Below are 48948 nucleotides of genomic sequence, written 5' to 3' on the forward strand. Positions count from 1 at the left end.
GCCCGGATGGACAGCAGCTACCGGCCCGACAAGCCTTTCGTCAAGGTGAAGTTCCATGACTTCAGCCAAACCACCCTGGAGCAGGCAGGGGCAGGGCGTAGCCTTGATAGTTACCGGCAGTTGCTCAGCCAGGCGTTCGCGCGCGGGGGCAAGCCCGTGCGCTTACTGGGCGTAGGTGTGAGGTTGCGTGATCTGCGCGGCGCCCATGAGCAGTTGGAGTTGTTCGAAGACACATAAAGAAGGGGCGCGATGTGCGCCCCTTGCTGTTATTGCGTCAAGCCATTCATTGCGCGCCAGGGTCGGCGACCAGGCGGCCGGTTTCCTTGGTCAACGTCTTGAGGAAGTCCTGCTGCAGTTCCGGATCGTTGCGAGTCAGCTCGATCAGGCTCTGCTCCAGCTCGCTGGCTTCTTCTTCCAGGCCCAGCTCCGAGAGGCGCTTGACCCGATGTACCCACTGGCCGACATCGTCGTCTTCGAGGTCATCGAAAATCAGTTCGTGCGCTTCCAGCAGCTTGCCACGCAGGCTGCCGCTTACCAGCAGGCTGGCATCGCCACGCACGCCGTTGTCCTCGTCGACCACCTGCAAGTGCAGGGTGCCTACGTGCTTGAGGTTCTGCTCGGAGAACGGGCTGTCGAGCAGGTTCAGGCGTAGCACACCGTTCTTGTCGGTGGTCAGCTCGTGGGTCATCTTGCCAGCCTTGACCTCGACCAGGCGCTCGTTCCAGGGCACGCTGGTGAACTCTTCGCGCTTGCCTTTCTCGACTTCGCTGATGCCGGCCAGGTTCTGTTGCGCCCGGCCGTTGGACGGCGTGTTCATGAAGGGGTTGAGCCCGGCCACGCCATAGCTGAGCCAGTCGTGGGTCATGCTCTCGGGCAGGTTGCCGAGGGCGAACACGTTGGCCACGTTGGCGCCGATGCCGGCAACCACTGCAACCGCACCCAGCGGGATCTCGTAGATCTCCCGCCAGGGCTGGTAGGGCGTGTAGCGGTCGTATCGGCGGGTCACCTCGAATTCGGTGACCTCGAAGCGCTGCTGTTCGTGAATGCGCACGCGCCGCTGCGGAAGCTCCATGACCTTGGGCTCGCCGACATCGATCTGCAGACTGTGTTCGAGCAGCTTGCGCTCGACGCGCTCTTCATGGTCGCTGCGCTGGGGCATCTGGTTGGCGCAACCGCTGAGGAGCAGGGCGCCGCACAGTGCGGCGCCCCCCAGGGTGTAGGTACTTCGCTTGGACATGATCACTCGCGCAACGGTTTATCAGCGGCGGATACGGGCCTGCAGGAAGCTCAGCACTTCATTGAGCGGCAACGCCTGGGCGTCTTGCTCGGTGCGGTGCTTGTATTCCAGGTTGCCTTCAGCCAGGCCGCGATCGCTGACGACGATGCGGTGCGGGATGCCGATCAATTCCATGTCGGCGAACTTGATGCCGGGGCTGGTCTTCTTGTCGCGGTCGTCCAGCAGCACGTCGAAACCGGCAGCGGTCAGTTCGGCGTACAGCTTGTCGGTGGCTTCGCGTACCACGTCGGTTTCGTAGCGCAGCGGTACCAGGGCGATCTGGAAGGGAGCCAGGGCGTCGTTCCAGATGATGCCCTTGTCGTCGTAGCTCTGCTCGATGGCAGCGGCGACCACGCGGGATACGCCGATGCCGTAGCAACCCATCGACAGCACCACCGGCTTGCCGTTTTCACCCAGCACCTGGCACTTGAGCGCCTCGCTGTACTTGGTGCCGAGCTGGAAGATGTGGCCGACTTCGATGCCGCGCTTGATGACCAGGGTACCTTGGCCGTCCGGGCTCGGGTCGCCTTCGACGACGTTGCGCAGATCGGCGACTTGTGGAACCGGCAGGTCACGCTCCCAGTTCACGCCGAAGTAGTGCTTGTCGTCGATGTTGGCACCGATGCCGAAGTCGCTCATCAGGGCGACCGAACGGTCGATGATGCATTCCAGCGGCAGGTTCAGCGGGCCGAGGGAGCCGGCGCCGGCACCAATGGCGTCGCGCAGTTCGGCTTCGCTGGCCATGACCAGTGGCTCGGCAACCTGCTCCAGCTTGGTGGCCTTGATTTCGTTGAGTTCGTGGTCGCCGCGGACGACCAAGGCGATCAGCTTGCCTTCTTCGGCGCCATGCACGATCAGGGTCTTGACGGTCTTCTCGATCGGCAGGCCGAAGTTTTCCACCAGTTGCGCGATGGTCTTGGCGTCAGGGGTGTCGACCAGGCGCAGTTCTTCGGTTGGGGCCGGGCGCACGGTTTCGCGCGGGATGGCCTCGGCCTTCTCGATGTTGGCGGCGTAGTCGGAGCTGTCGCTGAAGATCACGTCGTCCTCACCGGAAGAGGCGAGCACGTGGAATTCGTGGGAGTAGTTGCCACCGATGGAGCCGGTGTCGGCCTGCACCGGACGGAAGTCCAGGCCCAGGCGGGTAAAGATGTTGCTGTAGGCCAGGTGCATGCGGTCGTAGGTTTCCTGCAGGGAAGCCTGGTCGGCATGGAAGGAGTAGGCGTCCTTCATGATGAACTCGCGGCCGCGCATCAGGCCGAAGCGCGGACGGATCTCGTCACGGAACTTGGTCTGGATCTGGTACATGTTCAGCGGCAGCTGCTTGTAGCTCGACAGCTCGTTGCGCGCGAGGTCGGTGATGACCTCCTCGTGGGTCGGGCCGACGCAGAAGTCGCGGTTGTGGCGGTCCTTCAGGCGCAGCAGTTCTGGGCCGTACTGTTCCCAGCGGCCGGATTCCTGCCACAGCTCGGCGGGCTGGATGCTTGGCATCAGCACTTCGAGGGCACCGGCGGCGTTCATTTCCTCGCGGACCACGGCCTCGACCTTGCGCATCACCCGCAGCCCCATCGGCAGCCAGGTGTAGAGGCCGGAGGCCAGCTTGCGGATCATGCCGGCACGCAGCATGAGCTGATGGCTGATGACCACGGCATCTGCCGGAGTTTCTTTTTGGGTGGCGAGCAAATATTGACTGGTGCGCATGGTGAGCCGTGTCGATTGCCTGAATGTGAAATGACCCCGCATTGTACGGGGGCGAGACGAAAGCGTACAGAATGCAGCAGTCGTGCGGTTGTGTCAGCCATGAAAAAGCCCGGCCTAGGCCGGGCTTTTTCATTTGCGAAGCGTTGCAAGCACAGGCTTACAGGATGCTCAGCGGGTACTCGACGATCAGGCGCAGTTCGTCGATCGAGCTCGAACCGTAGTAAACGCCATCGCTGGAGCGGTAGGTAGCTTGACGGACGCGGAAGCTCAGGTCTTTAGCCGGGCCTTCCTGCAGCACGTACTTGACGTCTACGTCGCGTTCCCATTCCTTGCCGTTGTCGGTGCCAGTGACGTTGGCGCCGGTACCGCGGACGTAACGGGTCATGAACGACAGGCCTGGAATGCCGTACTCGGCGAAGTTCAGGTCGTAGCGAGCCTGCCAGGATTTCTCGTCTTCGGCGTTGAAGTCGGAACGGGCAATGGAGTTGGCCAGGAAGATGGTGCCGCCGCCGTCCACGCCGTAGGCGTAGTCGCCGTCACCGGTGACCTTCTGGTAGGCCAGGGTGAAGGTGTGGGCGCCGATGTTGTAGGCGCCGGACAGGCTGAATGCACGGTTGTCCAGTTTGTCGCCGTCGAAGGCCTTGACCAGGGCAGCGCCGTCGCTCTTGGTGTCATAGATGTTGAAGTCGAACACCAGGCCTTGCTTGTCGGAGATCGGCAGTGCCCAGTTGATGTTGGCGTAGTATTTGCGCCAGTAGTCTTCAACCTTGGAGTAGTACAGGCTGGTGCTCAGGGTATCGGTAAAGGCGTAGGTGCCGCCGAGTACGTCAGCTTCCTTGAGGTGCAGGCTGTCGCGGTTGGTCTCGGCTTGCGCGGTCAGGCTGGTGAAGCGACCGGCGTGCAGGGTCAGGCCCTTGATCTCGTTGCTGGTGATCAGGCCGCCCTGGGCGATCTCTGGCAGCAAGCGGCTGTCGTCGGTGGCGAAGACCGGCAGTGCGGTGAACTGGTCGCCGACCTTCAGCACGGTGTCGGATACGCGGAATTTGACCGCGCCGCCGCCTTTCGAGTAGTCATCCTGCGAGCGACCGTCGGAGCCGGTCGGGAACAGGCCGGTGCCGGCGCGGCCTTTGCCGCTGTCCAGTTTCAGGCCCAGCATGCCGATGGCGTCGACGCCGACACCGACGGTGCCTTGGGTGAAGCCGGACTCGTAGGTACCCAGGAAGCCCAGGCCGGTTTCTTCCACGCGGCTCTGACGGTTGCCGTCTTTGTCGCGCTCGTTGTTGCGGAAGTCACGGCTGAAATACAGCATCCGGGTCTTGACGTTGAGCTTGCTGTCTTCGAGGAAGCCCTTGGATTCATCCTGCGAAGAGGCGACAGCAAATTGCGAGGTCCCTGCTGCTACGGCCAGGGCGATCATGCTCCACTTCATCACGCGCATCGTGATTTGCTCCTTTGGTTTTTAGGAAGAGTACCGCTGCTCCCTGGTGTTTTAGTTATAGGGGGCAGCTCTTTCTTGTTATGTCGGCGAAAATGTATATCACGCTGACTATTCTTGGCGATACGGGCAAAAACAACCTTTCGATAACTTTATGCCCGTGTCGCGTACAGTTATTTCCATGTCGCAAATCACGCCCTGTTTAGTTGGGCGTACAACGCCAGCGCTGTTGTCAAGCCATCAAGAATGCGTAATCACAAAGTTGTGGCCTGCAAACTCCCTGGTGGATCCGATGTCGCTGTTGTTATTTGTCGCGTCCACCCGACGATGCAGGTGTCGTGCCGACTTGGCGTCAAACGAATGCAACAAGCGTGCTCAAAATCACGAACGCTTGATGAAATTTTCACAGTTGCCAAAGCGCCAGGGTGGAAATCACCGTAAACACGGGGCGACGCCTGTCTTATGGTGTGCCATGGATCAATGTCCTGCTTGTTGGCAACAGTTGCCTTCAAAGTCAAGGTGTTACCTGTAACTGTTGATCCTGCGTGTTTTGTGTGAAGAAAGTGTGGTGGTGCGGTGACGATTGGCATCATTTTGGTGCGAAAAGTAGCGTGGTGTTACCGCCGCCGGCTCAAACGGGTGCGCATACCGGTTGGGTGTGTGTCCTCGCTGATGTGGCAAAAGAGGAAGCAGGGTATCCTTCGCCCCTGTTTTCGCCCTGTGGGGCGTCATTGTTTTTCAGGAGGTACGCCGTGTTCACTCTCGATTCGCGCCTGCAGCAGGATTCCCTGGTGCTGGGCGACCTGCCGCTATGCCGCTTGCTGTTGAGCAAGGATGCCAACTACCCCTGGTTCATCCTGGTGCCGCGTCGTGCCGATATCAGCGAGCTTTTCGACCTCGATGAGGTTGATCAGCAGCAGCTCTGGCAGGAAACCAATGCCTTGGCCGAAGCGTTGAAGGATGCCTTTGCTGCCGACAAGATGAACGTCGCCACGCTCGGTAACGTTGTCAGCCAGTTGCACATGCATGTCATCGTCCGTCGCCTCGGTGATGCCGCCTGGCCTGCGCCGGTGTGGGGCAAGGTGCCGGCCATCGACTATGCGCCGGAACAGGTGGAAGGCATTCGCCAGCGTGTGCGTGCGCTGCTCGGTGAAAGCTTCGAGGAGGCCTGAGGCATGTCGCTGGAAATGCAGATCGTCGAGCTGGAAACCCGGCAGGCGTTCCAGGATGACACCATCCAGGCGCTGAACGACGTGGTGGTCGAACAGGGGCGGGTGATCGAGCGCCTGCAATTGCAGGTGGCCGAGTTGATCAAGCGTTACGAAGAGATGGTCGGCCAGTACGGCAGCGAGGGAGAGGAGGCTCCGCCGCCTCATTATTGACGGCGGCGGAGTCTGTGGTCAGCGGCGCGAGACCGCGACCACGTCTTCGGCCTGCAGGCCCTTGTCACGGTGCATCACCGAGAACTCCACGCGCTGGCCTTCGACCAGGACGCGGTGGCCTTCGCCACGGATGGCGCGAAAGTGCACGAAGATATCGTCACCGGTATCGCGGGAGATGAAGCCGAAGCCCTTCGAGGTATTGAACCACTTCACCGTACCGGTATCGCGCAGGCCTGCGTCTTGCACTACGCCCTGGCTGCGAGCTTTGCGTGGCGTGCGGGCAAAACCTGCCGCCAGGTGCAGGGCGCAGGCGAAGATGGCGCAGGCCAGTGCGGGCAGGCTGCCCAGTTCCGGGCGTGCCAGCAGTGTAAGCGTCTGCAGGGCTACGGCCAGTACCAGCAGGATGCTGGTTGCGCGCTGCAATTGCTGGCGCATGCCGTTGTAATACAGCGGCAGGGCCGGGGCCAGGATCAGGTTGAGCAGCCCGAGCAAGGCCAGGTATACGGCCTCGGGTTGTTGCAGCAGGGGTGTGGCGTCGGTTCTGAGGCTGGGTATGAGCGATAGCAGCAAGGCAGCCACGCCCGTCACCAGATGGACGATCTTGAACATTTGATTAGGCTCGCATTGATAAGGCCGATCACAGGATGAGCTGGCTGCACGGTGCGCGTGAGGTGTAAGCGCAAAAACGTGACAGGCCAGCCTATGCACCCGGCAATAACAGTCCGCACGGGTGGCACGCTGCCTATTTAACAGCAAAGGCGCAGGCATCTCAAACCGCGTGCGCCGGCTGGACGTCGCGGCCTGCGTGGCGAGGAATCTCTTGCTAGGGTTTGTAGGGTTGTCGCGCAGGCACGTCTCACAGTGACTCGCGCCCGCTTGATCATCCAGGCCTACTAAGGAGAGGGGAGCGTCATGGCAATCGATATCGGTATCAGTGAAGAAGATCGCAAGTCCATTGTCGAAGGGTTGTCCCGATTACTGTCGGATACCTATGTGCTGTACCTGAAAACCCACAATTTCCACTGGAATGTCACCGGCCCGTCGTTTCGCACCCTGCACCTGATGTTCGAGGAGCAGTACAACGAGTTGGCGCTGGCAGTGGACTCCATTGCCGAACGCATCCGCGCGCTGGGTTTTCCCGCGCCGGGTTCCTATGCCTTTTATGCGCGCCATTCGTCGATCAAGGAGGAAGAGGGGGTGCCCATTGCCGATGAAATGATCCGGCAACTGGTGCAGGGCCAGGAGGCGGTGGTGCGCACCGCGCGCAGCATCTTCCCAGTGGTGGACAAGGTCAGCGACGAACCAACCGCTGACTTGCTCACCCAGCGCATGCAGGTGCATGAGAAAACGGCCTGGATGCTGCGGGTATTGCTCGACGGGAAGTAATTGCTGCTTGATTCTTGCGCAAGCATTGAAGGTAGGGGCGGCGCCAGGGAAGGTGCCGTGCCCTGTTCGTTTGGGGGGAAGGCTTTGCTGCTGCTATCCGCATGCGTGGCGGCGCTTCATTGACGGCCAGGACCCTGTCCGGAGCGACGGACGGGGATGTTCGTGACGATGGAGCGAAGCGATGTACGGTGTTACGCAAGGAGTAAATGCTGGGAGCAGGCAAGGGCAGGGGAGTGGTCGGCCGCGCATTGACCCGTTCAAGGTGGATTTCGACATGCAGCAGGCCGGGCCGGTGTCGCGTTCGGTACGGCTCAATGGTTTTGCAACCTGTCTGCGCCTGGAGGCGGTCTATTGGCGGATCCTTGAACGGATTGCCCAGGCCAATCGGTGTTCGGTCAGCGCTGTGCTGTCCTATGTGGATCGTGAGGTGCACCTGCGCCATGGCGGGGTGAGGAACTTCAGTGGCCTGATCCGGGTGATCTGCGTGGCATGGCTGCAGGATGCGCCGGATTCGCACTGATCGCCGGGCGGGCTGCACTGCTCCGGTTAACCATATATAATCCCGCTCTTTGCTGCCGTGGGCAGCCTGCAATGTGGTTGACGAGAGACACCATGCCCCTTTACGACTATCAATGTGCATCCTGCGAACACCGCATGGAGGTGTTGCAGAAGATCAGTGCCGCGCCGCTGACCGATTGCCCGGCGTGTCAGGCCCCGGCATTGAAGAAGCTGCTGTCGGTCCCCGGCTTTCGCCTGAGTGGCAACGGCTGGTACGAGACCGACTTCAAGACCGGGGCAAAAAAGAATCTGGCAGGCGGCGACAAGGCCGACTGAGTTGAATTGCACCGACCGGGTCTTGCAGTATTAGCCCCTTGGGCGGCGAAGACCTCCACCGAATACACGAATCACGAGAAGCGAAACCACGACCATGATGCGCAGCCATTATTGCGGCCAACTGAACGAGAGCCTGGACGGCCAGGAAGTCACCCTTTGCGGCTGGGTCCATCGTCGTCGCGACCACGGCGGGGTGATCTTCCTCGATATCCGTGACCGCGAAGGCATGGCCCAGGTCGTATTCGACCCGGATCGCGCCGAAACCTTCGCGGCCGCCGACCGCGTGCGCAGCGAATACGTGGTGCAGATCACCGGCAAGGTGCGCAAGCGTCCGGACGGCGCGGTAAACGCCAACATGGCCTCCGGCGCCATCGAAATCCTCGGCTACCAGCTGACCGTGCTCAACGAAGCCGAAACGCCGCCGTTCCCGCTGAACGAATACTCCGACGTTGGCGAGGAAACCCGTCTGCGTTACCGCTTCATCGACCTGCGTCGCCCAGAGATGGCCGAGAAGCTGCGCCTGCGTTCGCGCATCACCACCAGCATCCGCCGCTTCCTCGACGAAAATGGTTTCCTTGACGTCGAGACGCCGATCCTGACCCGCGCCACCCCGGAGGGCGCCCGCGACTACCTGGTGCCGAGCCGTACCCACGCTGGCAGCTTCTTCGCCCTGCCGCAGTCGCCGCAGCTGTTCAAGCAGCTGCTGATGGTCGCGGGCTTCGACCGCTACTACCAGATCGCCAAGTGCTTCCGTGACGAAGACCTGCGTGCCGACCGCCAGCCGGAATTCACCCAGATCGACATCGAGACCAGCTTCCTCGACGAATCCGAGATCATGGGCCTCACCGAGAGCATGATCCGCAAGCTGTTCAAGGAAGTGCTGGATCTGGAGTTCGGTGAGTTCCCGCACATGACCTTCGAAGAGGCCATGCGTCGCTACGGTTCCGACAAGCCCGACCTGCGTAACCCGCTGGAACTGGTTGACGTTGCCGACCAGCTGAAGGACGTCGACTTCAAGGTGTTCGCCGGCCCGGCAAACGATCCTAAATGCCGCGTCACCGCCCTGCGTGTGCCAGGCGGCGCAAGCATGCCGCGCAGCAAGATCGACGAGTACACCAAGTTCGTCGGCATCTACGGTGCCAAGGGCCTGGCTTACATCAAGGTCAACGAGCGCGCCAAGGGTGTCGAAGGCCTGCAGTCGCCGATCGTCAAGAACATCCCCGAGGCCAACCTCAACAACATCCTCGATCGCGTGGGTGCGGTCGACGGTGACATCGTGTTCTTCGGCGCCGACAAGTTCAAAGTCGTCAGCGAAGCCCTGGGCGCACTGCGTATCCGCCTGGGCCACGATTTCGAACTGCTGACCTGCGAGTGGGCCCCAATGTGGGTCGTCGACTTCCCGATGTTCGAAGAGAACGAAGACGGCAGCTTCACCGCACTGCACCACCCGTTCACCGCGCCGAAATGCACCCCGGAAGAGCTGGAGGCCAACCCGGCCACTGCACTGTCCCGTGCCTACGACATGGTGCTCAACGGCACCGAGCTGGGTGGCGGTTCGATCCGTATCCACCGCAAAGAAATGCAACAGGCGGTCTTCCGTCTGCTGGGTATCGAGGCGGCGGAACAGGAAGAGAAGTTCGGCTTCCTGCTCGACGCCCTGAAGTTCGGTGCGCCGCCCCACGGTGGCCTGGCCTTCGGTCTGGACCGCCTGGTCATGCTGATGACCGGTGCCCAGTCGATCCGTGAAGTGATCGCCTTCCCGAAAACCCAGAGCGCCGCGTGCGTGATGACCCAGGCCCCTGGCCTGGTCGACGCCAAGGCCCTGCGCGAGCTGCACATCCGTCTGCGCGAGCAGACCAAAGTCGAGTAATTGCGACCTAGGGCGCATCGGTAGCGCTGCGCCCACGTATTCCACGCGTTCCGCCCTTCGGGGCGGAACCTGTTTCTGTTTCAAGGATTTGGAGTCGTTATGGCTGGTCATTCCAAGTGGGCGAACATCAAGCACCGCAAAGAGCGCCAGGATGCCAAAAGGGGCAAGATCTTCACCAAGTGGATCCGTGAGCTGACCGTCGCCGCCAAGCAGGGCGGTGGTGACCCGGCTTCCAACCCGCGTCTGCGCCTGGCGCTGGACAAGGCCCTGGGTGCCAACATGAGCCGCGACATCATCGATCGCGCCGTGGCCCGGGGTGCCGGCACCAACGAAAGCGACAATGTCGAAGAGCTCAGCTATGAAGGTTACGGCCCGGGTGGCGTGGCGATCATGGTCGAAGCCATGACCGACAACCGCAATCGTACCGCCGCGGCCGTGCGCCATGCCTTCACCAAGTGCGGTGGCAACCTGGGCACCGACGGTTCGGTGGCCTACCTGTTCGAGCGCAAGGGGCAGATCAGCTTCGCCGCAGAACTGGCCGTTGACGAGGATGCGCTGATGGAAGCCGCAATGGAGGCCGATGCCGACGACGTGGTGGTCAACGACGACGGCTCCTTCGATGTGTTCACCTCGTTCAACAGCTTCTACGCGGTGCGTAATGCGCTGGAGGAGGCAGGCTTCAAGGCCTCGGATGCCGAGATCGTGATGCAGCCGACCACCAGTGCCGAGCTGGATCAGGAGGGCGCCGAGAAGGTACTCAAGCTGATCGACATGCTCGAGGACCTGGACGACGTGCAGAACGTCTACTCCAATGCACAGATCTCCGACGAGATCATGGAAGCACTGGGCTGATAGTTTCGGCGACAGGCGCTATCGCAGGGCAAGTCGCATCGGCGCACCGCCGCTCCCGCAGGGGTTTTGCATGCTCCCTGTGGGAGCGGCGGTGCGCCGATGCGGCTTGTCTCGCGATAGGGTCGGCAAATTCGTAAATATCTGTAGGCGTTATGACTCTGATTCTTGGTATCGACCCCGGCTCGCGCATCACCGGCTTCGGTGTGGTCCGGCAGACTGCGCGCGGCTGCGAGTACGTCACCTCGGGCTGTATTCGCACCGGTGATGGCGAACTGCACGATCGGCTGCTTGTCGTCTTTCGCGGTGTCAGCGAGATCATTCGCCAGCACGGCCCGGTGACCATGGGTATCGAGCGGGTGTTCATGGCGCGCAATGCCGATTCGGCGCTCAAGCTGGGGCAGGCACGTGGTGCCGCGATCGTTGCCGCCGCAGAAGCGGGCCTGGAGATCGCCGAATATACCGCCAGCCAGGTCAAACAGGCGGTAGCGGGCACCGGTGGGGCGAACAAGGACCAGGTGATGTTGATGGTCATGCACCTGCTCAAGCTCACCCAGAAACCGCAAGTCGACGCCTCTGATGCCCTGGCCATCGCCCTGTGCCATGCCCATACCCGGTCCAGCCTTATACCCCATGGTTTGACCACGGCGCGGCGACGCGGCGGGCGCTTGCGTCTGTAACCGCTTCATGCGCTGATACACATTTTGTCCGGGTGGCCCGTTCGCCCGAAGCATTTGCTGATAGGGTTGTGCGGTTTCTGACCGGCGCCCCAGAGAAAGGATCGGAACGTGATTGGACGTTTGCGCGGCACCCTGGCGGAAAAACAGCCGCCGCACCTGATTGTCGACGTCAATGGCCTGGGCTACGAGCTCGAAGTGCCGATGACCACCCTTTATCGCCTGCCAAAGGTGGGGGAGGTCGTGACCCTGCATACCCACCAGGTGGTGCGTGAAGATGCCCACCTGCTGTATGGCTTCGCTGAAAAGCGCGAGCGTGAACTGTTCCGCGAGCTGATCCGGCTCAATGGCGTTGGCCCGAAGCTGGCGCTGGCGTTGATGTCCGGGCTTGAAGTCGACGATCTGGTGCGCTGTGTGCAGGCGCAGGACGCCGCCGTGCTGGTGCGCGTACCGGGCGTCGGCAAGAAGACCGCCGAGCGCCTGCTGGTCGAACTCAAGGACCGCTTCAAGGCCTGGGAAACCTCGCCGGCGATGTTCGCCCTGGTGTCCGACGGCCCGCTGCCGGTGGCCAGCGTCAACACGGCCGAGGCGGACGCGGTCAGTGCGCTGGTGTCGCTGGGCTATAAGCCGCAGGAGGCCAGCAAGGCGATTTCCGCGATCGAAGGCAAGGCCAACCTCAGCAGTGAAGAACTGATCCGTCGCAGCCTCAAAGGGATGATTACCAAGTGATCGAGACCGACCGCCTGATTGCCGCCTCCGGACGTGACCGCGAAGAGGTCCAGGACCGCGCAATCCGTCCGCTGCGCCTGGAGGAATACATCGGTCAGCCGGTGGTGCGCGAGCAGATGGCGCTGTTCATCCAGGCTGCGCGCGGTCGCAACGAGTCCCTCGACCATACCCTGATCTTCGGCCCGCCCGGCCTGGGCAAGACCACGCTGGCCAATATCATCGCCCACGAAATGGGCGTTTCGGTGAAGAGCACCTCGGGGCCGATCCTTGAGCGCCCGGGCGACCTGGCGGCGATGCTCACCAATCTGGAACCGCACGATGTGCTGTTCATCGACGAAATTCACCGCTTGTCGCCGGTGGTCGAGGAAGTGCTGTATCCGGCCATGGAAGACTTCCAGCTGGACATCATGATCGGAGAAGGGCCGGCTGCGCGCTCGATCAAGCTCGATCTGCCACCGTTCACCCTGGTCGGCGCCACCACCCGCGCAGGCATGCTGACCAACCCCCTGCGTGACCGTTTCGGTATCGTCCAGCGCCTGGAGTTCTACAGCGATCGGGACCTGGCGACCATCGTCAGCCGTTCGGCCGGCATTCTCGGGTTGTCGATCGAGGATACCGGTGCGTTCGAGATTGCCCGCCGTGCGCGCGGTACCCCGCGTATTGCCAACCGCCTGCTGCGCCGCGTGCGTGACTACGCCGAGGTGCGCGGCAAGGGCGAAATCACCAAGGCCGTGGCAGACATGGCGCTCAACCTGCTGGACGTCGACGAGCGCGGTTTCGACCATTCCGACCGGCGCCTGCTGCTGACCATGATCGAGAAGTTCGACGGTGGCCCGGTGGGCGTGGACAACCTGGCCGCGGCGATCAGCGAAGAGCGCCATACCATTGAAGACGTGCTGGAACCGTACCTCATCCAGCAAGGCTATATCATGCGCACCCCGCGAGGCCGCGTGGTCACTCGTCACGCCTACCTGCATTTCGGCCTGAACATTCCCGGGCGCTTCTGTGAAGGCGGGGAATATTCCGCGCAGGACGACGAATGACAGATCGAACCGGCGATTTCGTGGTCCTACCGCAGGCATGCCCACCAAACGCTGGCAATACGACATTAACCCGGCAAAAACAGTTGCCTGGGCGGATTGGCAAGTTCAGGAGTAAGCACTAGAGTATGCGCGCGCAAAATGGGCTGGAACCGTTCGCACACCGCTGTCGCGTCTATTACGAGGATACCGACGCGGGTGGGGTGGTGTACTACGTCAACTACCTCAAGTTCATGGAGCGAGCGCGTACCGAGCGCCTGCGTCACCTGGGCTTTTCCCAGGCGCAACTGGCGGGTGACAATCTTCTGTTCGTCGTGCACTCCAGCGAAGCGCGCTACCACGCGCCGGCGCGGCTGGACGACGAATTGCGGGTAACCGCGCAAGTGCTTGAATTGAATCGCGCCAGCCTGCGCTTCGTGCAGCAGGTATGGCGAATAAAGGATGAAGTGCTGCTCTGCGAGGGGCAGTTCCTTGTGGCCGCCGTGCGTGCCGACACTTTCAAGCCCCGGGCCATTCCCCCAGAACTGCGCGATGCGTTCCTGGCGGACGGTGCGGGTACTCAATCCAACGCAGGAGAATAAGCGTGGAAGCAAACGTCGTCGACCATACCTCCATGTGGAGCCTGGTCGCCAATGCCAGCGTCGTGGTTCAGCTGGTAATGCTCACCCTGGTGGCCGCTTCGGTCATGTCCTGGGTCATGATCTTCCAGCGCAGCACCATGCTGCGCGCCGGTCGTCGTGCCCTGGATGCCTTCGAGGAGCGCTTCTGGTCGGGTATCGACCTGTCCAAGCTGTACCGCCAGGCCGGCAGCAACCCGGACCCGGACTCGGGTGTCGAGCAGGTATTCCGTGCCGGCTTCAAGGAATTCTCGCGCCTGCGCCAGCAGCCGGGTGTCGACCCGGATGCCGTGATGGAAGGTGTTGGCCGTGCGATGCGCGTTGCCATCTCGCGTGAAGAAGAGAAGCTCGAGCAGAGCCTGCCGTTCCTCGCCACCGTCGGCTCCACCAGCCCGTACATCGGCCTGTTCGGTACCGTCTGGGGCATCATGAACTCGTTCCGCGGTCTGGCCAGCGCCCAGCAGGCGACCCTCGCCACCGTGGCCCCCGGTATCGCCGAGGCCCTGATTGCCACCGCGATCGGCCTGTTCGCCGCGATCCCGGCGGTCATCGCCTACAACCGCTTTGCCGCACGCAGTGAAGTACTGATTGGTCGTTACTACACCTTCGCCGACGAGTTCCAGGCGATCCTGCACCGCAAAGTACACACCAGCGAAGAGTGATCAGGTAGAAACCCATGGCCCGAGTTCGCCACAAACGCAAGCCGGTCGCCGAGATGAACGTGGTGCCCTACATCGACGTGATGCTGGTGCTGCTGGTCATCTTCATGGTGACCGCCCCCATGCTCAACCAGGGCGTGAAAGTAGACCTGCCCAAGGTGTCCAGCGAGGCCCTGCCGCAGGACAACAATGTCCAGATCCTGACCATCTCTATCAAGGCCGACAAGACTTACTTCTGGAACCTCGGCAGTGAAGTCGACACCGACAAGCAGATGGACAAGGCCATGACCTTGCCGGAAATGACCAGCGCGGTGACCAAGATCATTGCCGCCGGTCGCGACCAGGGCAAGCAGACCCAGGTCTTCATTCGTGGCGACAAGTCCGTCGACTACGGCGCGGTCATGGGTGCCATGGGCGGGTTGCAGAAGGCTGGTGTCGGTAACGTTGGCCTGATTACCGAGGCGCCCTGATGCAGCAGCGAGAGCCATCCGCCTCGGAAAGCTACTTCTGGCCCAGTGTCTGGGCCATCGGCCTGCATGTGCTGGTGTTCGGCATGCTGTTCGTCAGTTTCGCCATGACGCCTGAGCTGCCACCCTCCAAGCCGATCGTCCAGGCCACGCTCTACCAGCTCAAGTCCAAGAGCCAAGCGACCACCCAGACCAATCAGAAGATTGCCGGGGAAGCGAAGAAGACCGCGTCGCGGCAGACCGAGGTCGAGCAGCTGGAGCAGAAGAAGGTCGAGCAGGAAGCCGTGAAGGCTGCGGAACAAAAGAAAGCAGACGCTGCTCAAAAAGCTGAGGAAGCCCGCGAAGCCGCCGAGGCCAAGAAAGCCGAAGAGGCCGCCAAGGCGACCGAGCAGAAGAAAGCCGCAGAAGCCAAGAAAGCCGAAGAAGCGAAGAAGGCGGCTGAAAAACAGCAGGCCGACATCGCCAAGAAGAAGGCTGAAGAAGAGGCGAAAAAGCAGGCCGAAGAAGAGGCCAAGAAACAGGCAGCGGAAGAGGCGAAGAAGAAAGCCGCCGAAGACGCAAAGAAAAAAGCAGCCGAGGACGCCAAGAAGAAAGCGGCGGCCGAGGAAGCGAAGAAGAAGGCAGCTGAAGAGGCCAAGAAAAAGGCCGCTGCAGACGCCCAGAAGAAAAAAGCACAGGAAGCGGCCCGCAAATCGGCGGAAGACAAGAAGGCTCAGGCACTTGCCGAGCTGTTGTCCGACACCACCGAGCGCCAGCAGGCGCTGGCCGATGAGCAGGGTGACCAGGTGGCCGGCGATTTCGACGACCTGATCCGTATGCGAGCAGCCGAAGGCTGGGCGCGTCCGCCCTCTGCGCGCAAGGGCATGACGGTAGTTCTGCAGATCAACATGTTGCCGGACGGTACCCTCACCAATGTGAGCGTGGCCAAATCCAGCGGCGACGGTCCGTTCGACAGCTCGGCCGTGGCCGCGGTGAAGAACATTGGTCGGTTGACCGAGATGCAGGGCTTGAAGCCGAACGAATTCAATCCGTATCGTTCATTCAAGATGACATTTACACCTGAGGATCTAGCGTTGTGATTAAACGTCTGAGAGGACTCCTGGTCTTGCTCTGCTGCGTGGCAGGCATGGCCATGGCGGAGGAAAAGAACATCCTGGTCACCAGCGGCAGCGACCGGGCAACCCCCATCGCGGTAGTGCCCTTCGGCGTGCAGGGCGGCAGCGTGCTGCCCGAGGACATGGCCGATATCATTGGCAACGACCTGCGCAACTCCGGCTACTATTCGCCGATTCCGAAGCAGAACATGATCAGCCAGCCTACCCAGGCCAGCGAAGTCATCTTCCGTGACTGGAAAGCACTGGGCGCGCAGTACGTCATGGTCGGCAGCATCGTGCCTGCCGGTGGTCGCCTGCAGGTCAGCTATGCACTGTTCAACGTCGCCACCGAGCAGCAAGTGCTGACCGGCAGCGTCGCGGGTGGTGTCGATCAGTTGCGTGACATGTCCCACTACATCGCCGACCAGTCGTTCGAGAAGCTCACCGGCATCAAGGGTGCGTTCTCCACCCGTATGCTGTACGTGACCGCCGAGCGTTTCTCGACCAACAACACCCGTTACACCCTGCAGCGTTCGGACTACGACGGCGCCCGCGCGGTCACCCTGCTGCAGTCGCGCGAGCCGATCCTCTCGCCGCGTTTCGCCCCGGATGGCAAGCGCATCGCGTACGTGTCGTTCGAGCAGAAGCGTCCGCGCATCTTCATCCAGCACATCGATACCGGTCGCCGCGAACAGGTCACCAATTTCGAAGGCCTGAACGGCGCTCCAGCCTGGTCGCCCGACGGTACTCGCCTGGCGTTCGTGCTGTCGAAGGACGGCAACCCGGACATCTACGTGATGAACGTCGCTTCGCGTCAGATCAGCCGTGTCACTGCCGGCCCCGGTATCAATACCGAGCCGTTCTGGGGCAAGGATGGCAACACCCTTTACTTCACATCCGACCGTGGCGGCAAGCCACAGATCTACAAACAGTCGGTTAGTGGCGGTGGTGCCGAGCGGGTAACTTTCGTGGGCAACTACAACGCCAACCCGAAACTGTCGGCGGATGAAAAGACCCTGGTGATGATCCATCGCCAACAAGGTTTCACCAACTTCAAAGTGGCTGCCCAGGATCTGCAACGCGGAAGTGTAAAGATTCTCACCGAGACCAGTCTTGATGAGTCTCCCACTGTTGCGCCAAACGGCACCATGCTAATCTACGCCACCCGCCAGCAGGGCCGGGGAGTCTTGATGCTCGTGTCGCTTAACGGCCGCGTGAGGCTCCCGCTTCCTACCGCTCAAGGCGAAGTCAGAGAACCGTCCTGGTCCCCTTACCTGAACTGATTGCGGCGTAACACGTTTTGCTTAACACATTGGGGTTTCATTAGGAGTTTCAAGATGGAAATGCTGAAGTTTGGTAAATTTGCTGCGCTGGCTCTGGCCATGGCCGTAGCTGTAGGTTGCTCCTCGAAAGGCGGTGACAACGCTGGTGAAGGCGCTGTTGACCCGAACGCTGGCTACGGTGCCAACACTGGCGCTGTTGACGGCTCCCTGAGCGAAGAAGCCGCCCTGCGCGCAATCACCACCTTCTACTTCGAATACGACAGCTCGGACCTGAAGCCAGAAGCCATGCGCGCTCTGGACGTTCACGCCAAGGACCTGAAGTCCAACGGCAACCGCGTTGTCCTGGAAGGCAACACCGACGAGCGCGGCACCCGCGAGTACAACATGGCTCTGGGTGAGCGTCGTGCCAAGGCCGTTCAGCGTTACCTGGTTCTGCAGGGCGTTTCCCCTGCTCAGCTGGAACTGGTCTCCTACGGCGAAGAGCGTCCAGTTGCCACCGGCAACGACGAGCAGTCCTGGGCTCAGAACCGTCGCGTAGAACTGCGTAAGTAAGTTCCTATGCGTATGTGCCGCCGTGTAGTAACCGTCCTCGCACTCAGCCTGCCCCTCTCGGCGTGGGCTGCGGTTCCCGTAGTAGATGACAACGCAGGTGGTTTGCCACCTGCGGGTTATGGCACGAGCGGCGCCTATGCCGGAGCAGGGGCTTCGGCCCCTGCTTCTGCAAACGGCCAGCTGTTCATGCAGCTGCAGCAGATGCAGGACCAGATTTCCCGCCAGCAAGGCATCATCGAAGAGCTGCAGAACGATGTGTCGCGCATGAAGCAGGAAAACCTCGAGCGCTATCAGGAACTGGACCGCCGCATTGGCAGCGGAACGGCACCTGCCGCGACTCCCGATAATTCCTCCACCGGTGGTGCGAACAACGCAGCCACGGGTGCCGCCGCCGGCGCCAGCGCCGCGCAGCCACCGGCCGCCAGCAGCGAGCCGGGTGATCCGGCGAAAGAAAAGCTCTATTACGACGCGGCTTTCGACCTGATCAAGCAGAAGGACTTCGACAAGGCCAGCCAGGCCTTCAACGCCTTCCTGCGCAAGTACCCCAACAGCCAGTACGCCGGTAACGCGCAATACTGGCTGGGCGAAGTGAACCTCGCCAAAGGCGACCTGCAGGGTGCCAGCCAGGCCTTTGCCAAGGTCAGCCAGCTGTATCCGGAGCACAGCAAGGTGCCGGATTCGCTCTATAAGCTGGCCGACGTCGAGCGCCGCCTGGGCCACACCGACAAGGTCAAAGGGATTTTGCAGAAGGTGGTCACTGACTACCCTAAAACCACTGCCGCCAAACTGGCTGAGCGTGACCTGCAAAAGCTCTGAGTCAATGCTTCATGAAGAAACCCGCGCCTGTCGCGGGTTTTTTCGTTAGAATCACTGCCCTTTTTTCGTAAACACGCTGCTGCGGATAACGCCATGTCGAGTCCGCGACAGTGCCTGACGGAGGCGGACAGCCTGTTCAGCTGTCACGCCCGTGGCGATCATGCAAGACACATTACGCATCACCGAAGTCTTTTACTCGTTGCAGGGTGAAACGCGAACGGCTGGGCTGCCCACGGTATTCGTGCGCCTGACCGGTTGCCCCCTGCGTTGCCAGTACTGCGACAGTGCCTATGCCTTCAGCGGCGGCACTCTGCGTAGCCTGGGTTCGATCCTCGAGCAGGTGGCCGGCTTCAAGCCGCGCTATGTCTGTGTCACCGGCGGTGAGCCTTTGGCCCAGCCGAATGCGCTGCCGCTGCTGCGCAGCCTGTGCGATGCCGGTTACGAGGTTTCGCTGGAAACCAGCGGCGCTCTCGATATCAGCGGCGTCGATACCCGGGTCAGCCGCGTAGTCGACCTGAAGACGCCAGGCTCCGAAGAGTCGCACCGTAACCGCTACGAGAACATCGAGCTACTGACCCGCAACGATCAGGTCAAGTTCGTTATCTGCTCGCGCGAAGACTACGACTGGGCGGTCTCCAAACTGATCCAGTACAACCTGACCGAGCGTGCCGGCGAAGTGCTGTTCTCGCCCAGCCACCATCAGGTGAAAGCCTCCGACCTGGCTGACTGGATCGTCGCCGACAACCTGCCCGTGCGTTTCCAGCTGCAGCTGCACAAGTTGCTGTGGAACGACGAACCTGGACGCTGAGAGAAAAGACATGACTGAAAAACGCGCGGTAATCCTGCTTTCTGGCGGCCTCGATTCGGCCACCGTGGTGGCCATGGCCAAGGCTGAAGGCTACGCCTGCTACACCATGAGCTTCGACTATGGCCAGCGCCATCGTGCCGAGCTCGAGGCCGCGGCGCGGGTTGCCCATGACCTGGGCGTGGTCGAGCACAAGGTGATTGGCCTGAACCTGAACGGTATCGGCGGCTCGGCCCTGACCGACAGCAGCATCGACGTGCCGGAAGCGCCAAGCGAAGGCATCCCGGTGACTTACGTGCCGGCGCGCAACACCGTGTTCCTCTCGCTGGCGCTCGGCTGGGCCGAAGTGCTTCAGGCGCGTGACATCTTCATTGGTGTCAATGCGGTGGACTATTCCGGTTACCCGGACTGCCGCCCCGAGTTCGTCGAGGCCTTCGAGCGCATGGCCAACTTGGCCACCAAGGCCGGGGTCGAAGGGCAGGGCTTCCGCATCCAGGCGCCGCTGCAGAACCTGAGCAAGGCGCAGATTGTCCAGGCCGGTATCGCTCGCGGCGTGGACTACAGCCTGACCGTGTCCTGCTATCAGGCCGATGATGATGGGCGCGCCTGTGGCAAGTGCGACAGCTGCCGCCTGCGGGCCGATGGCTTCAGTGCAGCCGGTGTAGCGGACCCGACCCGTTATTTTTAAAAAAATGCGTATGGGGTGTTGATTTCTCCTGAGAAATCAGTAATATACGCGCCATCCAACGGGTCGTTAGCTCAGTTGGTAGAGCAGTTGGCTTTTAACCAATTGGTCGTAGGTTCGAATCCTACACGACCCACCATATTGCAGTACGAAAAGCCCGCCTTCATGGCGGGCTTTTTCGTTTCCGCTGCCGGGAGAATGTTCTCTCCATCGCCCTGGTTACAACAAAAAAGCCGATACCTGATTGTTCGGGTATCGGCTTTTTTGATGGGCGTTGTCTCTGTCAGCCTTTGCCCGGCTTTACCTCGTCGCTGGATGCGGTGCTTTGCTCGTGTTGCGCCTTGCTGTCGGGCAGTTGGTCGAACTCGCGCAGGCCGTTCTTCACGTAAGGGTTGCCGATCCAGCGTGGGCTGGGGCTGAACTGCGTGCTCACCAGGCTCTTGGCGGGCTCGTAGCGGTCGTAGCTCAGCCCGGCCAGGTCGGACAGGGTGTGGATCAGGTGCGAGCTGCTGTAAGGGCGCGAGGCCATCGCCTGCAGGTCTCGTGGGTGGCTGGCCTGCCAGCTCGGCGAGGTCCAGAGCAGGAACGGGATGGTGTACATCGGTCGGGTCGGGTCACCTTCGTTGCGCCCCAGGCGATCGTGCTGGCCGGAGCTGTAGACATCCTCGCCATGGTCGGAGAGATACAGCAAGAAGCCGTTCGGCGTGGTGGCCGCGTACCGTTTGATCAGGCTCGATACCACGTAGTCGTTGTAGCGCACCGCGTTGTCATAGAAGTTGTAGGTTTGCACCTTGTCCGGCGACAGCGCTGCCGGGGCGCCGGCATTGTCCTTGAAATGCTCGTAATCTGCCGGATAGCGGTAGCGGTAATCCATGTGGGTGCCGAGCAGGTGGATGATGATGAACTTCTTCTGCGTCGGGTCCTGCAGCGCTTTTTCGAAGGGGGCGAGTACCACATCGTCGTACTGGCTGGCGTTCTGGTTGCGCTGGTTGTTCAGGTAGACCTGCTCGTCCGTCTGCTGGGAGAAGGTGGTGAGCATGGTGTTGCGCTTGGTCATGGTCTGCTGGTTGGTAATCCAGAAGGTCTTGTAGCCCGCCTGCTTCATCAGGTTGATCAGCGACGGATCGGTCAGGAAACGGTCCGGGTGCTGTTCGTCACCGAAGGTGAGGATCTGCTGCATCACTTCGATGGTGTAGGGGCGCGGCGACACCACGTTGCGGAACACCGTCAGGCCCTTGTCACTGGCGGCCAGGGCGTCCAGGTTCGGCGTGGTGTCGCGGTTGTAGCCATACAGGTGCATGTGCTCGCGGGTGGTGGACTCACCCAGCACCAGCACCAGGGTGCGCGGCGTGTCGCCGCTGCTGTCGGCAAGGTTCTGCAGCGGCGGCAGGGCGGCGTTCTGTTGCAGCAGCTCCTGCATGTTGTCGAGCTGCTGGCGGTATTGCCGGTAGCCCACCACCAACTGCCAGGGGACCGCCGGCTCCATGCGCTGTTCGACCTTCTCGCGGGCTTCGGCAAAGGTGCGTTGCTGGGTGACGAGCTGTTTGTAGAACGGCAGCACCAGCAGCGACACCAGCAGCAAGGCCACCACGGGGATGCGGCTGCGCAGAGGCAGGGTAACCGGGCGAATGCGGGTCCACAGCAGCACTGCAACCGCCGTGTACAGCAGCAGTGCCAGGCACAGCGAAACACTGAAGTACTGGCTGAAGTACTCACTGGCCTCGGCGGTGTTCGACTCGAACATCACGAAGATCACGCTCTGCGAGAACTCCTGATGGTAGATGCCGAAGTAACTCAGGCCCACCAGCGAGCTGGCCCACAACACCAGGCCGATGACGGCCGCAAGCCCGCGGGTCAGGCGTGGCAGCAACAGTACCGGCGCCAGCCACAGGCTGCTGAGGATGAAGGCGTCGCGAAACCCGGCGAAACCGGTGGTGCCGCTGAACAGCAACAGCGCCTGGGTGACGCCGGAGAAATACCAGAAAAACAGCAGGAGCCAGCCGAGGCCTGCCCAGTCCATGGTTTTTTTTGCGGTGGGGGATGGGGTGGTCACGTGCGCCTCAGGAGCCAGATAGCCGCCATCAGGCTGGCGGCTGCATAAAGGAGGCGACGCTAGAGCAGGTGAAGTGAAAAGATCGTCAACAGGAAATGAAAGCCTCGAGAAACGTTGTATGGGCCGCTGAGCGGCCCTCGAAGTTCTGGTGCACAGCCGTTCCTAGACGCGGAACTGCTCCATCAAACCCTGTTGCTGGTTGGCCAGCCGGTTGAGCGCCTGGCTGATCCGTGCCGATTCATCGGCCTGCCCGGACAGCGATTCGGTCACATCGCGAATCCCCGCGACATTGCGATTCACTTCCTCGGCCACTGCGCTCTGCTGCTCGGCGGCGGAGGCGATCTGCAGGTTCATGTCGGTGATCACCGTTACCGCCTGGTCGATGCGTTGCAGGGCGGGCAGGGTCTGTTCCATCTGCGCGGCGCTCTCGCGGGCCTGGCGCTGGCCACCGTGCATGGCGGCGACGACGTCCTGGGTGCCCTGCTGCAGGCCTTCGATCACCTGGCGAATTTCCTCCACCGATACCTGGGTGCGCTGGGCCAGGCTGCGGACTTCGTCGGCGACCACCGCAAAGCCACGCCCGGCCTCGCCGGCGCGGGCGGCCTCGATCGCGGCATTAAGTGCCAGCAGGTTGGTCTGCTCGGCAATGGCGCGGATCACCTCGAGCACCGAGCCGATCTGCTCGCCACGGCTCTCCAGCGAGCGTGCCTGCTCCATGGCTGCATCCATGCCGCCGGCCAGCTGGTCGATGGCCTGGCGGGTGGCCGCGACCAGGGCCAGGCCTTCACGGGTAGCCTGATCGGCGCCGCGTGCGGCCTGGGCGGCTTGCGCGGCGTTATGGGCGACGTCCTGGGCGGTGGCGCTCATTTCGTTGGCGGCGGTGGCCACCTGTTCGATTTCCCGGTGTTGCTGCTGCATGCCGGTGCTGGTCTGGCTGGCGATCAGCGATGACTGGTCGGCGGTGCCACGGGCTTCCTGCACCGAGCCTTTGAGCTGGGCGATCACCGGCTGCAGCTTGTCCAGGAAGCGGTTGAACCAGCCGGTCAATTGCCCCAGTTCGTCGTCGCGGGCGTAGTCCAGGCGCCGGGTCAGGTCGCCTTCGCCGCTGGCGATGTCTTTCAGGCGCGCGGCCACCGCCAGGATCGGCCGAGTCACGCCGCGGGCGGTCAGCCACACCAGCAGCAGGCCCAGTACGGCAGCGCCCAGGCCGATCAGCAGGCTGGTCAGGTTGGCGCGCTGGTTGTGATCGTCCAGGCGTTGGTTGAGGGCTACCGCCGGCGCTTGCAGCACGCTCTCCGGCAGCTCCAGCAGCACCTGCCAGGGCGCGGCGCCGGGGATCGGGGTGAAGGGGCGCGAGATGCGCATCATGCCGTTATCCAGGCGCTCGACCGGCTGGCCGGCGCGCAGGGGCGCGGTAAAGGCGCTGGCAGCGCTGCCAAAGGCCTGTTCCACGGTCTGGCTCAGTTGCCGGGCGTCCTGGCTGTGGCCGGCCAACAGCCCGACCGGGCTGACGATGCTTACCTGGCCCTGGCCGTCGAACAGTTCCTGGCGCCCGGCCAGGGCCAGCTGCTGCAGGTTGTCCAGGCCGATGTCCAGGCCGATCACGCCCACCACCTTGCCGCCTTCGAGCAGTGGCAGGGCAATGCTGGTCATCAGCACCTTCTGGCCGTTGATCTCGTCGAAGTACGGGTCGAGCACGCAGGCCTTGGCGGTTTCCAAGGGGCAAGTCAGCCAGCGGTTGTAGGGTGAGCCGTTGGCGCCGATGCTGGCGTCGGCGAGCATCGACTCGGGCATGGCCTCGGTTTCCAGCGCGCCTGGGCTGCTTTGCGACCAGTACAGCGAGAAGCGCCCGCTGTCGTTGCTGCCGGCATCGGCCTGGCCGACGAACTGGGCGTCGCGCTGGTCCAGGGCGTTGGGCTGGAACACCAGGTACAGGCCGATCAGGTCGGGGTTGCCGGCCAGTGCGGCGCGGGCTTCGTGGTTGAGCTGGTTGCGCAGGTCGGCGCCGCCCCGGGCCTTGAGCGCCTGCACCAGGCGGGCGAAACCGTTGCCGTACTGGTAGGCGTCCATGAAGTAGCGCTGGATGCGCAGCGCCTGGGTTTCGCCGTGGGCCTGCAGGCGCAGGCGGGCGCTGCGATCGAGCAGCTCGGTGTTGGCCTGGAACACCTGCTCGGCGTTGCGCCGGGCCTGGGTGAGCGAGGTGGCCACCAGCAGGGCGACGATGGCCAACAGGCACAGGCCGGCGAGCAGGGTGATCTTCCACTGGATGGAGAGGCGGCGCAGCGACATGGGCTTTTCCTTCTCGATCAAAACAGAACGCCCGCGGTCAGGCGGGCGTCGGGTGTGGTTCATTCAGCGATGTAGTTCGGTGGCGCAACCCGGAAGGCCTTGGTCAGCCAGCCCAGGTACAGCACGCCAAGTGCCGCCCAGACGCCGCCGAACAGCAGCGAGTGTTCATTCAGGTCCAGCCACAGCGAAACGATGATGCAGAAGCCGATGGTCGGCAGCACCAGGTACTTCATCTTGTTGGCCAGCCCCTGGCGGTTGCCCTCGCGCAGGTAACAGTGGTTGATCACCGAGAGGTTGACGAAGCTGAACGCCACCAGCGCGCCAAAGTTGATGATCGACGTGGCGGTGACCAAGTCGAAGAAGATCGCCGACAGCGCCACCAGGCCGACAATCGCGATGTTCAGCACCGGGGTCTTGTAGCGCGAGTGCAGGCGGGCGAACACGCTGGCCGGGATCACCTTGTCGCGGCCCATCACGTACAGCAGGCGCGACACGCTGGTCTGCGACGCCAGGCCCGAAGCGATGGTGTTGATCACCGTGCAGGCGATGAACACCGACTGGAACAGCTTGCCGCCGACATACAGGGCGATTTCCGGCAGCGCCGCTTCCTGGTCGTGGAAGCGCTGCATGGTCGGGAAGTAGGCCTGGATGAAGTACGACACGCCGATGAACACCACGCCGCCGATCAGCGCGGTGAGGAAGATCGCCAGCGGGATGGTCTTGCCTGGATTACGGGTTTCTTCCGACAGGCAGGTGACCGCGTCGAAGCCCAGGAACGAGAAGCACAGGATGGTCGCACCCGCGGCCAAGGCGGCGAACTGGGTCTGCTCGTCGCCGAACGGCACCAGGCTCCACGCGGTGCCCAGGCCCTCTCCTTGATCCAGGCCACGCACGCAGAGGTAGACGAACACGCTCATGATCGCCACCTGGACGAGCACGAACAGCAGGTTGAAATGCGCCACCAGGTTGATGCTGCGCATATTGATCAGGCTGATCACGGTGACGAAGCCGGCCACCCACATCCATGCCGGTACCTCGGGGAACATCGCCGACAGGTACAGCTTGGCCAGCAGCGCGTTGACCATGGGCAGCAGCAGGTAGTCCAGCAGCGACGACCAGCCCACCAGGAAGCCCACGTGCGGGTTGATCGCGCGTTGGGTGTAGGTGTAGGCCGAACCGGACTGCGGGAAGCGCCGCACCAGGGTGCCATAACTCACAGCGGTGAACAGAATGCCCGCCAGCGCCAGGATATAGGCACTGGGCACGTGCCCGGCGGTGATGCCGGAGACGATGCCGAAGGTGTCGAACACGGTCATCGGGGTGAGGTAGGCCAGGCCGATGATCACCACGTGCCAGAGGCGCAGGGATTTACGGAACTGGCCGTTGCCGGTGGCGCGGTGGTCAAGCTGCATGCGCGTGGTACTCCTGGCGTTGGACGGCAGGCACGGCGTGCGGCGGGCACGGCAAGGTCGAGCGGGTGGGCTCCATGTTGTTCACCTTTTATGTTGGAGCTGCGAAGTGCGCGGAGAGGGCGCGGGTGTCAGGGCTTCAAGCGCCGGGACGAGGAAGGCGGCGCGTGCGGGCAGGGGCGTTTGGGCATGATGGCGGCGCGATTGTTCTTCTTCGTGGAATGGGCGCTTGCAAGGTGGGTGAAATAAAAAACGATGGTCATTAGGGTGTCAAGTTAAACATGACAGACTGACTAGTCATGTTGTTTTTTATCTACATCGAAGGGGTTTTTCGGCCTTTTTTTGGCGCTTTACCTGTTTTGTGCGGATTCTCGTGTCTATAAATATTGACGACAAGAAGGGCGGTGGTACGGTGCCTCGCCTGCGTGTGTGCTACTGCTATGCCATGCGCTCACCCTGACAGTGGTATTCTGCGCGTCCTCGCGTACCTTCACGCGCAGCCCCTATGGACAGCAATCGGTTCTATTCATGAAGAAATCAGTAGGCATCCTTTCCGGCCTGGCCGTCGCCATCGCCGTCGCAGCCACCGCTGGCGCCTGGTACACCGGCAAACAGCTGCCGGCGGAGTTGGAGAGCTCCGTCATCCAGTTCAATCTGGAGATGAAGAAAGCCCTGGCCGGCAGTGGCGGCAGCATGACCGTCGAACTGGCTTCGCTGGAGCAGCATTTCTTCACCAGCACGGCGCACTACCGCCTCAAGGCCAAGGATATTCAACTGGGCGAGGTCGAGAAGCTCAACTTCGACGTCGGCGTGGTCGACCAGATCGAGCACGGCCCGTTCCCCTGGTCGCGGGTCAAGGCATTCAAGCTGATGCCGGTGATGGCCACCAGCAACACCGCACTGGAAAAGGACGATTTCACCGCGCCCTGGTTCGCTGCGGCGGGTGACAAGGTGCCCGTCAGCGGCCAAATCAGTCTGAGCTATGGGGGCACGGTTGAATGCGATATCCGCCTGGCGCCTGTCAAGCTCGAGCAGGATGGTGAAAAGGTCCTGGACTTCTCTGGCATGCAAGTGCTGTTGCGCGGTAGCGACAAAGGCAAGGACACTGAATTCCACGCCAATGCCGATCGCCTGGAAATGAACTTCGCCGATGCGCAAGAGACGCCGGTGAAGATCCTGCTCAATGGTTTCAAGGCTGGCGGCAAGCTCACCCAGACCGACCACGACATGATCTACGTCGGCAACGTCGACCTGGCCCTGGCTGATACGCAGGTCACCAGCGGTGCCGATCAGCAAGTGCTGGTGCTCAAGGGGCTGCAGCAGAACAACCTGTACAGCGCCGAAGGCGAAGCCAAGGACAAGTTGGCCGGGCGCCTGGAGTACAAGGTGGCCGACATCAGCTATGCCGGGCGCAAGGTGGGCAGCGGCGAGATGGTCTTCACCATGAAGTCCATCGACATTCCGGCCCTGCAGGCACTGTTGGAGTGGTACCAGACCAAGATGCCGCAGGTTCAGCAGGCGGCCGCCGAAGGGCAGGCGCTGCCGTCGCTCGACATGACCCCGGCAGAACAGGCCAAGGTCCAGGGCGATCTGCAAAAGATGCTGGCCGGCAAGCCGCAGTTGGCGCTGGAAAAACTGTCGTTCAAGACGGCCAACGGCGAGAGCCATTTCAGCCTGGCCATGGACTTCGCCAACCCGACCTCGTTCGACCTGCCGCCTGATCAGTTGGGCAAGCAGTTGGTCAGCAGCCTGCACAGCAAGCTGAGCGTGTCCAAGCCAATGGTCGGTGACCTGGCCACTTTGCAGGCACTGCTGGGCGGCGAGACCGATGCGCAGGCCATCGCCCAGCAATCCAGCCAGGCCGGTGAAATGGTCGGCATGATGGCGGTGCAGAGTGGCATGGCCACGGTGCAGGGCACTGACGTGGTTTCGAGCCTGAAGTATGCCGATGGCATGGTCGACTTCAACGGCAAGAAGATGACCGTCGAAGAGTTCGCCATGCTCATCAGTGGCCACCTGGCGGCCCTGCAGCCCCAGGGCTGATAGCAGGTTCCAGGCCCATTTCGCGGGGCAAGCCCGCTCCCACTGGGGGAGCGGGGTTGCCCCGCGATTGCATTCAGCCCCGCCACGCAAAAACCCCTTTTGCATCGCTGCGATTGCCTGTAGCCTTCGCCGTCCGATAATAATCCGCGCCCGCAGAGGGGCCGCGAGGGCCCGCCCAGCTGGCCGTCCGGCACCGCTAGCCGATCTGTCAGGGCCGGGTGATACACTCGATTGACGCGCGTACGCGCCCTGCAGGTCCTGCGATCATGACCCAGATTTCCGAACGCCTGTTGGTACAGGCTCACCTCGACGCCAAGCAGCCCCACCCGCTGACGCCCGCGCAGGAGGCCGAGTACCGTGCGGCCATCGCCGCCGAGCTGAAGAAGCAGAATGCCGTGCTGGTCGCCCACTACTATTGCGATCCGGTGATCCAGGCCCTGGCCGAGGAGACCGGCGGTTGCGTGTCCGACTCGCTGGAAATGGCCCGCTTCGGCAAGAACCACCCCGCTGACACGGTGATCGTGGCCGGGGTGCGCTTCATGGGCGAGACGGCGAAGATCCTCACCCCGGAAAAGCGCGTGCTGATGCCGACCCTGGAAGCCACCTGCTCGCTCGACCTGGGCTGCCCGGTCAAGGAGTTCTCGGACTTCTGCGACCAGCACCCCGAGCGCACAGTGGTGGTGTACGCCAACACTTCCGCCGCAGTGAAGGCACGGGCCGACTGGGTAGTGACCTCCAGCTGCGCACTGGAAATCGTCGAAAGCCTGATGGATAACGGCGAGACCATCATCTGGGGCCCGGACCAGCACCTGGGTCGCTACATCCAGAAGCAGACCGGCGCCGACATGCTGCTGTGGGACGGTGCCTGCATCGTCCACGAAGAATTCAAGTCGCGCCAATTGGCCGACATGAAGGCGCTGTACCCGGACGCGGCGATCCTGGTTCACCCGGAGTCGCCGGAAGCGGTGATCGAGCTGGCCGACGCGGTGGGTTCCACCAGCCAGCTGATCAAGGCTGCGCAGACCCTGCCGAACAAGACGTTCATTGTCGCGACCGACCGCGGCATCTTCTACAAGATGCAGCAGTTGTGCCCGGACAAGGAATTCGTCGAAGCCCCCACCGCCGGCAACGGCGCGGCCTGCCGCAGCTGCGCGCACTGCCCGTGGATGGCCATGAATACCCTGGAGCGTGTGCTGGATTGCCTGCGCACTGGCAGCAACGAAATCTTCGTCGAGCCGGCACTGATCCCCAAGGCGATCAAGCCGCTCAACCGCATGCTGGATTTCACCCAGGCGGCGCGTTTGAAGTTGTCGGGCAACGCCTGAAGCTGCTTGCACGGCCCTTGTAGGAGCGGCCTTGCGCCGCGAAAGGGCCCAGGATTTATGCATCACCTCGCAATCGCCGGGGCCGCCTTGCGGCCCTTTCGCGGCGCAAGGCCGCTCCTACAGGGGGCGGGCGCTAACGCCCCATCATGTCCTTGACCATGCGCTGCTGCTCCATGATCTCGCGCTGGCGCTGGTCGATCTGCGAGGCCAGCGGGAAGTTGCTGCCCGAACGGCGCTTGGCGTAGTCGAGCTGCTGGATGGCCTGGTCGAAGTCGCCAACCAAGGTGAAGTACTCGGCGCGGGCACGGTGCAGGCCGATGGTGTTGCCGGAAAGGCCGCGCACTTCGGCAACGTCGTACCACACGTCCGGATCGTCCGGGCGGCTCTTGACCAGATCATCCAGCACTTTCTCCGCCTCGGCCGGCTTGCCCTGCTTGACCAGCAGGTCGGCGCGCACCTGTTTCAGCGGGTAGTTGCCCGGGTACAGCGCCTGCAGGCGCTGGACGCGCTGCTGGGCGTCGGCCAGGCGGTTGTTGGTGATGTCCAGGTCGATCTGCGCCAGGTTGTAGGTGATGTCGTTGGGCGCCTTGGCCAGCAGCGGCTTGAGGCTCTCCCGCGCTTCGTTGAGCTGGCCGCCCTTGATCTGCGCCAGCGCCAGGCCATAGCGCGCGGCGTCCATTTGCGGGTTCTCTTCAAGCTGGGCGCGGAAGCGCTTGGCGGCCAGGCCCGGGGTGCCTTCGTAGGTGAGCTGCACGCGGGCGCGGATCAACTGGTAGCGCAGGCTGTCCTCGACGCCGCCCGCCGGCGCCTGCTCGGCGCGGTTGCGGGTGTCGGCCACCCGGGATTCGGTGACCGGGTGGGTCAGGAGGAATTCCGGCGGTTTGGCGTCGTAGCGGTACTGGCGCGCCAGGCGCTCGAACATGTTGGGCATGTTGCGCGGATCGTAACCGGCTTTTTCGAGGTTCTGGATGCCGATTCGGTCGGCCTCCTGCTCGTTCTGCCGGGAGAAGCGCCGCTGCTCCTGGATGGCCGCCGCCTGGGTACCGGCAATCACGCCAATGCCGGCGTCGCCACCGCCCCCCGCCGCCAGCACGATGCCCGCCAGCAGCGCTGCCATCATCGGCAACTGCATGCGCTGCTGGGCTTCGACGCCACGGGCGAAGTGGCGCTGCGACAAGTGCGCCAGTTCGTGGGCCAGTACCGAGGCATACTCGCCTTCGGTCTGGGCGTTGAGGAACAGCCCGCCGTTGACCCCGACGATGCCGCCGGGCGCGGCGAAGGCGTTGAGTTCCTTGCTGTCGATGAGGATGAATTCCAGGCGCCGGTCCTGCACCTGGCTGGTCTCGGCCAGCTTGTACACGCTGGTCTCGACGAAATCCTTGAGTTGCGGGTCGTTCAGCTGGTTGACGTTGCCACGCAGCAGGCTCAGCCAGGCGCGCCCGAGCTGGTGCTCCTGTTGTGGCGAAACGATCGCGGAACTGGCATCGCCCAGTGACGGCAGGTCGTCGGCGTGGCCGGGCAGGGCCATCAGGCAGGCCAGCGTCAGCAGGGTGGGGCGCAGTAGATTCATGCACAAGCTCGCGTGGGTCAAAAGCCTTACTGTAGCCGGGTCGCACGATGCCGACCAGTGGCGGTATCCTAGTGCCCTTTTTGCCTTGCCAGTGGAGACGCGCCCGATGAGTGACACCCTGACCTGCGACGCCGAACTCGACGCCAGCGGGCTGAACTGCCCGTTGCCGCTGCTCAAGGCGAAGATGGAGCTCAATCGCCTGGCCAGTGGCGCGGTGCTCAAGGTGATCGCCACCGACGCAGGCTCGCAACGCGACTTTCGCACTTTTGCCCGGCTTGCCGGTCATACGCTGCTGCACGAAACGGCCGAGGCCGGGGTGTACACGTACTGGCTGCGCAAGGCCTGAGTTTTCTTTCAAGGATCGGCAATGATCAAAGTGCTACGCGACTGGATGCAGCGCTACTTCTCCGATGAGGAGGCAGTGGTGCTGGCGGTCCTGCTGTTCCTGGCCTTCACCGTGGTGCTGACGTTGGGCGGGATGCTCGCGCCGGTGCTGGCGGGCATGGTCCTGGCTTTCCTGATGCAGGGGCTGGTCAACGCCCTGGAGCGCTTCAAGGTGCCGACACGGCTGGCGGTGTGGCTGGTGTTCGCGCTGTTCATGGGCGCCCTGGCGGTGTTCATGCTGGTGCTGGTGCCGTTGCTCTGGCATCAGTTGATCACCCTGTTCAATGAGCTGCCCGGCATGCTGGGCAAGTGGCAGTCGCTGTTGCTGCTGCTGCCCGAGCGCTACCCGCACCTGGTGTCGGATGAGCAGGTGCTGCGTGCCATCGAAACGGTGCGCGGTGAAATCGGCAAGTTCGGCCAGTGGGCGCTGACCTTCTCGTTGTCGAGCCTGCCGCTGCTGGTCAACGCGATGATCTACCTGGTGCTGGTGCCGATCCTGGTGTTCTTCTTCCTCAAGGACCGCGAACTGATCGGCCGCTGGGTCAGTGGCTACCTGCCACGCGAGCGCGCCCTGCTCAACCGGGTGGGCGACGAGATGAACCGGCAGATCGCCAACTACATCCGCGGTAAGGGCATCGAGATCCTGATCTGTGGTGTCGCCACCTATATCGCCTTCATCAGCCTGGGGCTCAACTACGCCGCACTGCTGGCGCTGCTGGTGGGGCTGTCGGTGGTGGTGCCTTATGTGGGGGCGGTGGTGGTGACCGTGCCGGTGACCCTGATCGCGCTGTTCCAGTGGGGCTGGGGCGATCAGTTCATCTACCTGATGGCGGTATACGCGATCATCCAGGCGCTCGATGGCAACGTGCTGGTGCCGCTGCTGTTCTCCGAGGCGGTGAGCCTGCACCCGGTGGCGATCATCTGCGCGGTGCTGTTGTTTGGCGGGTTATGGGGCTTCTGGGGGATCTTCTTCGCGATCCCGCTGGCGACGCTGTTCAAGGCGGTGCTGGATGCGTGGCCGCGGCAGGAGGCATCGGTCGCGCCGATGTTGTAAACGCTGGGGACTGCTTCACAGCCCTTTCGCGACACAAGGCCGCTCCTACAGGGGATCGAGTTGTCCTGTAGGAGCGGCCTTGTGTCGCGATCAGAGGCGCAAAGCGCCCCCATCGATCTCAAGCCTTGTTCAAGGCCTCGGCTGCCGCGAGCACGGCATCCACATGCCCCGGTACCTTCACCCCACGCCATTCCTGGCGCAGCACGCCGTCCTTGTCGATCAGGAAGGTGCTGCGGTCGACACCCAGGTACTCCTTGCCATACAGCTTTTTCAGCTTGATCACGTCGAACAACTGGCACAGCGCCTCGTCCTTGTCGCTGATCAGCTCGAAGGGGAAGGCTTGCTTGGCCTTGAAGTTCTCGTGCGACTTGATGCCGTCGCGCGATACGCCGAATACCACGGTATTGGCGGCCTGGAACGCCGCGTACTGGTCACGGAAACCCTGGCCTTCGGTGGTGCAGCCCGGGGTGCTGTCCTTGGGGTAGAAGTACAGCACCACCTGCTGGCCCTTGAGCTGGGCGAGGCTGACGGTCTGGCCGCTGGTGGCCTGGACCTGGAAATCGGCAACGGGTTGGTCGAGTGCTACGGCCATGAGGGCTTCCTTAGACAGGGTTCTGTGGGCGCCACGGTTCGATCAGCGCGTCCAGGTTGAGGGCGTCGGCAAAGTCCAGGAACTGGTCGCGCAGCCAGCTGATCTGGGTGCCGGCCGGCAGGATCACGGTGAACTGGGCATTGAGCATGCTGCTGCCGGTCTGCGGGGCCAGGTAGGTGTCGCAGGTCATCGCGTCCAGCTCGACGCGGTGGTCGAGGAAGAACTGGCACAGCTCGTTGATGATGTCCGGGCGATAGGCGGCGCTGACATAGGCCACATAAGGCAGGGCCTGTGGGCGCACTTCCTGTTCGGCGCTGCGCACCACGTCCAGGGTCAGGCCGTGCTTCTTGGCCAGGCCCGGCAGCGTGGTCTCCAGGCGCGCCAGGGCGTCCCAGCTACCGCCGACCTGCAATACCAGGGCGCTGGTTTCGCCATGGCGGCTCAGGCGCGAGGTGACGACCGCGCAGCGGTTTTCGAAAGCTGCGCGGCTCAGAACATTGGCCAGCTCCATCGGGTTGGGGCCCAGGGCGCTGATGACGAGGAATTGTTCGCGAACGGTGGGGGTGGACATGCAGCATTCCTAAAGCGATGAGCGGTCGGTACAGGACGGGACAAGCCTGCTGTTTGCGTGGGGGCACGGCCACGGTTTCATGGCGATGAACACAGGCCGGGAGCACTGTCGACGGCCCGGCGGGCCGCGCTGTACCGATCAAAGGATCAAGGGTAGCGAAAAGCGGCGCGAAGGGGAATGCTCCGCCCGCCTGCTTCGCTTGTGCAAGGCCGATGCCCCCAGTACCATTACCGCTCTCTTTTTCCGGCAGGAGCAGTTACATGATTGCGGGCAGTATGGTGGCATTGGTCACACCCATGGATGCACAAGGGCGTCTTGATTGGGGCAGCCTCGACAAACTTGTAGACTTCCACCTGGAAAATGGCACCCACGCGATCGTCGCTGTCGGCACCACCGGTGAGTCGGCCACCCTGGATGTAGAAGAACACATCCTGGTCATCAAGCACGTGGTCGAGCGTGTAAAGCACAGCAACAAGCGCATCCCGGTCATCGCCGGCACCGGTGCCAACTCCACTGCCGAAGCCGTTCACCTCACGCAGAACGCCAAGAACGCCGGCGCCGATGCCTGCCTGCTGGTAGTCCCGTACTACAACAAGCCGACCCAGGAAGGCCTGTACCAGCACTTCAAGCACGTTGCCGAAGCCGTCGACATCCCGCAGATCCTCTACAACGTACCCGGCCGCACGTCCTGCGACATGCAGGCCGACACCGTGATCCGCCTGTCGAAGGTCAAGAACATCATCGGGATCAAGGAAGCTACCGGCGACCTGGTGCGCGCCAAGGCCATCCTCGATGGCGTTGACAGCGACTTCATCGTCCTGTCCGGCGACGACCCGACTGCCGTCGAACTGATCCTGATGGGCGGCAAGGGCAACATCTCCGTTACCGCCAACGTCGCCCCGCGCGAAATGGCCGACCTGTGCGAGGCCGCCCTTGAGGGCAATGCCGAGAAGGCCCGCGCGATCAACGAAAAACTCATGCCGCTGCACAAAGACCTGTTCTGCGAAGCCAACCCGATCCCGGTGAAGTGGGCGCTCGTTGAAATGGGCCTGATGCACAAAGGTATCCGCCTGCCGCTGACCTGGCTGAGCGACAGCTGTCACGAAAAAGTCCGTACTGCCTTGCGCCAGTCCGGCGTACTGGTTTAATCGAGGAAGTACACCGCATGAAGCGACTGGCTGGTCTTTCCACCCTTGCCCTGATCATCTCCAGCACCAGCGGTTGTGGCTGGCTGTGGGGCGAGGATGGCTATTTCCGCGACCGCGGCAGCGATTACCTGCAGGCGCAGCCCACCGCGCCGATGCAGCTGCCGCCGGACGCCAGCAACGTCAAACGCATGGACCCGCTGCTGCCGATCCCGCGCAACGTTGCCGACGATCACGCCACTGGCGAGTTCGAAGTACCGCGCCCGCAACCGCTGTCGGCAACAGCCGACATCAGCGATTTCAGCCTGCAGCGCAGTGGCAGCAGCCGCTGGGTGCTGGCCCAGCGCTCGCCGGCCGAAGTCTGGCCGGTGACCCATCAGTTCTTCGAAGACAACGGCTTCCGCATTGCCGAAGAGCGTCCGCAGACTGGTGAGTTCAGCACCAGCTGGCAGCGTTTCGACGAGCTCTCCGCGTCGCTCGGCCAGCGTCTGGCCAGCGCCTCCAGCAGCCCCGACAGCGAAGTCCGGGTGCGGGTGCGCATGGAACCAGGCGTGCAGCGCAACACCTCGGAAGTCTATGTGGTCAGCGTCGAGCGCCCGGCAGGCAGCACCGCCGAGCCCGAGTTCCCGTCCACTTCGAGCAACACTGGCGCCGACGCGCTGCTGGTCGATGAAATGCTCGCCAGCATGAACCGCAACGCCGAGAAGGGCGGTTCGGTGTCGCTGCTGGCCGCGCGTGATTTTGATGCGCCGAGCCAGGTCAGCCTCAGTGAGGACGGCAGCGGCAACCCGGTGCTGTACCTGGGCTCCGACCTCGACCGTGCCTGGTCCGGCGTGGGCCGTGCCCTGGAACAGGGTGAGTGGCGCGTCGAGGACATCAACCGCAGCCTGGGCCTGTACTACATCAACCTTTCGGAAAAACCGGACGACAAGCACAAGGAACCTGGCTTCCTCAGCCGTCTGTTCGGCAGCGAACCGAGCAAGGAAGAGCGTGAGGCCCGCGCCGAGCGTTACCAGGTACGCCTGAGCAAGGTCGGTGAAAACGTCCAGGTCACCGTCGAGAAGAACATCAATACCGTGGCCCCGGCCGATGTGGCCCGCCGCGTGCTGAGCGCAATCCAGGACCGTCTGGGCTAAGTGCGTTTCGCGGTTCTTGGAAGCGGTAGCCAGGGAAACGGCACGCTGATCGCCAGTGGTGACACGCTCATCCTGGTCGATTGCGGCTTCTCGTTGCGGGAGACCGAGCGGCGCCTGGCGCTGCTCGGGGTGTCGGCCACGCAACTGAGCGCGGTGCTGGTCACCCACGAGCATGCCGACCATGTGCATGGGGTGGGTTTGCTGGCGCGCCGCTACAATGTACCGGTCTACATGAGCCAGGGCACTTTGCGTGGCCTGCGCAAGCCGGTGGAGGTAGCGGGGTTTCTCAGCTGTGGCGATACACTGCAGATCGGCGATCTGCAGGTCAGCGCCGCACGGGTCGAGCATGATGCCTACGAGCCACTGCAGTACGTGATCAGCGATGGTCGCCGGCGCTTCGGCATGCTGACCGACCTTGGCAGTTACGACATGTACCTGCTGGAGCGTTACCAGGCCCTCGACGCCCTGCTGATCGAGGCCAACCACTGCCGTGACCTGCTGGCACGCGGGCATTACCCGCAGTTCCTCAAGCGACGGGTCGGCGGCAGCCAAGGACATCTGAACAACCACCAGGCCGCAAGCCTGGTGGCCGAGTTGGGCTGGCAGAACCTTCAGCACCTGGTGCTGGCCCACCTCAGCAGCAAGAACAACCAGCCACACCTGGCCCGCCAGTGCTTCGTCGACGCCCTCGGGTGCGACCCGGACTGGCTCCAGGTGGCTAATCAAGACCATGGGCTCGACTGGCGCCTGATCGCCTAGCCCACCAACTCAAGCAAGCGGAGCCCATCATGGAAAAACGCGAAGAACTCTACCGTGGCAAGGCCAAATCGGTTTACAAGACCGATGACGCCGATCGCTTGATCCTGCTGTTCCGTAACGACACTTCGGCGTTCGACGGCAAGCGCATCGAGCAGCTCGACCGTAAAGGCATGGTGAACAACAAGTTCAACGCCTTCATCATGCAGAAGCTCGAAGAAGCCGGCGTGCCGACTCAGTTCGACAAACTGCTGGGTGATAACGAGTGCCTGGTCAAGAAGCTCGACATGATCCCGGTCGAGTGCGTGGTGCGCAACTACGCCGCCGGCAGCCTGGTCAAGCGCCTGGGCGTGGAGGAGGGCATCAAGCTCGAGCCGTCCACCTTCGAACTGTTCCTCAAGAACGACGAGAAGGGCGACCCCTTCATCAACGAATCCCACGTTGTCGCGTTCGGCTGGGGCACCGCCGAGCAACTGGTCGAGATGAAGAAGCTGTCGTTGAAGGTCAACGAAGTGCTGACCAAGCTGTTCGATGACGCAGGCCTGCTGCTGGTCGACTTCAAGCTGGAGTTCGGCGTGTTCCACGGCCAGATCGTCCTGGGCGACGAGTTCAGCCCGGACGGCTGCCGCCTGTGGGACAAAGAGACCCGCAAGAAGATGGACAAGGACCGCTTCCGCCAGGGCCTGGGTGATGTGATCGAAGCCTACGAAGAAGTTGCAAAACGCCTGGGCGTGCCGCTGTAAGCGGCTCGTTCACGCAAGCGCCTGATACCACGCGATTTTTTTTCAAAAAAAGGTTTGCCAGAATCAAAATCGCTGGTATGATGCGCGCTATTGGAGAGATGCCGGAGTGGTCGAACGGGACGGATTCGAAATCCGTTGTACTGGCAACAGTACCTAGGGTTCAAATCCCTATCTCTCCGCCATACGCGAAGTAGTCGAAGCCCCCGAAAACCTTGAGTTTTCGGGGGCTTCGTCGTTTCTGGGTGCTATCAATACAACCTCCCTTCGCGATGCTTCGACGACAGATCTCTCGCTGAGCCAGTTAATGCACGGTTTGCCTTGGAGGCGGGGCGGTGCATCAGCGATGTGGTGAATGCCAACTGGATATTGTTCACAATTTAATCGTGCTATTGGTCACAAATGGCATGGTGTTATGTTGTCGAAAATTTCTCTCAGATGTATATTTCTTCGCGAATGATGGCCTAGTGCTATGAATCGCGTCGTTTCAATCCTTCGAATCCCCTCAGGTTTTCCCTTAGTGTTTGCGAAGGCGCATGAATTGCGCGCATTCATCTTTTACGGGCCTTGCTCTATTTCTCTTGCGCCGTCACTTCAGCTGGACCTGACGGTATTCCCTACCTCCTTCAACCGCTGCAGGTTTGGCCGGCGATGGTTGTCTGAAGAACATAGATATAAGGGCTGTGCAGATGTTCGATGCAAGTGTGAAGGTGCTGGCCGATATGAGTGTGAGGTCGAAACTGACCTTGGGCTTTGCACTGGTTTTATTGCTGACCATCATTATCGCGGGCATTGGCTGGGGAGGGTTGAGCGGTCTGGGCGAGCGCAGTGGCAAACTCAGCAGTATTGCCAAGGTCAATGAAGAGGCACGCGAGGTTCGCATTGCACGCCTGAACTACACAGTCTCTCCTGGTGCCGCGCAAGCAACGCTCTTGGTCAAGGCGCTTGATGAACTCAATCTTCGGGTGGATACGCTCGCCAAACTGCTCAGCGACCCGAACGACCTGCGCTGGACCAAGCAGGCAAGTAGCGCTGTCGAACTTTACCGCGCCCACTTCCAGGACTATGCCCGCGCCATCGACGCACACAACGATGCCCAGGCGGCCCAGGCCCTCGATGCCCTGGAGGCCAACCTGAAGAGCCTGCTCGAGGCGTTCGGGCAGTTATCGGATAGCCAGTCGAGCAAGCGTGACAACGAAGTGCAGTCCTTTATCCAGCGGTTGATCGTCGCGGCTGTGCTGGCGCTGATGCTCGGAGTGCTGGCCGCCTGGTCGATCACCCGCCTGATCGTCGTGCCTTTGAAAGAGGTGCTGCAGAGCGTCGAGCGGGTCGCCAATGGCAATTTGAGCCAGGATATCCAGGTATCCCGACGAGATGAGCTGGGTGAACTGCAAGCCAGCATGCAGCGCATGACCCTGAACCTGCGTGGTCTTATCGGTGGATTGCGTGACGGTGTGGTGCAGATCGCCGGTGCAGCCGAAGAACTGTCCACCGTGACCGAGCAGACCAGCGCAGGGGTCAGCAGCCAGAAGGTCGAGACCGACCAGGTGGCGACGGCCATGAACGAGATGGCCTCGACCGTGCAGGATGTGGCGCGCAGTGCCGAGCAGGCATCGACTGCGGCGGTCAATGCCAGCCAGGAGGCGCGCGAAAGCGACGTGGTGGTCAATCAGGCCATCGAGCAGATTACCCACCTGGACGCCGAGGTGGGGCACTCGACGCAAGCCATGGCCGAACTCAAGCGTGAGAGCGACAAGATCGGTACGGTGCTGGATGTGATCAAGTCGGTCGCCCAGCAGACCAACCTGCTGGCCTTGAACGCAGCCATCGAAGCCGCACGTGCCGGTGAGGCCGGCCGTGGTTTTGCGGTAGTCGCCGATGAAGTTCGCAGCCTGGCGCAACGCACTCAGACTTCCACCGAAGAAATTGAAGGGCTGATTGGCGGCCTGCACCGTGGTACGCAGCAAGTGGGCGATATTCTGGAGCGCAGCCGCGAACTGACCAGCAACAGCGTAGAGTTGACACGCCGAGCGGGCACTTCATTGATGAGTATCAGCCGTTCGGTGGCCACCATCGAATCGATGAACCTGCAAATTGCCACCGCTTCGGAGCAGCAAAGCGCTGTGGCCGAGGAAATCAATCGCAGCGTGCTCAATGTGCGCGAAGTCTCGGAACAGACTGCGGCGGCCAGCGAAGAAACAGCGGCGTCCAGCGTAAAATTGGCCCGCCTCGGTGCAGAACTGCAAACGTTGGTGGGCCAGTTCAAGCTCTGATCAGGTGATCGAAGGCCTCTACAACTGGCGGTTGTGCGGGCTTATCTTTCAAGGGGGCAGGTGGAGTGCAGCACAATCGGTAGAGCATTTACCTTGTTTTACCCAGGGCATTCAGGTCTTTACCGATTATCGCTAAATCATCGGCAGAGCATGCTTGAGTTCATTCCAATTGGTACTGAATTCATTACATGCAGTGCGCTGTGCGTCCGCAATAATGCGCTGCTTGAACATGAGTTAGTCGCTGCCGAAAAACTTGCTGGAAGCAGGGCAGTTATTACGAATGCACTATCTGGCTTCTACTCGGGCAACTTTTCCCGTATCATCCGGCGGCCATCAGAATGATGGCGGATCATGGACTAAAGGATTTTTTATGAAAAAGCTGATCAAAGCTACTGTTGCCGTTGCTCTCGTTTCGGGCGTTGCCCTGCTGTCCGGCTGCACCGGCCAAGTCTACAACCAGCCTAAGAACTGCTCGTACGACTACCTGTTCCACCCATCGGTTTCCATCTCCAAGATCATCGGCGGCTGCGGCGCGATCGACAAACTGCCTCAGCAGTAATCTTGGTAGCACCCCGATCGGGTCGTTTGCGACCTGATCCAAGACCCCCGGCCATGGATGTGGCCGGGGGTTTTTGTTTTTGGCGCCCGCCATTGCCCACTGGGGCGTGGCACCTTGTCGCGTGACAACCCACCGCCTTGCGGGTTGCCCCGCAATTTGTTTGTGCTGGCAATTCAGATACAATCCGTAAATCGTTTCAGCCCTGCCGGTCAATCCGACCAAAGGCTGGCGCGTCCAATGCTCTCTAGCTGCTGAACAATGACCACAACAAGCCTGCGCTGAAGAACATGGAACATCTGGGCCAGCCACAGGCCCACCCTCCGTTCTACACACTGGAATTGATCAATGTTCAAGAAAGCTGGCAAGACCTTGCTGGGTCTGGCTGTTGCAGCGAGCTTCATGCAAGCGCACGCAGCAGAGACCAAAAAAGTTGACGTGCTGCTGGTTGGCGGCGGCATCATGAGCTCCACCCTGGCAGTCTGGCTCAACGAGCTGGAACCAAGCTGGTCGATGGAAATGGTCGAGCGCCTGGACGGCGTCGCCGAAGAAAGCTCCAACGGCTGGAACAACGCCGGTACCGGCCACTCCGCGCTGGCCGAGCTGAACTACACCCCAGAAGACAAAGACGGCAACGTCAACATCACCAAGGCCATCGAGATCAACGAGTCGTTCCAGATCTCCCGCCAGTTCTGGGCCTGGCAGGTGCGCCAGGGCGTGCTGAAGAACCCGCACTCGTTCATCAACACCACCCCGCACATGAGCTTCGTCTGGGGCGATGACAACATCAAGTTCCTCAAGAAGCGTTACGACGCGCTGCAGACCAGCCCACTGTTCCGCCCGATGCAGTACTCCGAAGACCACGCGCAGATCGCCAAGTGGGTCCCGCTGATGATGGAAGGGCGTGACCCGAACCAGAAGCTGGCCGTGACCTGGACGCCGATCGGTACCGACGTCAACTTCGGTGAGATCACCCGCCAGTTCGTTGGCCACCTGAAGACCAAAGAGAACTTCGACCTCAAGCTGTCCACCGAAGTGCAGGACATCACCCGCAATGCGGACGGCTCCTGGCACGTCGAGTACAAGAACCTCAAGGACGGTACCGAATCGGCTACCGACGCCAAGTTCCTGTTCATCGGTGCCGGCGGCGGCGCGCTGAAGCTGCTGCAGAAGTCGGGCATCCCGGAAGCCAAGGAATACGCAGGCTTCCCGGTGGGCGGTTCGTTCCTGGTGACCGAGAACCCGACTGTTGCCATGCAGCACATGGCCAAGGCCTACGGCATCGCTTCGACCGGCGCGCCACCCATGTCGGTACCGCACCTGGACACCCGCGTTCTGGACGGCAAGCGCGTCATCCTGTTCGGGCCATTCGCCACCTTCTCGACCAAGTTCCTGAAGAACGGCTCGTACCTGGACCTGCTGGGCAGCACCACGATGCACAACGTGTGGCCGATGACCAAGGTCGGTATCGAACAGTACCCGCTGGTCGAGTACCTCGCCGGCCAGCTGATGCTGTCGGATGATGACCGCTTCGAAGCCCTGCGCACCTACTTCCCGAACGCCAAGAAAGAAGACTGGCGCCTGTGGCAGGCCGGTCAGCGCGTGCAGATCATCAAGCGTGACGAAGAGAAGGGCGGCGTGCTGAAGCTGGGCACCGAAGTGGTTGCCTCCGAAGACCGCACCATCGCCGGCCTGCTGGGCGCCTCCCCAGGTGCATCGACTGCCGCGCCGATCATGCTCAACGTGCTGCAGACCGTGTTCAAGGAAAAGGTGGCTACCCCTGAGTGGCAGGCCAAGATCAAGGAGATCGTCCCGAGCTACGGTACCAAGCTGAACGATTCGGCAGCGGCTACCCAGAAAGAGTGGAACTACACCGCCGAAGTACTGCAGTTGGAGAAGCCGCCAGTGATCGACCAGAGCGTCGGCACCAGCGTTGCGCCAGCCGCAGCGGTCGAGAGCAAGCCTGCTAACGACATGGCGCTGTAAGGCCCTGCTGCTTGCCGGGGAAACCCGGCAACACCAACCACGAGCGTCGCCCCCGGCGGCCTCGTGGTTTTTTGTGCCTGCAGATTTGTACGGGATTGCCCTTTGCAGGAGCGGCCTTGTGTCGCGATAGGGGCGCGCAGCGGCCCCAGGATCTCCAGTCTGGCTCAAGATTGCCGGGGCTGCTGTGCAAGCCCTTTCGCGACACAAGGTCGCTCCTACAGGGACGGTGTCGGCCTACAGAACGCTCGTGGCTTCAGCGCTGCCCGAGAATGCTGCCCAGCAGCCCGGGGAAGCGCCCCTCGAGCTCTTCGCTGCGCAATGAGTTCATGTGCGTGGTCCCCACATTGCGGGTAAACACCAGGCCCGCCTCGCGCAGCACGCGAAAGTGATGGGACATGCTCGACTTCGGCCGCCCGCCATCCAGTTCGCCGCAGCTGGCCTCGGCCACACCGGCCAGGTGGCGGACGATTTCCATGCGCACAGGGTCGCTCAGGGCGTAGAGCAGGCGCTCCAGGGTGAGGTGGTCGGGGGAGGGGTGGGTATAGGTTCGCATGGCCGACATGATAACGGGGTTTCACAAATTGCCATAGTTCGAATATGATCGAACAATCGTAAGTTAACTCACCCCCGGAGTAACCACATGTCCGCCCTGTTCGAACCCTATACCCTCAAGGACGTCACCTTGCGCAACCGCATCGCCATCCCGCCGATGTGCCAGTACATGGCCGAGGACGGCATGATCAACGACTGGCACCACGTCCACCTGGCCGGCCTGGCCCGGGGCGGTGCCGGCCTGGTGGTGGTCGAAGCCACTGCCGTGTCGCCGGAAGGGCGTATCACCCCTGGCTGCGCCGGTATCTGGAGCGATGCCCACGCCCAGGCCTTCGTGCCGGTGGTGCAGGCGATCAAGGCCGCAGGCTCGGTGCCGGGCATCCAGATCGCCCACGCCGGGCGCAAGGCCAGCGCCAATCGCCCATGGGAAGGTGACGACCATATCGCCGCCGACGACGCACGCGGCTGGGACACCATCGCCCCCTCGGCCATCGCTTTCGGCGCCCACCTGCCGAAAGTGCCAAAGGCCATGACCCTGGATGACATCGCCCGGGTCAAGCAGGACTTCGTCGACGGCGCCCGCCGTGCCCGGGATGCCGGTTTCGAGTGGATCGAGCTGCATTTCGCCCACGGCTACCTGGGGCAGAGCTTCTTCTCCGAGCATTCCAACCAGCGTACCGACGCCTATGGCGGCAGCTTCGACAACCGCAGCCGCTTCCTCCTGGAAACCCTGGCGGCCGTGCGTGAAGTGTGGCCGGAGCACCTGCCGCTGACGGCGCGCTTTGGTGTGCTGGAATACGACGGGCGTGACGAGCAGACCCTGCAGGAGTCCATCGAACTGGCGCGGCGTTTCAAGGCCGGTGGCCTGGACCTGCTGAGCGTCAGCGTCGGCTTCACCATCCCCGAGACCAACATTCCGTGGGGCCCGGCCTTCATGGGGCCGATTGCCGAGCGTGTACGCCGCGAAGCAAAACTGCCGGTGACTTCGGCGTGGGGCTTCGGTACGCCGGAGCTGGCCGAAGGGGCGCTGCAAGCCAATCAGCTGGACCTGGTCTCGGTGGGGCGTGCGCACCTGGCTGATCCGCACTGGCCGTATTTCGCGGCCAAGGCGCTGGGCGTGGACAAGGCCTCGTGGACGCTGCCTGCGCCTTACGCGCACTGGCTTGAGCGTTATCGCTGAGTGAATGGGGGCTGCTGCGCAGCCCTTCGCGGGTAAACCCCCTCCCACAGGATCTGAGCAGCCATTCAGGTCGGCGCAGAATCTGTGGGAGCGGGGTTACCCCCGAAGGGGCGCGCAGCGGCCCCCGCTATCAAAACCGATCCAACCGGTAAGCCTCGGGAATCCGCAAACCTTCAATCAACTGCCCCACCCACTGCGCCGTCACCGCCGCCTGGGTCAACCCCAAGTGCTGATGCCCGAACGCCAACAGCACCTTGCCATCCGCCACCCGATCGATCACCGGCAGCGAATCCGGCAACGACGGCCTGAAACCCATCCACGGCGTCGCCCCCTCGGCATCCAGCTCACGCCGGAACAACCCCTTGCTCAACCGATGCAACTGCCACGCCCGCTGCATGCTCGGTGCTGCATCGAGCCCGGCGAACTCCACCGTGCCGGCCAGGCGCAAGCCACCGGCCATGGGCGTCATGATGAACTTGCGCTCCAGCGAGGTGACGGCGAACGGCAGCCGTTGCTGCTCGTTGGGCAGCATCAGGTGGTAGCCGCGTTCGGTGTCCAGTGGGACGCGTTTGCCGGTCAAGCTGTGCACCAGCCTTGCCGAATGCGCACCGCAGGCGATCAGCACCTGGCGGGCCTGCAGGTCGCCCTGGTCACTGTGCAGGGTGACCCTGCCAGCGTGCAGCCGGCCACCGCTTACCTGGCGTCTGGCGAACCGCACACCGGCCGCCTGGGCGGCGTCGAACAGCGCGCCGACCACCCGGTACGGATCGACGAAATGCCCGGTACGCGGGAAGAACAGGCCGCCCTGAAGCGACGGGCTCAACTGTGGCGCTTCGGCGTGCACGGCCTGCGCCGACCAGTAGTCCACCGGCACCGCCTGCTGCTGCAGGCGTGCGCGCAAGGCCTGCAGTGCCGGGCGCGATTCGGCGCGTTCGAATACCAGCAGCGAGCCATCCTCATGCAGCAGGTCAGCACGCCCGATCGAGCCCAGCAAACGCTGCCAGGCGCCCAGGCTTGCCTCGTTGAGCGCGCGCAGGCCGGCCACGCTGCGCTGGAAAGGGGCCGGGCGCAGGTTGAGCAGCAGCCGGGTGAACCAGGGCAACGCCCTGGGCAGGTACTTCCAGTCCAGGCGCAGCGGGCCCATCGGGTCCAGCAGCATGGCCGGCAGGCGCTTGAGGATCGACAGGTCGGCGATGGGGAACACTTGCTCGGTGGCCAGGTGCCCGGCATTGCCCCAGGACGCGCCGTGGCCGGGGGCCTGACGGTCGATCAGCAACACCCGCTTGCCCTGGCGGGCCAGTTGCAAGGCACAGGCGACGCCGACGATGCCGGCGCCGACCACGGCGATATCGGTTTCAGGGGTTTCGAGCATGCCTAGCCTTCCCGTTTGCCGTCGACCAGACGGCGCAGATGCAGCGGGTTGGCGTGTTGCAACTCAGCGGGCAGCAGGGCATCGGGCAGGTCCTGGTAACAGACCGGGCGCAGGAAGCGCAGGATTGCCGCCGTCCCCACCGAGGTGCTGCGGGTATCGGAAGTGGCGGGGAAGGGGCCACCGTGGACCATCGCATCGCACACCTCGACGCCGGTCGGCCAGCCGTTGAGCAGAATGCGCCCGGCCTTGCGCTCCAGGGTCGGCAGCAGATTCCGGGCACTGTCGAAGTCGGCCTCGTCCAGGTGCAAGGTGGCCGTCAGTTGCCCTTCCAGGTGCTCGGCGACCTGGCGCACCTGCGCATCGCTGTCACAGGCCACCACCAATGAGGCCGCGCCAAACACTTCGGCCTGCAAGGCCGGGTCACCCAGGAAAGCCGTAGCCTCGGTCAGGAACAGCTGCGCCTGGCACTGGTTCGGCCCCTGCGGCGCCTGGCCGCTGGCGACCCGTTGGGCGTTGCGGTTATCGGCCAGCGCGGCGATACCGGCGGCGAAGGCTGCGAAGATGCCAGGGGTGAGCATGGTCTGCGCGGCGGTGCGCTGCAGCTGTTCGCCGGCGGCGGCGATGAAGCGTTGCAGCGCCGGGCCCTGGCGGGCGATCAGCAGGCCGGGGTTGGTGCAGAACTGGCCGGCGCCCTGGGTCAGCGAGGCGACGAAACCCTGTGCCAGTACATCGCCGCGGGTTTGCAGGGCGGCGTCGAACAGGAACACCGGGTTGATCGAACTCATTTCGGCGTATACCGGAATCGGTTCCGGGCGTGCCTGGGCGGCCTGGCACAGGGCAACGCCGCCACTGCGCGAGCCGGTGAAACCGACCGCCTTGATGCGCGGGTCGTTGACCAGGCCCAGGCCGATGTCGCGGCCGGCGCCGTACAGCAGGGAGAACACGCCTTCGGGCAGTTCGCACATCTGCACCGCCCGGGCCACCGCCTGGCCGACCAGTTCGCTGGTACCGGGGTGGGCGCTATGGGCCTTGACCACCACCGGGCAGCCGGCGGCCAGTGCCGAGGCGGTATCGCCACCGGCCACCGAAAACGCCAGCGGGAAGTTGCTGGCGCCGAACACCGCCACCGGGCCCAGGGCCACCTGGCGCTGGCGCAGGTCGGCGCGTGGCAATGGTTGGCGCGCGGGCAGGGCGTGGTCAACGCGCACGTCCAGCCATTCGCCGGCACGCACTACCCGGGCGAAGGTGCGTAGCTGGGTGCAGGTGCGTGTGCGTTCACCCTGGATGCGGGCCGCGGGCAGGCCGGTTTCGGCGACGGCCCGGTGGATCAGTTCATCGCCCAATGTTTCGATCTGCTCGGCGATGGTGTCGAGGAAGTTGGCGCGTCGTTCCAGCGGTGTTTCACGGTATTCATCGAACGCCGTCCAGGCCAGGGCACAGGCTTGGGCCAATTGCTCGGCGCTGGCGCCGGCGTAGGGCGGATCGAGTGGTTTGTCGGTGGCCGGGTCGATAGCGCGGATCGCGGCCTGGGTGCCGGTTACGGCGCGCTGGCCAATCAGCAGGTTGCCTGTGAGGGGCATGGGGGCGTCCTTGGTAATTCGAGTTGAGGGCTGGATCTTGCAGGGTGACTGGCTTGAGGCTGCCGGGGGCGCTGCGCACCCCTTTCGCTACACAAGGCCGCTCCTACAGAAAAGCGCGGTCGCCTGTAGGAGCGGCCTTGTGTCGCGATGGGCTGCGCAGCAGCCCCTGGGCCTGACGATCAGGCCAGGTTCTGCTCGGCCGACCAGTTGGCGTACCAGGTGCGGAACAGTGCGTACTGCTGCTCGGCGTAGTGGCGCTGGGCGTCGGTGAGGGCGTCGGTCTCGTTGAAGTGCAGGCTGTATTCGGTATCGCCGTTGAGCACCATCAGATGCTTGTAGTACAGCACCAGGTCGCAGCCTTCATCGAACGACGACAGCACCGCCAGCGCGGCTTCCAGTTCCCGCGCCAGGCGCCGGGCCTTGGCGTCGCCCTTTGCCGCCTGCTTGCTCAGACTCACCAGTTGCAGCACCTGGCGTGGCAGGGCGTTGCCGATGCCGGTGATGGCGCCGGTGGCGTTGCAGTTGACGAAGCCGTGCACCACTTGCGTGTCGACGCCGACCATCAGGGTCACCTCGTCATCCTGGGAGGTGATGTGCTCGGCGGCGTAGCGCAGGTCGGCGGCGCCGCCGAACTCCTTGAAGCCGATCAGGTTGGGGTACTCGCGGCGCAGTTCGAAGAACAGGTCGGCGCGGGTGGCGAAACCGTAGTAGGGGCTGTTGTAGATCACCGCCGGCAGCTTGGGCGCGGCCGCCAGGATCGCCGAGAAGTGATGCTTCTGGGCAATCAGCGATGCGCCACGGGACAGCACGCGGGGGATGACCATCAGCCCGGCAGCGCCGACCTTGGCTGCGTGGGCGGCATGGGCTACCGCCTCGCGAGTGTTCACCGCGCCAGTGCCGACGATGGTCGGGATGCCGGCGGCCACCAGGCGCGCCACGCCTTCCTGGCGCTCGGCCTCGGTGAGCAGCGGCCAGTCGCCCATCGAGCCGCAGTACACCACGGCGCTCATGCCGGCCTCGATCAGCTCGCGGCCCTTGCGCACCAGGGCATCGAAGTCGGGGGCGCGCTGCGCGGTGCAGGGGGTCATCAGGGCGGGCATGCAACCGGTGAAGATGTTGTCAGTCATTGTTGTCACTCCTTGCAGTGTTCGTTGGGAAGAAAGCGGGGTCAGATGCCCCAGGCAAACGGGTCTTGTTCGTCGATCAGCAGGGTGCTGTCGGCGGTCATGTGGGCGCGGCCGGTGATGAACGGGCGGATACGCTCGCCTTCGCGCTCGAAGCGGCCCTGGAACTGGCTGCCGGTGATGCTCGCCTGCACCCAGGCCTGGCCCTCGGCGAGCTTGCCGTCGGCGGCCAGGCACGCCAGCTTGGCGCTGGTACCGGTGCCGCAGGGCGAGCGGTCATAGGCCTTGCCCGGGCACATCACGAAGTTGCGGCTGTCGGCGTGGGCGTCATCGGCGAACAGTTCGATATGGTCGATCGGCGCGCCGTGCTCGCCGGTGATGCCCTGGGTTTCCAGGGCCTTGAGCATTTTCCAGGTGTAGTCGGTCAGGGCCTCGACGTTGTCCAGTTCGATGCGCTGGCCATGTTCGCTGACCAAGAAGAACCAGTTGCCGCCCCAGGCGATGTCGCCGCGCACCGTGCCAAAGCCCGGCACCTCGACCGCCACCTGCTGGCGGTAGCGCCAGGACGGCACGTTGCCGACGGTGACCGCGCCGTCCTCATGCAGGGTGGCGCTGACCTGGCCCACCGGGGTGTCGATCTTGTGCACGCCCGGTTCGATCAGCCCCAGGTGCTGCAAGGAGGCGACCAGGCCGATGGTGCCGTGGCCGCACATGTTCAGGTAGCCGGCGTTGTTGAAGAAGATCACCCCGCAGGTGGCGTCGCTGGAAACCGGCGGGCAGTACAGCGCCCCCACCAGCACATCGTTGCCGCGTGGCTCCAGCAGGCAGGCGCGGCGCCAGTGGTCGTGCAGCTCGCGCAGTTCGTCGCGCTGTTCGGCCATGCTGCGGCCGGTCAATTGCGGGAAGCCTTGCATGACCAGGCGGGTCGGTTCGCCGCCGGTGTGGGAGTCGATGACGTGGATCTGTTTCATGGGCTTGTCCGTCTTCCGATAAGCGAAGTGTTGTGCAGTTGCTGCGGGCCTCATCGCCGGGTACCCGGCACCCACCCCGTCCCCGGTGTAAAAATTGGTTACGCCTTTCCGGCGATAAGGACACCACACATAA

The 48948-nt window shown here is 62.8% G+C and carries 47 protein-coding genes and 2 tRNA genes (1 of these 49 only partly in view); 34 read left to right on the forward strand and 15 right to left on the reverse strand.

Features of this window, described 5'->3' with window-relative positions; all coding sequences use genetic code 11:
• A protein-coding gene (dinB, locus tag ABE459_RS07030) for a DNA polymerase IV (protein ID WP_190306095.1) crosses the window boundary here: on the forward strand, window positions 1-237 show its final stretch. 822 nt of this gene lie to the left of the window's left edge; only the last 237 of its 1059 coding nucleotides appear in the window; its start codon lies off the left edge, out of view; it ends in the stop codon at window positions 235-237.
• A gap of 46 nt (window positions 238-283) precedes the next feature.
• On the opposite strand, the gene ABE459_RS07035 is transcribed toward dinB, so the two are convergent.
• From ABE459_RS07035 to ABE459_RS07045, 3 genes are all read right to left on the reverse strand, one after another.
• Window positions 284-1237, reverse strand: a complete 954-nt coding sequence (locus ABE459_RS07035; protein ID WP_110992352.1) for a hypothetical protein — start codon at window positions 1235-1237, stop codon at window positions 284-286.
• Between the two features lie 21 nt (window positions 1238-1258).
• Window positions 1259-2974 carry a proline--tRNA ligase gene (locus ABE459_RS07040; RefSeq protein ID WP_322360105.1) on the reverse strand — a complete coding sequence of 572 codons (1716 nt, stop codon included), beginning with the start codon at window positions 2972-2974 and terminating at the stop codon, window positions 1259-1261.
• A 157-nt stretch (window positions 2975-3131) separates the two neighbouring features.
• The gene (locus tag ABE459_RS07045) at window positions 3132-4412 is read right to left on the reverse strand and encodes an OprD family porin (RefSeq protein WP_125465151.1); all 1281 of its coding nucleotides are present in this window, start codon (window positions 4410-4412) and stop codon (window positions 3132-3134) included.
• 749 nt (window positions 4413-5161) lie between these two features.
• Here ABE459_RS07045 and ABE459_RS07050 point away from each other — a divergent pair.
• Complete coding sequence (locus ABE459_RS07050) at window positions 5162-5581, forward strand: HIT domain-containing protein (protein WP_323830203.1); 420 nt, start codon at window positions 5162-5164, stop codon at window positions 5579-5581.
• A gap of 3 nt (window positions 5582-5584) precedes the next feature.
• Window positions 5585-5791, forward strand: coding sequence for a SlyX family protein (locus tag ABE459_RS07055; protein ID WP_110992348.1), 207 nt, complete (start codon window positions 5585-5587; stop codon window positions 5789-5791).
• Window positions 5792-5809: 18 nt separating this feature from the next.
• Here the strand turns inward: ABE459_RS07055 and ABE459_RS07060 are convergent, their stop codons facing one another.
• Window positions 5810-6400 carry a cold-shock protein gene (locus tag ABE459_RS07060; RefSeq protein WP_323830202.1) on the reverse strand — a complete coding sequence of 197 codons (591 nt, stop codon included), beginning with the start codon at window positions 6398-6400 and terminating at the stop codon, window positions 5810-5812.
• Between the two features lie 303 nt (window positions 6401-6703).
• Here ABE459_RS07060 and ABE459_RS07065 point away from each other — a divergent pair, with 303 nt between their 5' ends.
• The 18 genes from ABE459_RS07065 (at window position 6704) to ABE459_RS07150 (ending at window position 20293) form a co-directional block, all read left to right on the forward strand.
• On the forward strand, window positions 6704-7177 hold the full coding sequence (locus ABE459_RS07065; RefSeq protein WP_323830201.1) for a Dps family protein: 474 nt from the start codon (window positions 6704-6706) through the stop codon (window positions 7175-7177).
• A gap of 181 nt (window positions 7178-7358) precedes the next feature.
• Window positions 7359-7697, forward strand: coding sequence for a ribbon-helix-helix domain-containing protein (locus tag ABE459_RS07070; protein ID WP_323830200.1), 339 nt, complete (start codon window positions 7359-7361; stop codon window positions 7695-7697).
• 92 nt (window positions 7698-7789) lie between these two features.
• Window positions 7790-8011 (forward strand): zinc ribbon domain-containing protein, encoded by a 222-nt coding sequence (locus ABE459_RS07075; RefSeq protein WP_003254776.1) that lies wholly within the window; start codon window positions 7790-7792, stop codon window positions 8009-8011.
• Between the two features lie 94 nt (window positions 8012-8105).
• Window positions 8106-9881: an aspartate--tRNA ligase gene (gene aspS, locus ABE459_RS07080; protein ID WP_323830199.1), complete on the forward strand. Its 1776-nt coding sequence runs from the start codon at window positions 8106-8108 to the stop codon at window positions 9879-9881.
• A 99-nt stretch (window positions 9882-9980) separates the two neighbouring features.
• Window positions 9981-10733, forward strand: coding sequence for a YebC/PmpR family DNA-binding transcriptional regulator (locus ABE459_RS07085; protein ID WP_125465145.1), 753 nt, complete (start codon window positions 9981-9983; stop codon window positions 10731-10733).
• A gap of 152 nt (window positions 10734-10885) precedes the next feature.
• Window positions 10886-11410: a crossover junction endodeoxyribonuclease RuvC gene (ruvC, locus tag ABE459_RS07090; RefSeq protein WP_125465144.1), complete on the forward strand. Its 525-nt coding sequence runs from the start codon at window positions 10886-10888 to the stop codon at window positions 11408-11410.
• A 108-nt stretch (window positions 11411-11518) separates the two neighbouring features.
• Entirely contained in the window at window positions 11519-12136 is a 618-nt protein-coding gene (gene ruvA, locus ABE459_RS07095) for a Holliday junction branch migration protein RuvA (protein ID WP_110992343.1), read from the forward strand.
• Window positions 12133-13179 (forward strand): Holliday junction branch migration DNA helicase RuvB, encoded by a 1047-nt coding sequence (gene ruvB / locus ABE459_RS07100; protein WP_110992342.1) that lies wholly within the window; start codon window positions 12133-12135, stop codon window positions 13177-13179. Before ruvA ends, ruvB begins: the two co-directional genes overlap by 4 nt.
• Before the next feature lie 125 nt (window positions 13180-13304).
• Window positions 13305-13757: a tol-pal system-associated acyl-CoA thioesterase gene (gene ybgC, locus ABE459_RS07105; RefSeq protein WP_125465143.1), complete on the forward strand. Its 453-nt coding sequence runs from the start codon at window positions 13305-13307 to the stop codon at window positions 13755-13757.
• A gap of 2 nt (window positions 13758-13759) precedes the next feature.
• Complete coding sequence (gene tolQ / locus ABE459_RS07110; RefSeq protein WP_125465142.1) at window positions 13760-14455, forward strand: protein TolQ; 696 nt, start codon at window positions 13760-13762, stop codon at window positions 14453-14455.
• A gap of 14 nt (window positions 14456-14469) precedes the next feature.
• Window positions 14470-14922, forward strand: a complete 453-nt coding sequence (gene tolR, locus ABE459_RS07115) for a protein TolR (protein ID WP_110992339.1) — start codon at window positions 14470-14472, stop codon at window positions 14920-14922.
• Window positions 14922-15998, forward strand: coding sequence for a cell envelope integrity protein TolA (gene tolA / locus ABE459_RS07120; protein WP_125465141.1), 1077 nt, complete (start codon window positions 14922-14924; stop codon window positions 15996-15998). Before tolR ends, tolA begins: the two co-directional genes overlap by 1 nt.
• Before the next feature lie 47 nt (window positions 15999-16045).
• A complete protein-coding gene (gene tolB, locus ABE459_RS07125; protein ID WP_223277225.1) occupies window positions 16046-17296 on the forward strand; it encodes a Tol-Pal system beta propeller repeat protein TolB in 1251 nt (416 codons plus the stop codon).
• Window positions 17297-17350: 54 nt separating this feature from the next.
• Window positions 17351-17848: a peptidoglycan-associated lipoprotein Pal gene (pal, locus tag ABE459_RS07130; protein WP_008090230.1), complete on the forward strand. Its 498-nt coding sequence runs from the start codon at window positions 17351-17353 to the stop codon at window positions 17846-17848.
• Between the two features lie 6 nt (window positions 17849-17854).
• Window positions 17855-18664: a tol-pal system protein YbgF gene (gene ybgF, locus ABE459_RS07135; protein ID WP_125465139.1), complete on the forward strand. Its 810-nt coding sequence runs from the start codon at window positions 17855-17857 to the stop codon at window positions 18662-18664.
• A gap of 160 nt (window positions 18665-18824) precedes the next feature.
• On the forward strand, window positions 18825-19472 hold the full coding sequence (gene queE, locus ABE459_RS07140; protein ID WP_323830198.1) for a 7-carboxy-7-deazaguanine synthase QueE: 648 nt from the start codon (window positions 18825-18827) through the stop codon (window positions 19470-19472).
• A gap of 10 nt (window positions 19473-19482) precedes the next feature.
• On the forward strand, window positions 19483-20157 hold the full coding sequence (gene queC, locus ABE459_RS07145; protein ID WP_125859814.1) for a 7-cyano-7-deazaguanine synthase QueC: 675 nt from the start codon (window positions 19483-19485) through the stop codon (window positions 20155-20157).
• A gap of 60 nt (window positions 20158-20217) precedes the next feature.
• Window positions 20218-20293 (forward strand) — tRNA-Lys (locus tag ABE459_RS07150).
• A gap of 144 nt (window positions 20294-20437) precedes the next feature.
• On the opposite strand, the gene ABE459_RS07155 is transcribed toward ABE459_RS07150, so the two are convergent.
• The 3 genes from ABE459_RS07155 to ABE459_RS07165 form a co-directional block, all read right to left on the reverse strand.
• Window positions 20438-22207, reverse strand: a complete 1770-nt coding sequence (locus ABE459_RS07155) for a phosphoethanolamine transferase CptA (protein ID WP_323830197.1) — start codon at window positions 22205-22207, stop codon at window positions 20438-20440.
• A gap of 162 nt (window positions 22208-22369) precedes the next feature.
• Complete coding sequence (locus ABE459_RS07160; RefSeq protein ID WP_323830196.1) at window positions 22370-24496, reverse strand: methyl-accepting chemotaxis protein; 2127 nt, start codon at window positions 24494-24496, stop codon at window positions 22370-22372.
• Between the two features lie 59 nt (window positions 24497-24555).
• Window positions 24556-25908, reverse strand: a complete 1353-nt coding sequence (locus tag ABE459_RS07165; RefSeq protein ID WP_125465134.1) for an APC family permease — start codon at window positions 25906-25908, stop codon at window positions 24556-24558.
• 525 nt (window positions 25909-26433) lie between these two features.
• Between ABE459_RS07165 and ABE459_RS07170 the strand changes: the two genes are divergently transcribed.
• The gene (locus tag ABE459_RS07170) at window positions 26434-27948 is read left to right on the forward strand and encodes a YdgA family protein (protein ID WP_125465133.1); all 1515 of its coding nucleotides are present in this window, start codon (window positions 26434-26436) and stop codon (window positions 27946-27948) included.
• A 266-nt stretch (window positions 27949-28214) separates the two neighbouring features.
• Window positions 28215-29273, forward strand: coding sequence for a quinolinate synthase NadA (gene nadA, locus ABE459_RS07175; protein ID WP_125465132.1), 1059 nt, complete (start codon window positions 28215-28217; stop codon window positions 29271-29273).
• Between the two features lie 133 nt (window positions 29274-29406).
• On the opposite strand, the gene ABE459_RS07180 is transcribed toward nadA, so the two are convergent.
• Window positions 29407-30843 (reverse strand): M48 family metalloprotease, encoded by a 1437-nt coding sequence (locus ABE459_RS07180; RefSeq protein WP_323830195.1) that lies wholly within the window; start codon window positions 30841-30843, stop codon window positions 29407-29409.
• Between the two features lie 106 nt (window positions 30844-30949).
• Here ABE459_RS07180 and ABE459_RS07185 point away from each other — a divergent pair, with 106 nt between their 5' ends.
• Window positions 30950-31189, forward strand: a complete 240-nt coding sequence (locus ABE459_RS07185) for a sulfurtransferase TusA family protein (protein ID WP_110992328.1) — start codon at window positions 30950-30952, stop codon at window positions 31187-31189.
• 21 nt (window positions 31190-31210) lie between these two features.
• A complete protein-coding gene (locus ABE459_RS07190) occupies window positions 31211-32281 on the forward strand; it encodes an AI-2E family transporter (protein WP_323830194.1) in 1071 nt (356 codons plus the stop codon).
• Between the two features lie 118 nt (window positions 32282-32399).
• Here ABE459_RS07190 and ABE459_RS07195 read toward each other — a convergent pair whose 3' ends face one another.
• Together ABE459_RS07195 and ABE459_RS07200 are read right to left on the reverse strand one after the other, a co-directional pair.
• A complete protein-coding gene (locus tag ABE459_RS07195) occupies window positions 32400-32873 on the reverse strand; it encodes a peroxiredoxin (RefSeq protein ID WP_110992326.1) in 474 nt (157 codons plus the stop codon).
• A 10-nt stretch (window positions 32874-32883) separates the two neighbouring features.
• Window positions 32884-33444, reverse strand: coding sequence for a glycine cleavage system protein R (locus ABE459_RS07200; protein ID WP_110992325.1), 561 nt, complete (start codon window positions 33442-33444; stop codon window positions 32884-32886).
• A 260-nt stretch (window positions 33445-33704) separates the two neighbouring features.
• Here ABE459_RS07200 and dapA point away from each other — a divergent pair, with 260 nt between their 5' ends.
• From dapA to mqo, 8 genes are all read left to right on the forward strand, one after another.
• The gene (gene dapA / locus ABE459_RS07205; RefSeq protein ID WP_323830193.1) at window positions 33705-34592 is read left to right on the forward strand and encodes a 4-hydroxy-tetrahydrodipicolinate synthase; all 888 of its coding nucleotides are present in this window, start codon (window positions 33705-33707) and stop codon (window positions 34590-34592) included.
• A gap of 17 nt (window positions 34593-34609) precedes the next feature.
• A complete protein-coding gene (gene bamC / locus ABE459_RS07210; RefSeq protein ID WP_125465128.1) occupies window positions 34610-35725 on the forward strand; it encodes an outer membrane protein assembly factor BamC in 1116 nt (371 codons plus the stop codon).
• Window positions 35726-36484 (forward strand): MBL fold metallo-hydrolase, encoded by a 759-nt coding sequence (locus tag ABE459_RS07215; protein ID WP_125465127.1) that lies wholly within the window; start codon window positions 35726-35728, stop codon window positions 36482-36484.
• Between the two features lie 29 nt (window positions 36485-36513).
• A complete protein-coding gene (gene purC / locus ABE459_RS07220) occupies window positions 36514-37224 on the forward strand; it encodes a phosphoribosylaminoimidazolesuccinocarboxamide synthase (RefSeq protein WP_103444794.1) in 711 nt (236 codons plus the stop codon).
• Window positions 37225-37316: 92 nt separating this feature from the next.
• Window positions 37317-37406, forward strand: a tRNA-Ser gene (locus ABE459_RS07225).
• A 504-nt stretch (window positions 37407-37910) separates the two neighbouring features.
• On the forward strand, window positions 37911-39494 hold the full coding sequence (locus ABE459_RS07230) for a methyl-accepting chemotaxis protein (RefSeq protein ID WP_323830192.1): 1584 nt from the start codon (window positions 37911-37913) through the stop codon (window positions 39492-39494).
• A 370-nt stretch (window positions 39495-39864) separates the two neighbouring features.
• Window positions 39865-40053 (forward strand): YhfL family protein, encoded by a 189-nt coding sequence (locus tag ABE459_RS07235; protein ID WP_110992320.1) that lies wholly within the window; start codon window positions 39865-39867, stop codon window positions 40051-40053.
• A gap of 345 nt (window positions 40054-40398) precedes the next feature.
• Window positions 40399-42036 carry a malate dehydrogenase (quinone) gene (gene mqo, locus ABE459_RS07240; RefSeq protein ID WP_125465125.1) on the forward strand — a complete coding sequence of 546 codons (1638 nt, stop codon included), beginning with the start codon at window positions 40399-40401 and terminating at the stop codon, window positions 42034-42036.
• 253 nt (window positions 42037-42289) lie between these two features.
• Here mqo and ABE459_RS07245 read toward each other — a convergent pair whose 3' ends face one another.
• Window positions 42290-42598: a helix-turn-helix domain-containing protein gene (locus ABE459_RS07245; protein WP_323830191.1), complete on the reverse strand. Its 309-nt coding sequence runs from the start codon at window positions 42596-42598 to the stop codon at window positions 42290-42292.
• Window positions 42599-42676: 78 nt separating this feature from the next.
• On the opposite strand from ABE459_RS07245, the gene xenA reads away from it, so the two are divergent.
• Window positions 42677-43768: a xenobiotic reductase XenA gene (xenA, locus tag ABE459_RS07250; RefSeq protein ID WP_125859637.1), complete on the forward strand. Its 1092-nt coding sequence runs from the start codon at window positions 42677-42679 to the stop codon at window positions 43766-43768.
• Between the two features lie 130 nt (window positions 43769-43898).
• On the opposite strand, the gene ABE459_RS07255 is transcribed toward xenA, so the two are convergent.
• The 4 genes from ABE459_RS07255 to ABE459_RS07270 form a co-directional block, all read right to left on the reverse strand.
• Window positions 43899-45140 (reverse strand): FAD-dependent oxidoreductase, encoded by a 1242-nt coding sequence (locus ABE459_RS07255; protein WP_323830190.1) that lies wholly within the window; start codon window positions 45138-45140, stop codon window positions 43899-43901.
• Window positions 45141-45142: 2 nt separating this feature from the next.
• Window positions 45143-46720: an aldehyde dehydrogenase (NADP(+)) gene (locus ABE459_RS07260; RefSeq protein ID WP_323830189.1), complete on the reverse strand. Its 1578-nt coding sequence runs from the start codon at window positions 46718-46720 to the stop codon at window positions 45143-45145.
• Between the two features lie 179 nt (window positions 46721-46899).
• Window positions 46900-47847, reverse strand: a complete 948-nt coding sequence (locus tag ABE459_RS07265) for a dihydrodipicolinate synthase family protein (RefSeq protein ID WP_323830188.1) — start codon at window positions 47845-47847, stop codon at window positions 46900-46902.
• A gap of 41 nt (window positions 47848-47888) precedes the next feature.
• The gene (locus ABE459_RS07270) at window positions 47889-48815 is read right to left on the reverse strand and encodes a 4-hydroxyproline epimerase (RefSeq protein ID WP_323830187.1); all 927 of its coding nucleotides are present in this window, start codon (window positions 48813-48815) and stop codon (window positions 47889-47891) included.
• Between the last annotated feature and the right edge of the window lie 133 nt (window positions 48816-48948).

The sequence above is a fragment of the Pseudomonas sp. TWI923 genome (assembly GCF_039673365.1).
Lineage (GTDB): Bacteria > Pseudomonadota > Gammaproteobacteria > Pseudomonadales > Pseudomonadaceae > Aquipseudomonas > Aquipseudomonas sichuanensis.

Bases quoted from the DNA above. Each gene is read 5' to 3' on its own strand.
- ABE459_RS07035 (WP_110992352.1), bottom strand. From the start codon at position 1,237: ATGTCCAAGCGAAGTACCTACACCCTGGGGGGCGCCGCACTGTGCGGC.
- ABE459_RS07040 (WP_322360105.1), bottom strand. From the start codon at position 2,974: ATGCGCACCAGTCAATATTTGCTCGCCACCCAAAAAGAAACTCCGGCA.
- ABE459_RS07045 (WP_125465151.1), bottom strand. From the start codon at position 4,412: ATGCGCGTGATGAAGTGGAGCATGATCGCCCTGGCCGTAGCAGCAGGG.
- ABE459_RS07055 (WP_110992348.1), top strand. From the start codon at position 5,585: ATGTCGCTGGAAATGCAGATCGTCGAGCTGGAAACCCGGCAGGCGTTC.
- ABE459_RS07060 (WP_323830202.1), bottom strand. From the start codon at position 6,400: ATGTTCAAGATCGTCCATCTGGTGACGGGCGTGGCTGCCTTGCTGCTA.
- ABE459_RS07065 (WP_323830201.1), top strand. From the start codon at position 6,704: ATGGCAATCGATATCGGTATCAGTGAAGAAGATCGCAAGTCCATTGTC.
- ABE459_RS07070 (WP_323830200.1), top strand. From the start codon at position 7,359: ATGTACGGTGTTACGCAAGGAGTAAATGCTGGGAGCAGGCAAGGGCAG.
- ABE459_RS07075 (WP_003254776.1), top strand. From the start codon at position 7,790: ATGCCCCTTTACGACTATCAATGTGCATCCTGCGAACACCGCATGGAG.
- aspS (WP_323830199.1), top strand. From the start codon at position 8,106: ATGATGCGCAGCCATTATTGCGGCCAACTGAACGAGAGCCTGGACGGC.
- ABE459_RS07085 (WP_125465145.1), top strand. From the start codon at position 9,981: ATGGCTGGTCATTCCAAGTGGGCGAACATCAAGCACCGCAAAGAGCGC.
- ruvC (WP_125465144.1), top strand. From the start codon at position 10,886: ATGACTCTGATTCTTGGTATCGACCCCGGCTCGCGCATCACCGGCTTC.
- ybgC (WP_125465143.1), top strand. From the start codon at position 13,305: ATGCGCGCGCAAAATGGGCTGGAACCGTTCGCACACCGCTGTCGCGTC.
- tolR (WP_110992339.1), top strand. From the start codon at position 14,470: ATGGCCCGAGTTCGCCACAAACGCAAGCCGGTCGCCGAGATGAACGTG.
- tolA (WP_125465141.1), top strand. From the start codon at position 14,922: ATGCAGCAGCGAGAGCCATCCGCCTCGGAAAGCTACTTCTGGCCCAGT.
- tolB (WP_223277225.1), top strand. From the start codon at position 16,046: ATGGCCATGGCGGAGGAAAAGAACATCCTGGTCACCAGCGGCAGCGAC.
- pal (WP_008090230.1), top strand. From the start codon at position 17,351: ATGGAAATGCTGAAGTTTGGTAAATTTGCTGCGCTGGCTCTGGCCATG.
- ybgF (WP_125465139.1), top strand. From the start codon at position 17,855: ATGCGTATGTGCCGCCGTGTAGTAACCGTCCTCGCACTCAGCCTGCCC.
- queE (WP_323830198.1), top strand. From the start codon at position 18,825: ATGCAAGACACATTACGCATCACCGAAGTCTTTTACTCGTTGCAGGGT.
- queC (WP_125859814.1), top strand. From the start codon at position 19,483: ATGACTGAAAAACGCGCGGTAATCCTGCTTTCTGGCGGCCTCGATTCG.
- ABE459_RS07160 (WP_323830196.1), bottom strand. From the start codon at position 24,496: ATGTCGCTGCGCCGCCTCTCCATCCAGTGGAAGATCACCCTGCTCGCC.
- ABE459_RS07165 (WP_125465134.1), bottom strand. From the start codon at position 25,908: ATGCAGCTTGACCACCGCGCCACCGGCAACGGCCAGTTCCGTAAATCC.
- ABE459_RS07170 (WP_125465133.1), top strand. From the start codon at position 26,434: ATGAAGAAATCAGTAGGCATCCTTTCCGGCCTGGCCGTCGCCATCGCC.
- nadA (WP_125465132.1), top strand. From the start codon at position 28,215: ATGACCCAGATTTCCGAACGCCTGTTGGTACAGGCTCACCTCGACGCC.
- ABE459_RS07180 (WP_323830195.1), bottom strand. From the start codon at position 30,843: ATGAATCTACTGCGCCCCACCCTGCTGACGCTGGCCTGCCTGATGGCC.
- ABE459_RS07185 (WP_110992328.1), top strand. From the start codon at position 30,950: ATGAGTGACACCCTGACCTGCGACGCCGAACTCGACGCCAGCGGGCTG.
- ABE459_RS07190 (WP_323830194.1), top strand. From the start codon at position 31,211: ATGATCAAAGTGCTACGCGACTGGATGCAGCGCTACTTCTCCGATGAG.
- ABE459_RS07195 (WP_110992326.1), bottom strand. From the start codon at position 32,873: ATGGCCGTAGCACTCGACCAACCCGTTGCCGATTTCCAGGTCCAGGCC.
- ABE459_RS07200 (WP_110992325.1), bottom strand. From the start codon at position 33,444: ATGTCCACCCCCACCGTTCGCGAACAATTCCTCGTCATCAGCGCCCTG.
- dapA (WP_323830193.1), top strand. From the start codon at position 33,705: ATGATTGCGGGCAGTATGGTGGCATTGGTCACACCCATGGATGCACAA.
- bamC (WP_125465128.1), top strand. From the start codon at position 34,610: ATGAAGCGACTGGCTGGTCTTTCCACCCTTGCCCTGATCATCTCCAGC.
- purC (WP_103444794.1), top strand. From the start codon at position 36,514: ATGGAAAAACGCGAAGAACTCTACCGTGGCAAGGCCAAATCGGTTTAC.
- ABE459_RS07230 (WP_323830192.1), top strand. From the start codon at position 37,911: ATGTTCGATGCAAGTGTGAAGGTGCTGGCCGATATGAGTGTGAGGTCG.
- ABE459_RS07235 (WP_110992320.1), top strand. From the start codon at position 39,865: ATGAAAAAGCTGATCAAAGCTACTGTTGCCGTTGCTCTCGTTTCGGGC.
- mqo (WP_125465125.1), top strand. From the start codon at position 40,399: ATGTTCAAGAAAGCTGGCAAGACCTTGCTGGGTCTGGCTGTTGCAGCG.
- ABE459_RS07245 (WP_323830191.1), bottom strand. From the start codon at position 42,598: ATGTCGGCCATGCGAACCTATACCCACCCCTCCCCCGACCACCTCACC.
- xenA (WP_125859637.1), top strand. From the start codon at position 42,677: ATGTCCGCCCTGTTCGAACCCTATACCCTCAAGGACGTCACCTTGCGC.
- ABE459_RS07255 (WP_323830190.1), bottom strand. From the start codon at position 45,140: ATGCTCGAAACCCCTGAAACCGATATCGCCGTGGTCGGCGCCGGCATC.
- ABE459_RS07260 (WP_323830189.1), bottom strand. From the start codon at position 46,720: ATGCCCCTCACAGGCAACCTGCTGATTGGCCAGCGCGCCGTAACCGGC.
- ABE459_RS07265 (WP_323830188.1), bottom strand. From the start codon at position 47,847: ATGACTGACAACATCTTCACCGGTTGCATGCCCGCCCTGATGACCCCC.
- ABE459_RS07270 (WP_323830187.1), bottom strand. From the start codon at position 48,815: ATGAAACAGATCCACGTCATCGACTCCCACACCGGCGGCGAACCGACC.